Here is a 54,751-nt window from a genome sequence, read left to right as displayed (position 1 = left end):
GATTGCGCCACTGCTGCCGCTGAATTGAAAACCGCCGTGCGTGCCCTGGGTGGCGATCCGGAAGATTCCGGCAGCGTAGCGGGTGCTCTGCACCGTGGCTGGGTCGACGTGAAGTCGATGGTCACTGGCAAGGATGAAGAAGCGGTACTGAACGAAGCCGAGCGCGGTGAAGACCACGCACTGAAGGCTTACCGTGAAGCGATCGAGAAGATCAACAAGCACAACCTGCTGGGCATTCGTGACCTGGTGGAGCGTCAGTACCACGGCGTACAGCGCAACCACGACCAGGTAAAAGCCCTGCGTAACCAGGCTCGTGCTCAGTCGTAAGACCCGCACTGTAGCAACTGTGGGAGGGGGCTTGCTCCCGATAGCGGTGAATCAGTCGACCTATTCAGTGACTGACTCACCGCCATCGGGGGCAAGCCCCCTCCCACATTTGTATTGTGTAAATGCTGAGATTGCAGTCAGCCTCAGCCAATACTGATCGGCGGCAACTCGGTCAACGTCACCACCTGCTGCTTGCGCGGCGCCAGAATCTCTGCCTCGCCATCTACCACCAACTCATCACGCTGGTTGAATACGCGTGTAGCGATGCGTACGCGAAACTTCGGCAGTTTTTCAAGGATTTCCAAACGCACGGTAAGGGTATCGCCAATCTTGACCGGCTTCTGGAAGGTCATTTGCTGGCCGATGTAGATAGTGCCCGGCCCAGGCAGCTCGCAGGCTACGGCCGCACTGATCAGCGCACCGCTGAACATGCCGTGGGCAATGCGCTCCTTGAACATGGTTGCCTTGGCGTATTCGGCATCCAGGTGCACCGGGTTGTGGTCGCCGGACATGGCGGCAAACAACTGGATATCACGCTCTTCGACGGTCTTGCTGAAGCTGGCGGTCTGGCCCACTTCGAGCGCCTCGTACGGGGTGTTGGTTACCTGGGTCATCTAAAGGTGCATCCTGTGGCTTATCGGTAATTAATCGGCTGATTTTAAAGCAAAAACTATTCGCAGCGGGCTGGCCTGCGCAACGTCAGCGCCTGTTCCAGCCAGCTCAGAAGGTCGGCGGTGACTTCATCACGGTTGGTTTCGTTGAATACTTCATGCCGCGCCTGCGGGTAGAGGTTCAATTGTATGTTCTGGCAGCCGGCCTCACGCAGGGCATGGGCCAGGTCCTTGAGACGCTTGCCTTCACTTACCGGATCACATTCGCCGCCCATCACCAGGATCGGCAAGCCCGGGTCGATCTGCGCGAGATTGGACGCTTTGCTGATTTGCTGCAAGCCGCCCAGCAGGTCGACCCACAACTGGTTGGTGCAGCGAAAACCGCAGAGCGGGTCGTTGATGTACTTGTCGACTTCGTCCGGGTCGCGGCTCAGCCAGTCGCAGGCGGTGCGATTGGGTTTGAACGCTTTGTTGAACGAGCCGAATGACAGGAACTCGATCAACGCACTGCGGCCGCGCAACCCCTGGCGCATGCGTTCGATAAGTGCGATCAGCCGTGCCGCGCTATACAACGCTACCGGCTGGAAATTCGAACCGCTGAGAATCGCGCCATGCAGGCTGGCGCTGTGGTGCAGCAAATAGCCCTGGGCGATGTAGCTGCCCATGCTGTGGCCGAGCAAAATAATCGGCAGGCCCGGTTTTTGCTGGCCGATATGCTGGTTGAGGCTGGCCAGGTCGCCGACCACTTTGTTCCAGCCATCCTTTTCAGCGTACAGCCCCAGGGTGCCCTCATCGGCAGTACGCCCATGACCGCGCTGGTCCAGCGCATACACCCCGTAGCCGGCGCTGCACAAGGCGTCGGCCAGGCGAGCATAACGACCACTGTGTTCGGCCATGCCGTGGGAGAGCATCACCACCGCCTTGGGCGGGGTGTCTGGCAGCCATTGATTGACGTACAGGCGGCTGTGGTCATTCGCGGTCAGCCAGAAGGTGCTGTGGGTCATGGCGGCTTCCTTTGCTCAGGGTCGTTGCAGTGTATAGCTCATTCGCAGAGTTGCGGGGTATCTGCCTACACGTTAGACGCAAGATTCATACAATCAATGACACGATTTAGCGTATTTGCCTGTTTGCTCATAGCTGCTAACGTCCCCAAAGCTCCGCTTTTTATAAACGCTTAAAGCGGCCGGACATACTCAGGTAAGAGGACAAGAATAATGCAACCTGATTTCTGGAATGACAAACGCGCAGCGGGCGTTCCCAATGACATCGACCTCACCACCTACAAGTCGGTGATCGAAGTTTTCGAGCGTTCCTGCAAGACCTTTGCCGACCGTCCGGCGTTCAGCAACATGGGCATTACCCTGACCTACGCCGAGCTTGAACGCCAGAGTGCGGCGTTCGCCGGTTACCTTCAACAGCACACCGACCTCAAGCCTGGCGAGCGCATCGCGGTGCAAATGCCTAATGTGCTGCATTATCCGGTTGCGGTATTCGGCGCATTGCGCGCCGGGCTGATCGTGGTCAATACCAACCCGCTGTACACCCCCCGCGAGATGCGCCACCAGTTCAAGGACGCAGGTGTGCGGGCGCTGGTGTACCTCAACCTGTTCGGTTCGCGGGTGCAGGAGGTCTGCACCGACACCGAGATCGACTACTTGATCGAAGCCAGGATGGGCGACTTCATGCCCGCCGCCAAAGGCTGGCTGGTCAACACCGTGGTCGACAAGGTGAAGAAGATGGTCCCGGCCTACCACCTGCCACGGGCTGTGTCGTTCAAGCGTGCGTTGCGCATGGGCGCGGGCCTTGGGGTGACGCGCCATCCGGTAACCCTGGACGATATTGCCGTGCTGCAATACACCGGCGGCACCACCGGCCTGGCCAAGGGCGCGATGCTCACCCATGGCAACCTGGTGGCGAACATGCAGCAGGTGCGGGCGTGCATGTCGCAACTGGGTGAAGACGGCCACCCGCTGATCAAGGAAGGGCAGGAGGTCATGATCGCACCGCTGCCGCTGTACCATATCTATGCATTCACGGCGAACTGCATGTGCATGATGGTGTCCGGCAACCACAACGTGCTGATCACCAACCCACGGGACATTGGCGGCTTTATCAAGGAGCTCAAGCAGTGGCGCTTCACCGGGCTGCTGGGGCTCAACACCCTGTTTGTGGCGTTGATGGATCACCCGGATTTCAAGAGCCTGGATTTCTCCCATCTCAAGATCACCAACTCCGGCGGCACAGCTCTGGTCAAGGCCACGGCGGAACGGTGGAAGGCGCTGACCGGTTGCTCCATCGGCGAAGGCTACGGCCTCACCGAAACTTCACCAGTGGCCAGCACCAACCCGTACGGCGGCCTGTCGCGCCTGGGGACCGTGGGCATTCCGGTGCCGGGCACCGCCATGAAAGTGGTTGATGATCAAGGGCACGAACTGCCGTTGGGTGAGCGCGGCGAGTTATGCATCCAGGGCCCGCAGGTGATGAAGGGGTACTGGCAGCAACCCCAGGCCACCGCCGAAACCCTGGACGCTGAAGGCTGGCTCAAGACCGGTGACATTGCCGTGATCGACACCGACGGCTATGTCAGCATTGTTGATCGCAAGAAAGACCTGATTATCGTCTCCGGCTTCAATGTCTATCCCAACGAAATCGAAGATGTGGTGATGGCCCACCCGGCCGTAGCCAGCTGCGCGGTGATCGGCGTGCCGGACGAGCGCACGGGGGAGGCGGTGAAGCTGTTCGTGGTAGCGCGGGCCCAAGGGGTGAGCATTGAGGAGCTGAAGGCGTACTGCAAGGCCAATTTCACGGGGTACAAGGTGCCCAAGCACATTGTGCTGAGGGAGTCTTTGCCGATGACGCCGGTGGGGAAAATTCTGCGGCGCGAGCTTCGCGACATCGCCTGAATTGAAATAGGGTCAAAATGTGGGAGGGGGCTTGCTCCCGATAGCAGTGTGTCAGTCAACAGAGTCTTTGGCTGATCCACCGCTATCGGGAGCAAGCCCCCTCCCACATTTGTTATCCGTCGCCCAGGAAAGCCCATTCCAGAGCGTATTTCATTGATATAGAATTTTTGCTCTAAAAGTGACCATTGGATATTCTTGAGTCATGTTTATGACTGTAGGGCCCTCTTTTGGCTCTAGGCGGCCCTCGGCAAAGCTGCTACTCTCGGCGCGCTTTGTGACGTCTCGGCCTGCTTGAAAGCGCCAGATTCACCTAAAAACATACACCAATAATAATCGCATCAAATGCGATGATGAATTCGCGTCGCTGAGGAGTGGGCTTCCATGAATGAAGACTTTTGGAAGGATAAGTACCCCGCCGGGATTGCTGCACAGATCAATCCAGACGAGTATCCGAATATTCAGGCGGTACTGAAGCAGTCCTGCCAGCGCTTCGCCAACAAACCGGCTTTCAGCAACCTGGGCAAGACCATCACCTACGGTGAACTCTACGAATTGTCCGGGGCATTTGCCGCGTATCTGCAACAGCATACCGACTTGAAGCCTGGCGATCGAATCGCCGTGCAACTGCCCAACGTCCTGCAATACCCGGTCGCCGTGTTCGGCGCCATTCGTGCCGGCCTGATCGTGGTCAACACCAACCCGCTGTACACCGCGCGGGAAATGGAACATCAATTCAATGATTCCGGGGCCAAGGCCCTGGTTTGCCTGGCCAACATGGCGCACCTGGCTGAAAAAGTCGTGCCCAAGACCGCCGTCAAGCATGTGATCGTCACTGAAGTCGCCGACCTGCTGTCGCCGTTCAAGCGCCTGCTGATCAACAGCGTGATCAAGTACGTGAAGAAGATGGTCCCGGCCTATCACTTGCCCCAGGCCATCACGTTCAATGACGTGCTTGCCAAGGGCCATGGCCAGCCGGTGAATGATGTCAGCCCGGCCAGCAGCGATGTGGCGGTGTTGCAATATACCGGCGGTACCACCGGTGTGGCCAAGGGCGCGATGCTGACCCACCGCAACCTCGTCGCCAACATGCTGCAATGCAAGGCGCTGATGGGGTCCAACCTCAACGAAGGCTGCGAGATCCTGATCACACCGCTGCCGCTGTACCACATCTATGCCTTCACCTTTCACTGCATGGCGATGATGCTGATCGGCAACCACAACATCCTGATCAGCAACCCGCGTGACCTGCCGGCGATGGTCAAGGAACTGTCGAAGTGGAAGTTCAGCGGGTTCGTCGGCTTGAATACCCTGTTCGTGGCGCTGTGCAACAACGAAGCCTTCCGCAAACTCGATTTCTCCGCGCTCAAAGTCACCCTGTCGGGCGGCATGGCCCTGCAATTGGCGGCCGCCGAGCGTTGGAAGGCCGTGACCGGCTGTGGTATCTGCGAAGGCTACGGCATGACCGAAACCAGCCCGGTGGCCACGGTGAACCCGATCCAGCATATCCAGATCGGCACCATTGGCATTCCGGTACCGTCCACAGTGTGTAAAGTCATCGCCGACGACGGTACCGAGTTGGCGCTGGGTGAAACCGGCGAGCTGTGCGTCAAGGGCCCGCAAGTCATGAAGGGCTACTGGCAGCGCGAAGACGCCACCGCCGAGATGCTCGACAGCGAAGGTTGGCTGAAAACCGGTGACATCGCGATCATCCAGCCAGACGGCTATATGCGCATTGTCGACCGCAAGAAAGACATGATTCTGGTCTCCGGCTTCAACGTCTACCCCAACGAACTGGAAGACGTACTGGCAGGCCTGCCGGGCGTGTTGCAGTGCGCAGCCATCGGTGTGCCGGACGAGAAGTCCGGAGAGCACATCAAGATCTTCATCGTGGTCAAGCCAGGCGCCACCCTCACCAAGGACCAGGTGATGGAGCACATGCGCGCCAACGTCACCGGCTACAAGGTGCCCAAGGCTGTTGAGTTCCGTGATGCGTTGCCTACAACTAACGTCGGCAAGATTCTGCGGCGTGAATTGCGTGATGAAGAACTGAAAAAGCTGGGTGTGAAGAAATAGCCCGGTAAAGCGTGAATTGAAAAGTACCCCTCGCTGAGGGGTATTTTTTTGCCTCTGACGCGGCGTAATGCCCGGCTTGTCACTCCACGGGCTTGTGTGATATCGACTAATAACGACGCACGCTCGCTAAATACGCGACGCTTGCAAGTTGACGGCTGATCGAGGAGTGATGATGGACTTAGGGATTAGAGGTAAATGGGCTGTCGTCTGCGCTGCCAGTAAAGGGTTGGGTTATAGCTGTGCCCAGGCGCTTGCGGACGAGGGGGTAAACATCGTGATTAACGCACGGGGGGCGCCTGACTTAGAGGCTGCCGCACAGCGTTTGAAACTCAGAAACCCTGAGGGAGAAGTCATCACGGTGGTAGGTGATATTACTGACCCTTCGATTCGCCAGGCATTGGTCGATGCTGCCCCGCAAGTTGATATATTGATCAATAATGCCGGGGGGCCCAAGCCTGGGAACTTTCGTGAATGGACCGATCAAGAGTGGCGTGCAGCAATTGATACCAATATGTTGGCACCTATCGAACTCATCAAGTCAGTGATCGATTCCATGGCAGGTCGAGGCTTCGGCCGGATAATCAATATAACTTCCGGCGCGGTTAAAGCGCCCCTGGATGCATTGGGGCTTTCAACCTCAGTCCGATGTGGGCTTACCGGTTTTGTGGCGGGCTTGGCGCGTCAGAAAGACTTCGCGTCGAGAAACACCACGATCAATAATATTCTCCCCGGTGCGTTCAAAACCGAGCGATTGGAAAATACCTTTCAAGTGGCGGCAGAGCGTTCAGGAAAAACAGTGAACGCTATGGCTGAAAGTCGACTGGCAACCATTCCGGCGGGGCGCTTTGGTGACCCGGCTGAGTTCGCTGCATTGTGTGCTTTTTTATGCAGTCATCAGGCTGCCTATGTGACCGGTCAGAACATCCTTATCGATGGCGGCGCCTACCCGGGTATCTTCTAATGGATAGCCAAAGATGTCGTTGTGCCATATGAAATAGTAGAGTTTTTAAAATTTAAACCGCCAGCGATGGCGGTTTTTTTATGGATTTCGCTTTTTTTTGTGTGCCGTAACGGATTGAAGTAAAACGAAAAAATTCAATGAGTCATAGATTGGATCCAATCTTATTCCATTTTGTTATTTGAAACGCGTTAAACCCTAGGATAGGTTTTTAGTGGTTGTAACAAGATATTTCTGTCGCGTCGGTGAGCGTAATGCCCGCTCGCCGATCACATTGGATCTACTGTCTTAGGGAGCAATGCATGTCGACCCAAAAACGCTTGAAAGTCTTTCCTACCTCATCGATCGGCACTATCGCCACCATCCCGTCCTCAAAACCTGAAACACAACGGGCAATTATTGCCGCCAGCCTCGCCTCGGGAACTTCTTATATTTACAACGACCTTCGTTGCCTTGAAACCGAAACAATGAAAAAGGCATGTCGTAGTATTGGTGCAATTATTGAGGAGCAACCAGGCAGATTAGTGGTAACTGGCACAGGCGGCTTGATCAAGCCCGAAAAGAAGGTGATCGACGCTCTAGGCTCCGGGTTGGTATTTCGAGTGTTTGCTGCGTTGACGTGCTTTACAACGACGCCGGCGGTTATTACCGGTGATGAAGTTCTGCGGGGGCGTGTCATGGAGCCTTTGTTTGTCGCCCTGGAAGGGCTGGGGGCCCATATTTCATGCATCAACCACAGTGGCAAGGCCCCGATTGTGAACTGGGGGGGTTATAAAGGGGGAGAGTGTACGATTGAGGGCAATATCAGCTCGCAATTCATCACTGCGATTCTGTTCTGCGCCCCCCTCGCCAAACAACCTACGGTGGTGAATATCCGCGGTGAAATTCTGTCGCTTTCGTATATCAAGCAGACTTTGGAAACCCTCAGCACCGCGGGGATCAGCTATGAGGTGAACGCTGACTATTCACAAATTACGGTGTATCCCGGCCACTATCGCAGCGCGAACTATACGATCGTCGGTGACTACACCTCATCGTCCTATTTGATCGCGGCCGGCATCATCTTTCCGGGCGAGTTGACGCTCAAGAACATGAACAGCAAGAGTTTGCAGGGCGAGCGTGCGATTCTCAAAGTGGCCGAGGCGCTGGGCGTCAATGTTGAGTTCAATGACGCTGCCAATGAAGTACGCATTGTTAATAAGTTGGCTGAGTTAAAAGGCAAGTATCATTTCGATGCGAGTGATTACCCCAATATTGTGCCGACACTGGCGGCGATCGGTGCTTATGTGCAGGGTGAGTTCAAAGTGACCGGCGGCTCCATTACGCGCTTGCACAAGTCGCCACGCATTGAGGCGATGGTGACCGAGCTGGTGAAAATGGGTGTGGACATACAGCCGTTGTTTAAAAACGGCGTCTACGATGGCTTCGTTATTCGTGGTGAACCGAGTTACGCCGGTGATGCAGTGTTGTCAGCCTGGGGTGACCATCGAATTTTCATGTCATTGTTTGTGGCTTCCTTGCGGTGCCAACAGCTGAATGAGTTGGATGGTTATCAGGACGTTCATTGTTCCTTTCCGGATTTCTTCCAGGAGTTTGAACGTCTGGGCGTGTCGTTTGAAGAAAGCTCGACAGCCGCCAAGCATGTTGAAGTCTGACTTTTTATCTTTGAATTAAAGGGAGGGTGGCCTGGGTCACCCTCTATATAACGGATTATAGATCATGAATTTTCGAGAAAAGCTTGAGCGGGATGGGTACGTCGTTATTCCAGGAGTACTCTACAGCGAGCAGGTGGAAAAGTTGCGTAAAACGTATGTCCATAGTTTGGCAGAGACCGAGCAGAGCACGCTGTTGCCAACGGCGTTTCTGCAATTTAGTGATATGGTCAATGCACTGCTCCATCCTGGTGCTATTCAGGCGATAAAGGATATTTTTCAGTCGGATTTTTCGCTGTTACCGAATTTTACGGTGCGCGAGAGCGTTTATATACCATGGCACAATGATGCGTACTTTCTTCCCGACGAAGTGATTTCGCCTAGCGCATTTCCCGAATTCTTACAGTGTGCTTATTATCTTCAAGATAATGATCCTGTGTCGGGCGGCGGCATCACCTTACTGCCGGGATCGCACAAGCTCAGTAAAGATGAAGTCAAGATCAGGCTCGCCGAACCGGTAAAATTCGAGCGCACGATCATGAGTAAGGCCGGCGATCTGGTTATTTGGGATAATCGAGTAACTCATCGCAGCAGTGCGCCGGATCAGACGCCTGTGGAAACAAAGCTGGCCATTCAATGGACTGTTTCTGCTTCGACCAAACATAACGCATCCTACATTACCTACCTGCGTGCCCGGGCTGAGCGCAGCCTGCATGTTTCGGACTATTTGCCCAACAGCCCCAAGCCATATTTTGCCGATATGCCCAATGTGCGCTACCCCTCTTCTTTTTCACAAGATGCCGTGTTGAAGATGAAGGGCGAGAACATCACATTTATCGAGATCTGAACAGGGGATTTGCAATGGAATTGCAAAGTACTGGCGAAACCGGTGCACATTACATTCTTCGCCAACTTCAGTCTTTGGGGGTTACGCACTTCTTCATGGTGCCTGGCAAGTTGATCAATGCGTTTATGCGTTGTTATCCCAGTGATGGCTCTACAACGCTTGACATTGAACCGGTGGTTACAGCGTGTGAAACAGGCGCGTCCTATATGGCCGAAGGCTATGCGCGTGCCAGTGAAACATTCGGGGTGTGCCTGGTGATAGGCGGGCCGGGTGTTACCAACGCGCTGACCGGGATCGCTTCCGCTTACACGGACCACCAGTCGGTCTTGCTCTTGTCGGGCCAGATTGCGTCATCGCTGGAAATGCAAAACGTGCTGCAGGACGGGAGCCAAACCGGCGTGAATCTGTGTGATGTATTCAAACCCATCACCCGCAGTGCCCTCGAGGTCAAGGCAGGGCAACCCTTGTCGGCGTTTTTGCGCGAATCGGTGCGGTTGTTGAAAGGCCTGGAAAAAGGCCCGACCTACTTGGCCGTCAGCAAGGAAGCACTGTACGAGAAATCCACGAGCCGCGCCGATATCGCCGCCAACGTACTGGAGTCGTGGAGCAACCAAGCGCTTGCCGTTGAAAAGATCAAAAGCGCGGCGATCAAGGCCGTGTTCAAGCGCTCGACCAATCTCGTCATTCTCGCGGGGCTACGTTGCAAAAACTCCAAGGTTGGCGCTGCGCTCCTGGCATTTTCCGAGCGCTTTTCGATTCCGGTCGCGACCACCTTGAGCGCCAAAGGGCTGTTCCCGGAGGACCATCCCAACGCTTTGGGCGTTTACGGTTATTCGGGAAACAAGCGCGCTATCGAGGCGTTCAAGGGCGGTGTGGACGGTGTGATTCTCCTTGGGCTCGATACCACTCAATGGAGCACCATGCTCTGGTCCCATGAGCTAAGGCCTCAATTTGGCGCGATCCAGGTGGATGAGAACCCAGATTATCTGGGACGGTATCTTGATATTGATCACGGTGTGGTGGCGACGGGGGAGGGTTTCCTGAGGCTGGTCAGCGAGGTTCACGCACAAGAGCTGGAGGCCAGCCAGGAGAGTCGCTCCAGATGGTCGAATGATCTTCAACGGGTGCCGCTGCATTACCCGGTCGATGCCAAAGCTACGGGCAATCTTGCCGACCATCCCGCCGCCTATATCCCGGTGCTGCAAGCGTTTTTCCCCAGTGATGGCGTGGTGTGTGTCGATTCGGGCTCCCATCGATCCTTCTTCGGCCACTACTGGACCGCGCGGGGAGCGGCGGCCTATTTATCGGCAACCACATTAGGCCCGATGGGCTGGAGTATCCCGGCAGGCATCGGTGCAAGTTTCGCCCGCCCCGATGGCAAAACCATGGTGATTACCGGTGATGGCTGCATGCTGATGCAGGGCCTTGAGTTATCGACCGCCGCGAAACATGGGTTGAATATCGTCTTCGTCGTTTTCAATAACCGGTCCTATTCGGCAAGTTACTTCAATAACAAAGACAACTTACCCGCGCTGACGCAAATTCCCGATTACAACTGGTGCCTGTTTGCCCAGAGCCTGGGCGTGAGCGCGACGTGCGTGGACTCCCCACAGGCCTTGCAAGATTGTATTGAAAGCATCATGAGCACCGCCGCACCTCATCTGATTGAAATCAAATGCGACGGGCGACATACCACGCCCAATAGCGAATACGGCACACGCTTGAAAGACCATCCATTACTGTAAGGAGCCTGTCGTGAATTCTAGAATGGTGATCACCAACTCCTGCCTGATCCTGGTATTGGGGTTGTTTTCCATTGACTTGTACAACCCCGCCTTGCCGGAGATTGCACGGGTATTTTCGGTAACTGACGCGCAGTCCCAAAACCTGGTGGTCTTCTATCTGGCAGGCTTTGCACTGTCCCAGTTGGTGTATGGGCCGATCTCCGATAGAAAAGGGCGGGTACCGGTGATTATGGTCTCCCTTGCCCTCGGCGCCTTGGGCAATTACCTGACGTCGACGGCGGACAGTATTCAGGCGCTCTATCTGTTTCGTTTGTTAACAGGCATCGGTGCTGGCGGTTGCCCCGTGATAAGCCGGGCAATATTGAGCGATACGTTCAAAGATAAAACCGAGTTGTCCAAATCGCTGACGGTGTTCTCCATGGCGTCCCAGGTCTCGCCTGCGCTTGCGCCGGTGCTGGGTGGTTTTATTACTGCTGCACTTCCTTGGCAATATAATTTCTACGCACTGACCCTGATCACGCTGCTCGGCGCCGTATTTATCAAGGCCACACTGGTTGAAACAGCTCCGCTGCAGGGCGTGCCTTCCAAACGGCTTGAGGGTTTCAAAGTACTGCTGCGCGACTTCAACTTCATGGTTTACAGCCTGGTCTCTGCGGTACTGTTTGCGATCACCATCGGCTACTTCACCGCGAGCCCATTCATCTATCAATTGCAGTTCCATCTGCAGAGCCAGGAAAACGGCCTGCTGTTCGTTGGCTACTCTGCGGGTATCGTCTTGGGTTCTTACCTGACCAAGCGGTTTTTGAATCGTTACTCGCCTGAGCGCATCCTGATGACGTCCCTGGTGGCGCTGACGGTGTTGGCGGCGCTCGCTCCGCTGGTTCTCCAGGCATTCAAGCTGGTCACGGCCCCGGCGCTGGTGGCGTATGGCTTTTTGGTCGCTCTCGGCTGTGGCCTGTCCTCACCCTTGCTGTTGGGGATCAGTCTGCATGGCCAGGCAAAACATGCCGGTACCGGGAGTGCGCTGCAAGGCGCGATCAAGATGGCGGGCGCGGCACTGGCGCTGTTCTTTTTCTCTGAGGGGCACACCAGCACCGCCATGGGGCTGATGATGGGGATACTGGTCATGTCGCTGTTTTGCCTGTTCGCCATCGCCCTGGCTCAGCGTATTGCCGGCCGGTCAGTGGCAACCGCCTGAAAGTGCGCGAGAGCGTGACTTCTGGCACAGCAGTCACGCTCTCGCCGGTTAGGGGCGATGGTTACAGAGTGAACTGGGCAAAGCTCACGCCGGCACCCGCCGGGCGTACATCCTTGAGGAACGAGTCCTTCTCGGCGCTAAGTTCCAGGGTTATCTCCGGCTTGCGCTTGCCCGCATTGCGTACCACCAACCCTTCCAGCTTTTCGCGCAGAAACACAGTCGGCACCTTCAGGTGCAACAACTGGTCCGTCTCGGCGTTATGCATCAGCAGATGGATCCACTCGTACTGGCCCACGGCAATCCGCGCAACGGGCAGGTCGAACCACCAGATGTTGCGCTTGTGGTCCAGGTCGGTGAAATGGCAGTTGTTGACGCCGAGTACGGCACCGCCCAGTTCCTGGTTTCTGCGGGCGATAGCCTGTGCTTTATTGAGTTTCATAACCTTCCTACGGGATCTGTTATTCAGCGTTGCAGCCTGAATGTGCCGGGCATTCTCGTGGGTTGGCCGCAAAACATAAAGCCAAACCTGCGGCAGGCGATAAAATGCCTCGCGAAAATAATTGAAACTCTGCCGAAGCGCCCTGGGTCAACCTCTACGTAATGACCAAAACCCTCGATTGTTCCAGGAGAAATACCATGAGCAGCACATCGGATAAGGCAAAAGGTTTGGCGAACGAAGCGGTCGGCAACATCAAGCAGGGTGTCGGCAAAGTCACAGACAACGACAAGCTGCGTGCTGAAGGCGTGATCCAAGAGAAAAAAGGTGAAGCGCAGCAAGCAGTCGGGAAAACCAAGGACGCGGTGAAAAAAGCCACCGAATAAGGCGTTCTCCTGGGTTTGCCCAGCAGTATGGCGGCCATCCACGGATGGCCGTTTTTGTGTGAACTGTTGCAACTAAATTTTGGAAATTGTTTCAAAGTCGCCAAATGGGCTACTTTGATGTAGAAAACGGCCCCTGAGTCGCCCACGAACTCAACCTCTTTGCGGCGAAAGGAGACGCTATGATTTTTCCGGTACTCGATGGTCTCAAGCTGCACAAGGTGCTGATACGCACCGTCACGGAATTCGTCGATGACGAGATGCCGACCTACGCCTCGGCACTGGCCTATCAGATGCTGTTCTCGTTGTTCCCCTTCCTGCTATTTCTGATTGCCCTGATCGGTTTCCTGCATCTGCCGGACTTCTTCACCTGGCTGCGCCTGCAGTCGGAGCTGGTGTTGCCGCCCCAGGCGCTGGAGCAGGTCAACCCGGTCATCGACCAGTTGCAACAGTCCAAGGGTGGCTTGCTTTCGGTTGGTATCGTCATCGCGCTGTGGACAGCCTCTGCGGGCGTACGCCTGATGATGAGTGCGATGAACGCGGCCTATGACGTCGTCGAAGGCCGGCCGATCTGGAAGCGCTTCCCCCTGTCGATTTTCTACACCGTCGGCATTGCCGGCATGTTGCTGGCCGCCGCTGCGCTGATGGTGCTTGGCCCGCAGGTCATGGAGTGGCTGGCCGGGCAGATCGGCATGCAGGAGTTCGTCGTCACCCTGTGGACCATCCTGCGCTGGCCATTGATCGTGATCCTGCTGATGTTCGCCGTGGCACTCATGTATTACGTGATGCCGGACGTCGAGCAGAAATTCCGCTTCATTACCCCAGGCTCGGTGTTGGCCGTGGTGGTGTGGATCGTGGCTTCCCTGGGCTTTGGTTATTACGTCAAGACCTTCGCCGACTACAACGCCATGTATGGCAGCATCGGCGCGATCATTGTCCTGCTCCTGTACTTCTATATTTCCGCCGCCGTGTTACTGCTGGGTGCGGAGATGAATGCCGTGATCGAACACATGTCGGCCGAAGGCAAGGACCCAGGTGAAAAGGAGTTTGACGAACCCGGTCACACCGATGAAAAACAGCACGTCTCGGGCCTAGGCCGGGACCACTCCAAGCCCACTCCTGAAGAAGTGCCGCGATGATCCGTGAAATCCTGAAAATGGGCGACGAACGCCTGCTGCGTATCGCCCCACCGGTACCGCCGGAAATGTTCGACAGCCCCGAGTTGTGGCAACTGATCGACGACATGTTCCAGACCATGGAACACGTGGGCGGTGTTGGCCTGGCTGCACCGCAGATTGGTGTCGACCTGCAACTGGTGATCTTTGGTTTCGAGGCCAGCGAGCGCTACCCGGAGGCGCCGCCTGTACCGCAGACCATCCTGATCAACCCGCTTATCACGCCCCTGAGCCCGGTTCTGGAAGAGGGCTTCGAAGGCTGCCTGTCGGTGCCGGGTTTGCGCGGCGCCGTGAACCGTTATCAACAGATCCGCTACGAAGGTTTCGACCCCAAGGGCGAGCCGATTGTGCGTTTTGCCGACGGCTTTCATGCACGGGTGGTGCAGCATGAGTGCGACCATTTGATCGGTCGGCTGTACCCGTCGCGGATCACTGATTTCAGCAAGTTCGGGTTTATCGAAGTGATGTTTCCGGAATTGGATCCGACAGCTGACGAATAAACACCAGGCTTCCCGAGGTCCCAATGTGGGAGGGGGCTTGCTCCCGATAGCGGTGGACCGGTCGACATTTCAGCGACGGACACTCCGCCATCGGGAGCAAGCCCCCTCCCACATTTTTATCCGGCATCATTCAGGTGATTGAGAACCCCATCGCAATCATCGGCTTGTTCCGTTTGTAGCGCACCAACCGCTCGCTGAGGGACTGCGGCAGCAGCGTGTCCTGACTGAACCCCATACGCTGATACAACCCCTCCAGATCCGGATGGCACAGCAGCCACACCGTACCCTCCACTCCGGCTACCGCCTGCTCAATCAAGCGTGCCGCCAACCCCTGGCCGCGATAGGCCGGATCGACAAACACCCCCGTCAGCCACTGCCCACCCACCACCGGGCTCAAGCACAACCCAGCCACGATCTCGCCGTCGCGAGCTACCCACAAAAGGCCGCCCTTGAGGGCCTTCATCGAAGAGTTGTGGCTGCGGTAAAACTTGTTCAACAGTGGCCACAGAGGCTCTGCCAGCGGTTCGATGTGCAGTTCGGGCATGGTCTTTGGGCCAGCGGGGTCAGGGCTGGGGATTATAAGCGCCTTCTGCCGGGCAATAGGTGGTATACCCAGTGCTACATCCCCTTAAGTTGAGCATGCATCATGGCCAAAGGTATGGATTCAAAGAAAGCCGCGAAGAAAAAACCGGCAAAGACCGCCGATGAAAAACGCGCCGACAAAAAAGCCAAGAAAACCGAGACCGGCCTGTTCGGTCACTGAGTTACAAGCTTAGAACCAAAGGATCTGCAAGATTGGCGCGTCTCGCGGCACAGGGTAGGAAACACCTGCTCTGAGCTGCCGATGGCCAACTACCTTGACCTGAGCCACCGCCGGGAAATTCAAGCCCTGGCTGCAAGTTTTACTGCGAAGACCGAATGGCCGACCTGGCTGCTGTTGCTCGGCGTGTATGCCGGCTGGTTCGGTGTGTTGCTTGCCAGCCACTGGCTGGGCCTGTGGTGCAGCACCTTGTTGCTGATCCCGTTGGTGACCCTCTGGCTGTCGCTGCAACACGAGTTGCTACACGGCCATCCCACCCGTTTGCCGTTGGTGAACAAACTGCTCGGTTACGCGCCGTTTGCCGTTTGGTACCCCTATACCCTGTATCGCGACAGCCACCTGTTGCATCATCACGACGAAGACCTGACCCTGCCCGGCATCGACCCGGAAAGCCGCTACCTTAACCAACAGCAGTGGGACGCCAGCTCGCGCTTGCAACGCAGCGTGCATTGGCTGACCAAGACCGTATTCGGTCGCTTGCTGCTGGCGGCACCCCTGGCCATCAGCCGGTTGGTGCACGATCAATGGCAACGCCTGCCAGAGGTTTGGCCGATGTGGCTGGCCCACGGCGCCGTGACCCTGTTGATGCTGGGTTTTATCGCCCATTACAGTGCCTTGCCGGTGTGGCATTACCTGCTGCTGGTGAGCGTGCCGGCCTTGTCGCTGGCGTCGATCCGTTCCTACTATGAACATCGCCCGCATCCGCGGCCGGAACAGCGCACGGTGCTCAACGAAGCGTCCTGGCCCTGGCGCTGGCTGTTCCTCAACAACAACCTGCACCTGGTGCACCACGACCTGCCGAAACTTCCCTGGTTCTTGCTGCCGAGGGTGTATCGCGCCCGCCGCGAGCAGTGGCTGACGCGCAGCGGTGGGTTCCTGGTACAAGGCTACGGCCAGTTGATCGGCCGCCATGGCCTCAAGGCTATCGACAGCCCTCGGCACCCCTTTGCCTGAGAGATGCCCATGAGTGAGCACTATGCCGAGTTGCGCATGTATGTCGCCCCGGAGCCCATCGAGCAAGCCAATCAACAGTGGCTTGCGCGCATCCTTGAGCGCTTGGGCCTGCATCGGCGTAACGCCGACCACCTCGACTTGCCCGGCCTGTGGCTGGCGCCAGAATTGCTCGTCACCCAAACCTGCGGCTACCCGCTGATGACCCAACTGCGTGGCCAGGTTCGCGTCGTCGGTCGCCCCCGCTACGAGCTGCCCCATAGCAGCAATGGCGAACACTGCAGCCTGTTGCTGAGCCGCGTTGACAACCCACGTACTATCCTGGCGCAGTTCTACAACAGCCGCGGGGTGATCAACGGCCACGACTCCAACAGTGGCATGAACCTACTGCGCCACTGCCTGGCACCGTTGCAGCGCGACGGGCGTTTCTTCGCCAGCGTCGCCGTCAGCGGTGCCCACCGTGAGAGCCTGCGCTGGCTGCGTGAAGATCGCGCGGACCTTGCTGCCATCGACAGCGTGACCTACGACTACCTGGCGCGTTTCGTGCCCGAAGAGGTCGCGGGTTTGCGCATGGTTACCCGCAGCGCGCCGAGCCCGACCTTGCCCTATATCGGCCCGCCGGGCTTGAGCGATGTGCAGCTGAAGCAGGTCCGCGAAGCGATGAACCTGGCGTTGCAAGACCTGCCGCAGGTGGTGCAAACCCTTGGTGTGCAAGCCGTGCTCCCCGCTAGCGAAGACGACTATCAGGTGCTGTTGGATTACCAACGGCAAGCCGCCAGCCTTGGCTATACGGATATTCAATAAAGCTATATAAAAATGCATTTTAAATATTATTAAAGAATAAGAGGCCTTGCTAGGATCGCTCTACCGGAACACCGGACATAACGCGCACCCTACCCGACAGGAGCCACTATGTCCGGCGCCGACACCTCTCACCCCGCCTACGTGGGCGCACTGTTCCGCAGCCATTACGCCTGGTTGTGCAGCCGCTTGTATCGTCAACTCGATTCCCGTGCACATGCCGAAGACATCGCCGCCGACACCTTTGTCCAGCTCCTGAGCGCACTCGACGTCGCCCCGATCCGTCAGCCTCGCGCCTTGCTCACCACCATTGCCCAGCGCCTGATGTATCAGCTGTGGCGGCGACGTGACCTGGAGCGCGCCTATCTCGACGCCCTGGATAACGATGAAGCCTTTAGCGTGCCGTCCCCCGAAAACCTGGCCCAGACGTGCGAGGCGCTGCAGGCCGTCGACCAGTGGCTCGACGGCCTGCCGGCCAAGGTCAGGGCGACGTTCCTGTTGTCCCGACTCAATGGCCTGACGTACCCCGCGATCGCCGCCGAGCTGGGCATTTCCCAGCGCTCGGTCAGTGATTACATGGCCCGCGCCCTTAACGGCCGCCTGCGGTTGTGCCTGGAATGAACGCCACGCCTGACTCACTGCACACGGCCAATCCGCTCACGATCACGACCATGAGGCAACCCATGAAAAAACTGAAAAAACTACTAGGGGGTTCGCTGCTGGCGCTCAACGTCCTGGCCCAGCCTGCGCTCGCCGCCGAACCTCCCACCCTGCGCATCGGCTACCAGAAAAGCTCGGTGAGTATGGTGCTCGCCCGTGAGCACAAGCTCTTCGAAGCTGCGCTGCCCGGCACCCAGGTGCAATGGACCGAATTCCTCGGCGGCCCGCCGCTGATCGAGGCACTCAATGCGGGCAGCCTGGATATCGGCAATATCGGTGACATCCCGCCGATCTTTGCCCAGGCGGCCGGCATCGACTTGCAGTACTTTGCCGTCGAGCCCAACGACGGCAAGACCGAAGCCGTGCTGGTGCCCAAGGCCAGCACCGTGCAGAACGTCGCGGAGCTCAAGGGCAAGCGCGTGGCGTTGCTCAAGGGCTCCAGTGCACACAACCTGTTCCTCAAGAGCCTGCTGCGCGCCGGTTTGCAATGGAAGGACGTGAACGTGGTGTACCTGTCGCCTTCTGACGGCCGTGCGGCCTTCGAACAAGGCAAGGTCGATGCCTGGGTGGTCTGGGACCCGTACTACTCGGCCGCCGTAGTCGACGGCTCTGCTCGCGTGCTGGGCGATGGTCAGGGCCTCAACCCGGCCGGCAGCTTCTTTGTGGTCAACGGCCCGTTCGCCCAGCAACATCCCCAGGCCATCGCCACCATTATCCAGACCCTCGGCAAGGCGCAGCGACTATCACTCGACCAACCCGATGAAAGCATCGCATTGATGGCCGGCACCCTTGGCCTGCCACCGGCGGTGGTCAAAAGCTACTTCGAGCACCGCTCGCCCGCGCCGATCCGTCCGTTGCAGACGATCGACGTCGCCAATCAGCAGCGCACGGCGGACCTGTTTTTTGCCAACGGCCTGATCCCTAGAAAGGTCGACGTGCAGCAGATTGTCTTCAAGCCCGAATAAGCCCGTCTCATCGATTGAGCGCATTTCAGAACATGGGGTGCGCGCCGCCAGCGCCCGGTTGGCAATGCTGGCTGATTAGTGGCCTTGCATAGCGCCAACCCCTGTCTATGCTCACCCAGGACCGTTAATGATGCTTGGCCTATAAAGCGTTTTGAATGGTTATTTCCCCGTGAAGGTTTACCAACACAAGAATGGAATGCGCCGTTCAGGCGCCGGGACTCAAGGGTGATCTGACCATGTTCAACCGCCAGCACAAATCCGACCTGCAAGAAATCCAGCGTTTTTCCTGTGCCCTCACCGAAGCCAATGCCAAGCTCGCAGCCATCAGCCGTTCCATGGCGATGATCGAGTTTGATCGCACAGGCGTGATCCTCGAAGCCAACGAAAATTTCTGCAAGAGCATGGGTTACAGCGTCGATGAGATCCGCGGTAAACATCACCGCATTTTCTGCGATGAGGCCTACACCCACACCGACGAATACAGCAAGTTGTGGCGTGACCTGGCGCGGGGCGAGGCGCTCAGTGGCACCTTCATGCGTTTGAACAAGCGCGGTGAAGAGGTATGGCTTGAAGCCAGCTACATGCCGGTGCTGGACAGCGACAACCAGGTACGCAGTGTGATCAAAGTGGCGTCGGATATTTCTGCACGGGTGCACCATGAACACGAAAACCAGAGCCTGATCGACGCCATTGGCCGTTCCATGGCGGTAATCGAGTTCACGCCCCAGGGCCAGATCCTGAATGCCAACGACAATTTCCTGCGTACCGTGCAGTACTCACGGGAGGAAATCATCGGCCAGCACCACAGCATGTTCTGTCATCGCAGTGAAGTGGAGTCGCCGGCCTACAAGGCATTCTGGGCCTCCCTCAATCGCGGCGAATACCACTCCCATCGCTTCGAGCGTAAAAACAAATACGGCAAGACCTTGTTTCTGGAGGCGTCCTACAACCCGATCTTCGATACCAATGGGCGCCTGTACAAAGTGGTGAAATTTGCCAGCGACATCACCGACCAGGTCACCACCCTGCGCACCGCCGCTGATTCGGCCCACGCCACCTCCGTACAAAACGACGCCTGCGCCCGCAAGGGCTCGCAGGTGGTGCAGCAAACGGTACAGATCATCGAGGCCATCTCCAGCGACTTGAACCAGGCTGCCCACAGCATCGATGCGGTCAACAAACAGTCCGACATCATCGGCGCCATCGTGCAGACCATCCGCAGCATTGCCGAACAAACCAATATGCTGGCGCTCAACGCCGCGTTTGAAGCGGCGCGAGCCGGTGAGCATGGACGTGGGTTCGCAGTGGTGGCCGATGAAGTGCGCAGCCTCGCGGCCCGCACCAGCCAGGCGACGGTGGAGATAGTGGATGTGGTGCGCAAGAACCACGACCTGTCATTGAGTGCGGTGACGAGCATGCAGTCGAGCTTGAGCCGCACGGGGCTTGGGGTGGAACTGGCCAACGAAGCGGGGCAGGTGATTCTTGAAATTCAGGAAGGCTCGCGGCATGTGGTGGATGCAATCAGTCAGTTCAATTCGACGCTGCAACTGCAATAGTCGAAAACTCTGCTGATCCCATGTCAAAGGAGATCCAAATGTGGGAGGGGGCTTGCCCCCGATGACGGAGTGTCAGTCACTGCATTGGGTGGCTGACCCAATGCCATCAGGGGCAAGCCCCTTCCCACATTGGTCTACTGTGCAGCTTAGATAGCAGCCAGGGTCTCTTTCACCGTCTGCGCCTGTGGGTCAACCGTCTTTGCTGCTACCTGCTGCTGTTGCTGCTGCTGAAGCCGCTCGGACACTTGCTTGGCAAAGGCGTTTTGCTCTTCCACCGGCAGGGCGTTCAGTTGCTCCAGGGTCAGGCCCCGTTCTTTGAGCAATTGATCGCGAATGCGCTCGGCCGGGGTCTTGGTCATGTAATCGGTGAACTCACTGCGGGCTGAGCCGGCAGCGCTGGATGCCGGCACGTCGCTGGACGCCGTGGCTTGCAGTTGCACACGGGTCTTGGCGAACGCTTCGTCAATGCGATCACTAGCCTTGTCCAGTTCCTTCTGCGCAGATGGCACCGTGATGCTCTGCTGCGCAGCCTGCAGGGCGCCGCTGTACAACGCGCTGGCGGCGGCGTTGGCGGGGTCCATATCGGGTCGCTTGATCTGTTGGACGGTCGACATGGCTTGGGTGTTGTTGTTAACCAGCATGATCGGTCACCTGTGTAAATGTTCGGTTCCACAGCTGGAGCAAATAGTGTGCCGGTTGCGATACCCTCTATTTACTGGGGGTCGTGTGGCCGTTGCGGCAAGCACTCTGCCGCAGGCGGCCAAGCATTGCCGTCAGTGGGCGATATTTTCCAGCGCGAGGTTACGCGTACGCGGCCCGAACCAGCTGATGGTAATCATCACGATCAGCATGCTGCTGGCGATAAACGCCAACACCCCTGGCGTGCCCAGGTGTTCGAGGATAAAGCCGATCAACAGGCTGCTGAACACCGTAGATAGGCGGCTGAACGAATAGCAGAACCCCACGGCCCGTGCGCGGATATTGGTGGGGAACAATTCGCTCTGGTACGAGTGATAACTGAAACTCAGCCAGGCATTGCAGAAGGTGATCATCACCCCGCAGAAAATCAGCCCCAGTGCGCTGGTTTGCAGGGCGAACAGGCTACCGAAAATCACCGCGCCCATGGCGGAACCGACAATCTGCCATTTGTTTTCAAAGCGGTTGGCCACCTTCACAAACAGCAACGGCCCCAGCGGGTAGGCGAGGGTGATGATAAAGGCGTACATCAAGCTGTGGGTCACGCTGACACCCTGGCCCGACAGCAGCGCCGGCAACCAATTGCCGAAGCCGAAAAAACCGATGGCCTGGAACACATGGAACACAATCAGCATCAAGGCGCGGCGACGGTAGGGCGGTTGCCAGATATCGGCAAAACGGCCGCTGCCTTGAACGCTGACGGCTTCGGGTTGCGGCTCATCCAAGGGCTTGCCGTGATCTTTCAGGCAGCGTGTTTCCAGGTTGTCCATGATCGCACCGGCTTCTTCGAAACGGCCCTTCTGTGCCAGCCAACGCGGCGATTCAGGCAGGCGCTTGCGCAATTGCCAGATAAACAGCGCAAACACCGCGCTGCTCAACACCACCCAGCGCCAGCCGGAGATGCCGAACGGCGCCTGGGGCACCAGCCACCACGACATCAAGGCCACGGCGGGCACCGACAGAAACTGAATGAAAAACGCAAAGGCAAACGCCGAACTGCGCATGCGCTTGGGCACCAGTTCCGAGAGGTAGGCATCGATAGTCACCAGTTCGATGCCCAGGCCGATGCCCACCACAAAGCGCATGCAGATGATGCCCAGGGCGGAGGTTTGAATACCCATCAGCACTGTGGCGACGGTGTACCAGATCAATGCAAAGGTGAAGATCGCCCGGCGCCCGTAGCGGTCGGCGATGGGGCTGAGCAGGCTGGCGCCGAGGAACAGGCCGAGGAAGGTTGCCGAGGCGAACGCAGCCTGGTCCGAGAAGCCAAACACGCCCTGGCTGCCGGTATTAAAAATGCCGTCGCTGATCAGGCCGGGGCTGATATAGGCGGTCTGGAACAGGTCATACAGCTCGAAAAAACCACCGATGGACAGCAGCGCCACCAGGCGCCAGATGGTGGCCACGGCGGGCAGGCGATCGATGCGCGCGCTGATATGGGCGGCGCGGAGCGGGTCGATACCGTCGGTGGTGGATTGGGCGGGCATGGTGAAAACTCAGTAAGTGATGGGGATTTCAAATACCTGGAATGCATCATCCAGCGGTTGGTAGCCCAGCACACGTGTGGTTTCGCTCAAATCCAGACGCTTGAAGCGGTTGTTGGAGATGCCGTGGGCGATCAGGTGCTTCACGCCGACGGTTTCCACTGAGCGTTGCAGCAGTTGCACGGCATCCCGCGGGCTGAGCCACGCGCTGAGGTCGCGGGCGTTGTTCAGGTCGTGGGTTTCGGGGAATTCAAAAGCGCCGATGCGCAGGGCGATGGTCGACAGCGGCGTCTTGGCTGCGTAGTAGCCACACAACGCCTCGCCATAGCATTTGCTCACGCCATACATATTGGCGGGCATCACCGGCATACCGGGGGTGATCTGGCGATCCACCGGGTAGCCTTCGATGGTTTGCGCGCTGCTGGCAAATACCAGGCGCTGCACGCCGGCGGCCACGGCAGCTTCGAACAGGTAGGTGGTAGCGAGTATGTTGTTGGGCAGCAATTCGTTGAATGAGGCACTGGCGTGGGGGATACCCGACAGGTGCACGATTACGTCGATGCCTTCGAGCAGGGTCGCCAGGCTGGATTTATCGCTGAGGTCGGCGTGTACGAAACGGTGTCCACCCAGGTCGAAATCCGGCGCGATGCGGTCAGTGAGCGTGAAGCGGTAGCGGTCTTGCGAGGCCTGGAAAAATGTCTTGCCGATTCTGCCGCAGGCGCCGGTGAGTAGTACGTTGAGTCCGTTCACGTGGGGTCCCTGTGCTTAGTTGTGGCCGTCGAGGGCGAAGGTCTTGAAACCGGCGTGCTGGCTGAGCCGCTGATAGTAGGCGGCAATGGCGGGGTAGGGCGGACGCTGCATGGGCGTTGCCTGCCAGCGGTGTACCGAGAGGCCGATCAAGATATCGGCGAGGGTGAATTCCTCCCCGGCCACATAGGCACCGGTCTTGGTCAGTTGCTGTTCGAGAATGCCCATCTTGTCGTTCCATAGCTGCACCGCGGCGGCGATTTGCGCCGCGTCGAGGCCGTCGGGGTTGTTGCGTACCAGCGCGGTGAAGGCGTCGCCCCAGGCGCGGTTGAGTTCGACCGCTTGCCAGTCGATCCATTGCTCGACGCGGGCCCGTGGCGCCGGTTCGACAGGCAGCAGGTCGTGGCGTTGGTACAGGCCGACGAGGTAGCGGCAGATGGTGTTGGACTCCCACAGCACGCCGTGGTCGTCGATCAGCACAGGTATCTGCGCGTTGGGGTTCAGAGCGAGGAACTCGGTGGACTGGGTGGGCTTGAAGCCGATGCCCCAGTCTTCACGCACGTAGTCGATGCCCAGTTCCTGGCAGGTCCACAACACTTTGCGCACGTTGATGGAGGACGTGCGGCCCAAGATTTTCAGTGAATGTCCCATGGTGCTTCCCTGGCGATGGAAAGTGGTCAATCTAGCAGGGGTAAAGTGGGCACGGTTAAAAAATGTGGGAGGGAGCAAGCCCCCTCCCACATTTGGACCGAGTAAGGTCTCAGCAGCGTGGTGTGTGCTGGTCCATGGCCTTGCCGAGCAGCGAGTTAAATGAGGGTGGCAGCTGTACGCAGGTTAGTAGACCGGTGGACACTCAAAGCCGGCGCACCCGAAAGTGCCCTACGCACAGCCGCCATTAACACAGGCAGACTTCTGATCGTTCCCACGCAGAGCGTGGGAACGAGCGGGTCAGGTGCTCTCCCGCACCTGCAACTCAAACCCCATATCCACCACCGGCTTGGCGATCTTGTTGCCCGCCATGATGGTCAACAAATGCTCCGCCGCCCTGCGGCCAATGGCTTCTCGTGGCGTGCTGATGCTGCTCAGGCGCGGCACCATGAATGCCGACGCGGGCAAGTCGTTGAAGCCCAGCACCGCGACACGCTCCGGCACCTTGATGCCGTGACGCATGGCTTCAAGCAGTGCGCCCTGGGCCAGGTCATCGTTGCCGAAGAAGATCGCATCCACATCCGGATGCGCTGCCAGCAATTGCAGGAACAGTTCGCCGCCCAGGCCTACGGAAGAGGGCCGTGGCGTCAATAGTTCCAGCGCTGGGTCGTACATGCCCGCCTGCTGCAAGGCGCGGCGGAAACCTTCACCGCGCAACAACGTGCGCTGATCCAACTGCGCGCCGATGTAGGCCAGGCGCTTGCGCCCCCGGGACAGTAAATGTGCCGCTGCTGTTTCCCCGGCAGCCAGCTGTGAGAAGCCCACGCAGTTCACCCCGGCATTGGGGTCCAGATCCATCATGTACACGCACGGCACATTGCTGGTCTCGACCATTCGTCGCGCGCTTTCGGTGCGGTCGAACCCGGTCAGCAGCAAACCCCGTGGCTGGTAGGCCATGTAGTTGCGCAACAGGTTTTCTTCTTCATCGCGCGAATAATGGGAGTTGCCGATCAGCACTTCAAAGCCCTTGGGCCGCAGTACCTGATGGATGGCTTCCAGTGTTTCGATAAACAACAGGTTGGACAGCGACGGCACCAGCACCACCACCGATTGGCTCTGGGCCGACGCCAGGGCGCGAGCGGCGGGGTTGACCACGTAGCTGAGTTCGGCGGCGGCCTGCTGGACTTTTTCCACCAGTTCGGTGGCCACGGTGCTGATACCGCGCAAGGCGCGGGAGGCGGTGATTGGGCTGACCCCGGCCAGGCGTGCAACTTCATTGAGGGTAGGGCGGCCCGTCGTGCGGGTATTTTTATCGTTCTTGGAGGTCATCAGGCGGCTTGCCAAACAAAAATCGAGGCACTAAGGTAGCGCTGTCTCCAAAGGGCTGCAAATTATTGAACCTAGGGTTGCCTGATCCGGTTCGAATGATTGGAGCAGATGCACGCGTCACTCCATAAAAATGACAAGTCGGCGCGGGAAAAGCCTGTTTTTGCACTAGCCTTATGCTGTGCAAAGGTAGCGCTATCTGCGTCCTGAGGTGTTTCATGAGTCAACCTGTTACCGCCCTGGTCATCATGGGTGTTTCCGGCTGTGGCAAGTCCAGCGTCAGCGAAGCCCTGTGCCGCCTGAACGGCGCCACTGCCATTGAAGGCGACAGCTTTCACCCCGCCGCCAACATCGAAAAGATGAGCGCCGGCCACCCCCTTAACGACGACGATCGCGCCGGCTGGCTCGACATCCTGTGCGATGAACTGCGCCGGTCGCTCACAGCGGGCGAGCATCCTGTGCTCACCTGTTCAGCCCTGAAAAAGAAATACCGCGACCACCTGCGCGAAGCCGCGCCGGGCCTGGGCTTTGTCTTCCTGGAGCTGACCCGCGAAGTGGCCGCCGACCGCGTGTCCCACCGCCCCGGCCATTTCATGCCGGCAAGCCTGATCGACAGCCAGTTCGCCACCCTCGAATCGCCCAAGGGCGAACCGCTGACCCTGGCCCTCAATGCCAGTGAAGACAGCGTCGAGGAGCTGGCCGAGCAGACCAACGCCTGGTGGCTCAAGCACGGCTTTGAACCAACTCATTAATTTTTTGCCGGAAAAGATAGCGCTATCCCCGGCAGGAAATTCAACACCCGCTTTAATAACAACAACAAACAGGAGAGACCCCCCATGTTTGGCATGTCCCACGAGTCTTACCTGCTGCTAGATGCAGTGGTCACTATCATCGGGTTGATCGTTCTGATCACCAAGTTCAAGGTGCACCCGTTCATTGCACTGATCATCGCGGCCGGTTTCCTCGGCCTGACCTCGGGCATGCCCGTGGACAAGATCATCAAGGCGTTCCAGGACGGTTTCGGCGGCGTGCTCGGCTTTGTCGGCATTATCCTCGCGCTGGGCACGATGCTCGGCAAGATGATGGCCGAATCCGGCGGTGCCGATCAGATCGCCCAGACCCTGATCCGCGCCTTCGGCAAAGAGAAGGTCCAGTGGGCCATGATGTTCGCCGCGTTCCTGGTGGGCATCCCGCTGTTCTTTGAAATCGGCTTTGTGCTGCTGATCCCGCTGGTGTTTATCGTGGCACGGCGTACCGGTGTATCGCTGATCAAGATCGGCATCCCGCTGCTCGCCGGCCTGTCGGCGGTACACGGCCTGGTGCCACCGCACCCGGGCCCGCTGCTGGCGATTGGCGTGTTCGGCGCAGATATCGGCAAAACCATTCTGTACGGCCTGATCGTCGCACTGCCAACCGCCATCATCGCCGGCCCGATCTTCGGTACGTTTATCGCCAAGTACATTCCGGGCAACCCGTCCCAGGAACTGGTCGATCAATTGGCCCGCGAGACGGATAACAAGTCGCTGCCAAGCTTTGGCATCACCCTGGTCACCGTGCTCTTGCCGGTGTTCCTGATGCTGCTCAAAACCTTTGCCGACATCGCCTTTGCCGAAGGCAACGTGGTGCGCAACTGGATGGACATGATCGGTCACCCGATCACCGCTTTGCTGCTGGCGTTGCTGCTGTCGCTCTACACCTTTGGCCATCGCCAGGGCATCCATTCCAAGCAGATCCTCAAGCTGCTCGACGCCAGCCTGGCGCCGACCGCTGCGATCATCCTGATCATCGGTGCCGGTGGTGGCTTCAAGCAGATGCTGGTGACCAGCGGCGTGGGTGATGTGATCGGTCATATGGCAGTGAACGCACAGATCAACCCGATCCTGCTGGCGTGGCTGGTGGCGGCGGTGATTCGTATCGCCACCGGTTCAGCGACGGTCGCGACCATTACCGGTGCAGGCATTGTGGTGCCGGTGGTCGGCATGATCCCGGGCGTCAACCGCGAGTTGCTGGTGCTGGCGACGGGCGCGGGTTCGTTGATCTTGTCGCACGTCAACGATGCGGGGTTCTGGCTGGTCAAGCAGTACTTCAACATGACCGTGGCCGAGACGTTCAAGACCTGGACGGCGATGGAGACCATCCTGTCGATCGTGGCGCTGATCTTCATCATGTTGCTGTCGTTGGTGGTGTAAGCCACACCGCACAGTCTGGGGTGAAAACCCAATCAAATGTGGGAGGGGGCTTGCTCCCGATGGCGGTGGATCAGTCACCAGATGTATCGACTGAACCACTGCTATCGGGAGCAAGCCCCCTCCCACATTTTGACCGAGTTAGACGCTGGCTTTGGGTACTAGCCCATCCGCCCTGAACATGCCACGAATCCCGCGCACCGCCTGGCGGATCCGGTCCTGGTTTTCGATCAGCGCAAAGCGTACGTGATCATCGCCATACTCGCCAAAACCAATCCCCGGCGACACACACACCTTCGCCTCCAGCAGCAACTTCTTGGCAAATTCCAGCGAGCCCATGGCAGCATACTGTTCGGGGATTTTTGCCCAGACGTACATCGACGCCTTGGGGTTCTCCACCATCCAGCCCAGCTCATGCAGGCCCTTGACCAGCACGTTGCGGCGCTGGCGGTACTGCTCGGCGATGTCTTTGACGCACTGCTGATCGCCTTCCAGCGCAGCAATCGCCGCGACTTGCAGCGGTGTGAACGTGCCGTAGTCGTGGTAGCTCTTGATCCGCGCCAGGGCGTTGACCAGTTCGGGGTTGCCCACCATGAACCCGATGCGCCAGCCGGCCATGTTGTAGCTCTTGGACAGGGTAAAAAACTCCACCGCGATGTCCTTGGCGCCGGGTACCTGCATGATCGAGGGGGCTTTCCAGTCGTCGTAGACGATATCGGCGTAGGCCAGGTCGTGCACCACCAGCACGTCGTATTGCTTGGCCAGGGCGATCACTCGCTCGAAGAAATCCAGCTCCACGCACTGCGCGGTGGGGTTGGACGGGAAACCGAGGATCATCATCTTCGGCTTGGGGATCGAGCCACGAATCGCCCGTTCCAGCTCGGCGAAAAAGTCCACGCCCGGCACCAGCGGCACCGAACGTACCTGGGCACCGGCAATCACCGCACCGTAGATGTGAATCGGGTAGCTGGGGTTGGGCACCAGCACGGTGTCGCCCTGGTCCAGGGTGGCCAGCATCAGGTGCGCCAGACCCTCTTTGGAACCGATGGTGACGATGGCTTCCGACTCGGGGTCGATATCCACTTCATAACGGTCCTTGTACCAGCGCGAAATCGCCCGGCGCAGGCGCGGAATGCCTTTGGAGGTGGAGTAGCCGTGGGTGTCTTCACGCTGGGCGACGGTGACCATTTTTTCCACAATGTGCGGTGGCGTGGCGCCGTCGGGGTTACCCATGCTCAAGTCGATGATGTCTTCGCCGCGCCGACGCGCAGCCATCTTCAGCTCGGCAGTGATATTGAAAACGTAAGGGGGGAGTCGATCTATGCGCGCAAAGCGGCGCGGCGAACCTTGGTCGGCCATTGTTGCCTCGAGAGTACGTAAGCGCCCGGAACCGTCCGAGCGACGTCGGCCACTGCGGTGGCCTGCGAGGCAGACAATACGGGCGATGATGGCAAGTTGTCCAGATGCGTAGGAAAAATTTCTACATGGAGTGTGGCGCGGATATGCCCCTATACTCGATGCGGGTTTGTTCCCTCATAAGAAGGAGACTGTTCGTATGGATCAGCAGACAAAACAACCGTTGGAGCCACGCATGGAAGCCGGCAAAGCGCTGGTGATCGCCGGTGTGCAAGGTCGGTATTCGAAGGCCACCGTGGGCGATATCCCCAAGTTATGGGAGCTGTTTGACACGTGCATTAAAGACATCAAAACGCGCGTCGGCGGCGTGACGTACGGGGTTTGCTACAACCCCCACCACGGCGAATTCGATTACATGGCGGGGGTTGAAGTCCCGACCAAGGGCAACGTGCCCAGCAACTTCGAGTTCATCGAAATCCCCCCGCTCAACTATGCCGTGTTCCCCCATTACGGGCCGGTGCAGGCACTTGAGCAAACCTACGAACGCATCATGTTCGAATGGCTGCCGCATTCGGGCTACAAGGTGATGGGGGCGGATTTCGAGCGCTATAGCGCAGATTTCGATGGGAGGAAGGGCACGGGGACGGTGGAAATCTGGCTACCGGTTGGCGAGCGGGGCTGACTCCGCATTCGATGTCACGTAAACACGACAGGCGCGCGTGAAAGTCCTGTTTACGTGACATTACCGTTATGAACTGAATATCCAGCGCAACCGGCGCTCATACCCGACCCGTCCCTTGTAGGCCTCGCCGCTGTCCACCCATCCCGCCCCGAGATACAGCCCCATCGCCGCCAGGTTGTGCGCGTCCACTGACAACTCCAGCCCTTTGATCTGCGGCCATGCCGCGAGCGCGATGGCCGGTAGTGCCTGTAAACACGCCTTGCCGAACCCAAGCCCCTGCTGACTGCGATCCACCTGCAACGCATGCAGCGTGGCGCTGTGTTCATCGGCCCAATGGGGCAGGCAGGGGGGGCGCTTGAGCAGCAGGAAGGCCACGGGAATGTCGTCGGCCAACAACGCAAAACCTTTGACGCCAGGGCTCGGGTTGACCAGCAGCGTATTGAGGGCGCAATACATATCGCCGCAAAACGGCAATTGTTCAGGATGAACTTCGATGGCGCCCACTTGCTGTTGTTGCACAGCATTGAGCGCCTCGTAGACAACAAGGCGGGTTTGCATCGGGCTATCCGAACGGCTGCAAAGAAGGGCTCAGTTTATCGGGTTTGACCTATGGGAAATTATTTTTCCGTGGTGTGTCGATTGGCACGAAGGCCATTCGACTAAGAGTGTCCTACGTGATTTTCCACCCCAAGGAGTCATCGCCATGAGCACTGCCATCAACCGCCTGATCGAACAATGGAAACAAGCCGTCGTCAGTCGCGATATCGACAAGATTGTCAGCTTTTACGCCGACGATATCGTCTCGTTCGATGCCGTAACCGCTTTGCAGTTCAAAGGCAGGGCGGCCTACCGCGCGCACTGGGAAGAATGCATGAAGCATTGCCCCGGCCCCGGTATCTTCGAGTTTCATGAACTGCATATCGTCGAAGCGCCAGACAGCGCGTTCGCTCACTGGCTGGCCCACTGCGGCGGTGCCGGGCCCGATGGTGAGGTGAAAGCCTGCTGGATGCGCGTGACCGCCGGGTACCAGCGCATCAATGGCCAATGGAAAGTGGTGCATGAACACTGGTCGGCGCCCTTTGATATGCAAAGCGGCACGGCACTGTTCGATCTGGAACCCTGAGCGCCGCGAACTATAGTCAGTCATCCGAACACGGAGAACGCCATGAAATATCTGTGCCTGATCTACAGCGACGAACAGGTGTTGCATACCTCGCCCGACAGCCCCCACGACTCGGAGTGTCTCGCCTATGCGCAGGCCATCCAGGCCAGCGGGCGGATGCTGGCCGCCGAGCCGCTGGAGCCGGTGGCCACCGCCACCACCGTGCGTATGCGCAATGGCAAGTTGTCGATCACCGACGGGCCGTTTGCCGAAACCAAAGAGCAGCTCGCCGGGTTCTACCTGATCGACGCCAGGGACCTTAACGAAGCGATCCAGGTGGCGGGTGACATTCCGGCGGCCCGAGTCGGCAGTGTGGAAGTACGCCCGGTGCGCGAACTGAACGTGCCGCAATGACGCTCAGTGGTCAGGTCGAAGCCATCTACCGCAGCGAGTCACGGCGTGTGCTTGCCACGCTGATTCGCGTGCTGGGTGATTTCGACCTGGCCGAGGAGGCGTTGCACGAGGCGTTTTTTGTCGCCGTGCAGCGCTGGCCCGAGGACGGCATACCGGATAACCCACGGGCCTGGCTGGTATCGACCGGCCGCTTCAAAGCCATCGACCGCCTGCGCCGCCAGGCGCGGTTTACCCCGTTGCTGCAAGAGCAGGCCGACACGCTGCAGGCAGCTGACTGGAGCGATGACGACGTGGAAGATGACCGCCTGCGCCTGATCTTCACCTGCTGCCATCCGGCGCTGGCCCCTGATGCCCAGGCCGCGCTGACCCTGCGTGAGATCTGCGACCTCAGCACCGAGCAAATCGCCCACGCGTTCCTGGCCACACCTGCCACCATCGCCCAGCGCATCGTGCGCGCCAAGGGCAAGATCCGCGATGCGAAAATTCCTTACCAAGTGCCGTCCCGAGCCGAATTGCCCGAGCGATTGGACAGCGTGTTGCGCGTGATTTACCTGGTGTTCAACGAGGGCTACACGGCCTCCACTGGGGCGGACCTGACGTGCGAAGACTTGACCCTGGAGGCCATTCGCCTGTGCCGTTTGCTGATGCAATTGCTGCCGGAGCCGGAGGTGATGGGCTTGTTGGCGTTGATGCTGTTGCATGAGTCGCGAAGGCCCGCACGCATCTCGGCCAACGGCGAACTGGTGCTGCTGGATGCTCAGGACCGTGGGCTGTGGGATAGATCTCTGATAGCTGAAGGCTGCAACCTGGTGGAGCAGGCGCTGAGCACCCGGCGCTTCGGGCCCTATTGCTTGCAGGCGGCGATTGCGGCGGTGCACGCCGAGGCTGCCTGCGCCGGGGAAACCGATTGGCGACAGATTATCGGGCTCTACGATGTACTGCTCAGAGCGGTACCCTCGCCGGTGATCGAATTGAACCGGGCAGTTGCGGTGGCGATGGAGCAGGGGCCATTGGTGGGGTTGGCGCTGGTGGAGGGCATTTTGCAACGCGGTGACTTGCACGATTACCACTTGGCGCATTCGGCCCGCGGGGAGTTTTGCCGGCAGTTGGGACGGCTTGAAGAGGCCCGTGCAGCGTACGAAAAAGCTCTGTCGCTGACCCAACAAGTCCCGGAAAAGCGCTTCATCATGCGCCGCCTCGCCGAACTCAATCCCCCCAGACAATGACTATCCAAATGTGGGAGGGCTCAGTCGAGCATCTTGCCCAGCAACCAACTCCCAGCAGGCCCCGGTGGGTGTTGGCGTGACCACAACGCATCCACCGCCACCGAGCGCGGCCAACTGCGAACCTTGAGTTCGACCAACTGATTGCCGCCAAAACGTTCCACCAGCCAGCGTGGAATCGGTGCCCAGCCAAAACCCAGTTGCGCCATCTCCATCAACATCAGGTAACTCGGTGCCGACCACACACGCTGAGTGCTGCGGTTTTCATTGGGGTTGATGATGCTCGCCAAGCGCAGTTCCCGGTGTTGCTGCAAGACGTGCGCAAGCACCCTGTCCAGGCCAGCCAATGGGTGTTCAGGCGAAACGAACAGCGCGATTTCCGTGCGTTCTTCCACGCAGGAGAAGGTTAGATCCGGCGGGTAAATCTCTTGTTTCTCGATAAACGCAATCTGTGCCCGGCCGCTTTGTACCAGCGCGATCAGGTCTTCGCATTCGGCGATCAGGCATTCCAGCTCAAGGTCCGGATAGCGTTGCTCGAAGGCTGTGAGGGCGATTTCGAATCGATCCGATTGGTAAGTATCGGACATGGCGATACTCAACTTCGGCTCCAACCCCTGGGATAACTGACTGGCGGCCAACTCCAGGCGACTGCTGGCCTCCAGCACCTGTTCGGCCCGTTGCAGCAGTACCTGCCCCGCCGCAGTCAAGGTGGGTTTGCGGCTGCTGCGATCAAACAGCACAACGTCCAGGTCAATCTCAAGGCTGGCCACCGCCGCGCTGACAGTCGACTGGCTTTTGCCCAGCTTGCGCGCAGCGGCGGAAAACGAGCCTTGGGTAGCGGCCTGGACAAACGCCTGGAGCACTTCGTGGGAGGCCATACTATCGCCTTGCTCGATGGTTATTGGTTATGAAGTATCGAGACAAAGCCTGATCATGGCAACCATCGTCATTCACGGAGCCGGGTCATGAACCCTACCAAGTCGATTACTGAACGTGTTTTCCAAGCCCTGGGTTTTGAAGGCTTGGCCTTGTTGATCTGTACGCCGCTGTTGGTATGGATCACCGGCAGGCCGGCACTGGAGATGGGCGCAGTGACCCTGGGCATCAGCCTGCTGGCCCTGAGCTGGAACGTGGTTTTCAACAGCCTGTTCGACCGCCTCAAAACACACCTGCAACTGGCCAACAGTGGCTGGACCCGTGTGCTGCACGCGCTGTTGTTCGAGGGCGGCCTGATCCTGCTGGCAGTGCCGTTGATTGCGACCTTGATGAAGATCAGCCTGTTGGAGGCGTTCATCCTCGACATTGGTGTGCTGCTGTTCTTCCTGCCGTACACCTATGTGTACCACTGGGGTTATGACGTGTTGCGCGAGAAAATCGTCGGTAAAACCCCAGTAGCCCTGTAGGTGGGCGCCTACAGGAACATCCCGCCCGACGCCTCGATCCGCTGGCCGGTGATCCAATGGCTGCCATCGGCCAGCAATGTCGAAATCGCCCCGCCAATGTCGTCCGGCAAACCGGCGCGGCCCAAGGCCGTGTTATTGGCGACCATGGCATTCACATCGCTGTTGTCGCGCACCGCGCCGCCGCCGAAGTCGGTGGCAATCGCGCCCGGTGCCAGGGTGTTCACGGTAATACCGCGTGGGCCCAGCTCTTTGGCCTGGTAGCGCGACAGCACTTCGACCGCTCCCTTCATCGACGCATAGGCTGCATACCCCGGCAGGCTGAACCGCGCCAGGCCGCTGGATATGTTAATGATGCGTCCGCCATCGCTGATCAACGGCAGCAGTTTTTGCGTGAGAAAAAACGGCGCCTTGACGTGGATCGCCACCAACTGGTCGAACTGGGCTTCGGTGGTCTCGGCGAAGCTGGCGTGGGCAGCGATGCCTGCGTTATTGATCAGAAAATTGAAATGATCCTGAGCGAAAACATCCTTGAGCAACGCGCCGACTTGGCCAACGAACCCATCGAAGCTTGCGCTCTGGCTCACGTCCAGTTGCAGCATGGCGGCGCGGCCACCCAATGCCTCCACTTGGGCAACTACGGCTTGGGCCTCGCCTGCGGCGCTGTGGTAGGTGCCGATAATGTCTACGCCTTGCGCAGCCAGGTGCAGCGCAGCGCTTTTGCCCAGGCCACGGCTGGCGCCGGTGATGAGTGCGATTTTACGGGTCATGGTGCAGTCCTCAGTGATAGTTAGTGGAACTGAGTGTATTTGTCCGGTCATGACGTGATAAACAGGCTGATATCGGAATTACTGGCCGGATAAGGCGAACAATCTAATGAACAAGCTTGAGCTGCTGCGCACCTTCGTACGCGTCACTGAGTTATCGAGCTTTACCCGGGCCGGCCAAAGCCTGGGTTTGCCACGCTCTACGGTATCCGAGCATGTGCAGGCGTTGGAGGAGTTGCTCGGCGCACGGCTGTTGCAACGCACCACGCGCAAGGTGCAGGCGACCCAAGACGGGCGTGTGTTGTATGAGCGCAGCAAGGATCTGCTGGCGCATATGGAAGAACTGGAAGGGTTGTTTCGCCAGGATGAAACCCAACTGGCCGGGCGCATACGGGTGGATATGCCCAATGTCATGGCGCGGGGTTTGATCGTGCCGAACTTGCCCACGTTTATGACGCGCCATCCCCTGATCGACATCGAGATCAGCGGCTCGGACCGCCAGGTGGACCTGATCGCCGAAGGGTTTGATTGCGTCGTGCGCGTCGGTGCCCAGCCAGACCAAACAGTGGTGGCGCGACGGGTGTGCAGCATGCCGATGGTCAACTGCGTGAGCCCGGCGTATCTGCACCGTTACGGCATGCCTGCGACATTGGCTGACCTGGCGAATCACCAATTGGTACATTACGTGCGGCCCCTGGGCGCACGCTCGGCAGGGTTCGAATACCTGGTGGGCAACAAGGTGCAACGTTTGCCGATGGCAGGAAGGGTGACCGTCAACAGCACCGATGCGTATCAGTCGGCGTGCCTGGCGGGTTTTGGCATCACCCAAGTGCCCCAACTCGGGATCCGCGATTTATTGGCCAGTGGCGAGTTGGTAGCGGTGCTGCCGGATTACCAGGCACCGCCTCTGGACGTGTATTTACTGTACGCCGGCCAGCGGCATTTACCGCTGCGGGTGCGGGTGTTCATGGACTGGTTGACCGCCACCCTGCAAGCCCATCTTTAACGGCGCGCCGACAACTGCTGCGGCGCCAGGAACGCATCGTGGAAGTAATCGCGGAACGCTTGCATCGCCGGGGTAAACGCGCGCTCGCGGTGCCAGGCCAGGCCGACGCTCATGGGCGTGACCGGGTCGGTCACGGTCAGGGTTTCGATGCGCTTGCCTTCCAGCGACCAGGGCCGGTGCACCAGATCCGACAGAATCGCCACGCCGCTACCGTTGGCAACCATGCTGCGCACCGCCTCCACCGAGCTGGTGCGCAGCCGCACCTTGGGGGTTTGCCCGGCCTGCTCCCAGTAGCGCATGGCACTGTGTTCGGCTTCATCGACGGTGAGCAGGATGTAGGGCTCTTGCGCCACGTCCGCCAGGCTGACGGCACCGCGTTCACACAATGGATGATGGCTGGGCAGCCACAGGCGGCGTTCGGAGTTGAACAGGATTTCAGAGACGATATCCGCGTGGGTGAGGTTGGCGGTAAGCACCACGGCCATGTCGAACTGGCCATCGAGCAGGCCCTGTTCGATGGCCTGACGTTCCTGCTCGAACACCTCGATAGTCACGTCCGGATGCCAATGCTCCATGCGCTGCAAATGGTGCGGCAGGAAATAACCCATCACTGTGTAGCTCGCCGCCACCCGTAGCACGCCGCTGGCGCGGTAATCCGGCAGCGGGCTGTTCAGGGCGTCTTCCACGCTGCGCACAATCACATAGGCGCGGTTGAGAAAATGTCGACCGGCGTCGGTGAGGTTCATGCCCTGGGCCGAGCGCACGAACAACTGCACGCCGAGCATGGCTTCCAGCTCCTTGATCGCCGTGGTCACCGCCGACTGGGAAATATTCAGGTGAATCGCTGCCTGGGAAATCTGGCCGATTTCAGCGGTGGCGACGAAGTAGCGAACCTGGCGCAAGGTAAGGGACATAGTCAGTATCTGATTTTCAGAAGATGGGCTATCTGATAATAGATCTTCCCAAGGGGTCAAGCCCGAGCCTACTTTCCTGGCATCACTTATGGCGGAGCAATCTTGATGCGGGCAGTGGATTTCAATTCGGACATGGGCGAAAGCTTCGGCCCCTGGACTATCGGCGACGGCGTCGACGCAGAGCTGATGGCTCACATCAGCTCGGCCAATATCGCCACCGGCTTTCACGCCGGCGACCCCGGCACCATGCGCCGCACTGTCGAGCGCGCCAAGCAATTGGGGGTGGCTATCGGCGCTCATCCGGGTTTTCGCGACCTGGTGGGCTTCGGTCGTCGGCATATCCATGCACCGGCCCAAGAGCTGGTGGACGATATGCTCTACCAGCTTGGCGCGCTGCGTGAAATGGCCCGCGCCCAAGGCCTGACCTTGCAACATATCAAGCCCCACGGCGCGCTCTACATGCACCTGGCCCGCGATGAAGAGGCTGCGCGGCTATTGGTGCAAAACCTGCAAATCATCGAGCCGACGCTGTTGCTGTACTGCATGCCCAATTCGGTGATCTGGCGCATTGCCAAGGAACTGGGACAGCCGGTCGTGCGCGAGTTCTATGCCGACCGTGAGTACGATCTGAGCGGCTCCATCGTGTTCACCCGCAATGTGCGTGCACTGGACGCTGCCACCGTTGCAGCCCGTGTCCTGCGCGCTTGTCAGAGCGGGCTGGTACGTACCGTGGAAGGCGAAGACCTGGTGATTGAATTCGATTCCATCTGCCTGCACAGCGATACCCCTGGTGCCCTGGACTTGGTGCAAGCCACCCGCGAAGCGTTGGACCAGGCCGGTATTGAAGTCCGGCCCCCCCAATAAGAGCTGTACCTCACTTTTTTGCCTGCCTTTCTACAATGATTCCAAGAGGAACAGACATGGCTGAAACGTCCCCCATCCGCTACAGCTTCGGCGGTGATGAACACCTGTTTGCCGAGGTCAGCGACAGCATGTCCCTGGAGGCTTTTTTCAAGGGCATGGCGGTGACCCGCGCCGTGGAACGCCTGGCGCTGGAAGGCGTGCTGGATGTGTGCCTGGCCAATGCATCCTTCCAGATTCGCTTCGACCCCGACCGCATCGCGCCTCACGTGCTGCTCGACGCGGTGCAAAGCGCCGAAGCCCAGGCGGTGGCCGAGCGCACGCTGCACACGCGCATCATCGAGATCCCGGTGCTCTATAACGACCCCTGGACCCACGAAACCCTGATGCGTTTTCGTGACCGTCACCAGGACCCCGGCGGCACTGACCTTGAATACGCCGCCCGTATCAACGGCCTGGCCGACGTGGACGCGTTTATCGCCGCCCACAGTGGCGCACCCTGGTTTGTGTCGATGGTCGGCTTTGTCGCGGGGCTGCCGTTCATGTTCCAGATGGTCGAGCGCGAACGGCAATTGCAGGTGCCCAAGTACCTGCGGCCGCGCACCGACACGCCGAAACTGACCCTGGGCCATGGCGGCTGCTTTGGGTGTATCTATTCGGTTCGCGGTGCCGGCGGTTACCAGATGTTCGGCGTGACCCCGGCACCGATCTACGACCCGCAGCAGCAGTTGGCCTACCTCAAGGAGCACATGGTGTTCTTCCGTCCTGGCGACATCGTGCAGTTCAAGCCGATGGACCGGGAGGCTTACGACCTGGCCGTCGCCGAAGTGGAAGCCGGGCGTTTCGATTTGCGCATTCGCCCGGTCGAATTTTCCCTTGATGCCTTTCTCGCCGATCCCATTGGCTATCCGCAAACCCTGCAGGAGGCGCTGGCATGATCAAGGTGCTCAAACCCGGCCTCGCCACCTCCGTGCAGGACCTGGGGCGCGAAGGTTATTACCACCTGGGCATTCCGCCATCGGGGGCGCTGGACCAATACGCGCTGAGTGCAGCCAACCATCTGGTCGGCAATCCAGTGGGCGCGGCTGGCCTGGAATGCACGCTGATCGGGCCTGAGCTGGAGTTCCAGCACGACGCGCTGATAGCGTTGAGCGGCGCCTTGATGTCGCCGCGCCTGGACGGCGAAGTGGTGCATCAGGACACCGCCTTCGCCGTGCGCGCCGGGCAGGTGCTGCGCTTTGAGTTTCCCGTGGCCGGCGCGCGGACTTACCTCGCCGTTGCCGGGGGCATCGACGTGCCGTTGGTGCTTGGCAGCCGCTCCACCTACACCCTTGGTGCTCTCGGTGGGTTTCACGGGAGGCGCTTGCAGGAGGGCGATCTGTTGCCTATCGGCACGGCCAGCGGTGCGGGGCGTGCGGGCAACAGCTTGCCGATGGCGTTGCGTCGTTCGGTGGGCGGTGATGTCACGTTGCGCGTAGTGCCGGGGCTGTACTACGAGCGCTTGACCGACGCGGCAAAAAGCAGCTTTTTTGCCGAGCCGTGGACGGTGGGCTCCGAGGCCGATCGCATCGGCTATCGCTTCAAGGGCGGCAGCGCATTGAGCTTCCAGCCGCGGGAACAGCCGTTTGGCGCGGGCTCCGACCCCTCCAACATCGTCGACAGTTGCTACCCGATTGGTTCGATTCAGGTACCGGCGGGGTTGGAACCGATTGTGCTGCATCGCGATGCGGTGTCGGGCGGTGGCTACGCGATGATCGGCACGGTGATCAGCGCCGACCTGGACTTGATCGGGCAGATGCAGCCCAATCAGCGAGCGGGGTTCGTGGCGGTGACATTGGAGCAAGCGCTGGAGGGGCGGCGGGTCTACAAAAAGCGCCTGAAGGCCATGGCCGGACTCTTCACACCCTGAAGAAACATAAAACCAAATGTGGGAGGGGGCTTGCTCCCACATTTTGATTTTCTGTGTGTCAGAACAATTGGGTAAAAAGCCAGTAGAGGCTACCCGACAGTAAAATCGCCGCCGGCAAGGTCAACACCCACGCCATCAACAAATTGCGGATGGTCCTCATCTGCAACCCCCCGCCATTGGCGACCATGGTCCCGGCTACACCCGAGGACAATACATGGGTGGTCGACACCGGCAGCCCGAACATATCCGCCGCGCCGATGGTCAGCATCGCCACCGTTTCGGCCGAAGCGCCTTGAGCGTAAGTCAGGTGAGTCTTGCCGATTTTTTCGCCCACCGTCACCACGATGCGCTTCCAGCCGACCATGGTGCCCAGGCCAAGGGCAATGGCCACGGCGATCTTCACCCACAGCGGTATAAAGCGCGTGGCGTTGTCGATCTGTTGCTTGAACAGTTGCAGCTTGCCCTGGGTGTCGGCGTCGAAGTTGCCGACCTTGCCTTTGTCCATCAGGCGGATGGTTTCGCTGGTCAGGTACATGTCGTTACGCACGTTGCCGACGGCTTCGGCCGGTACGGCGGCGAGGGAACCATAGCTTTTCACTTCTTCGCCGATATGGCCGGTGATGGCGGCGAGTGCGGGCACCAGTTCCGGCGTGGCCTCTTTGGTGCGAACGTAGGTCGACAAGGTGGCACGTGAATCGCCCGGTGCCGGCTGCGGCGCTGCTTTGACCAAGGCAGCCTGGGTCACTTCAGCGACGGCGGCAAATTGCAGCGACTGATCGGCAGGCATGGTGCGGTTCAGCGCGTAGGCCATCGGCAAGGTGCCCACCAGGATCAGCATGATCAGGCCCATGCCCTTTTGCCCATCGTTGGAACCGTGGGCGAACGACACGCCGGTGCAAGTAACAATCAGCATCCCGCGAATCCACCAGGGCGGCGGCGTGTCGCCTTTGGGTGCCTTGTACAGCGCGCGGTTTTTGACAAAGACGCGCAGGGCCAGCAACAGCAAGGCGGCAAACGCAAAGCCAATCAGCGGCGACAACAACAAGGCATAACCAATCTTGATCGCCTGGCTCCAATCCACACCGCTGGTGCCGTCACGTCCGTGCATCAGGGCATTGGCTACGCCTACGCCAATGATCGAGCCGATCAGGGTATGAGACGACGAGGCTGGCAAGCCCAGCCACCAGGTGCCCAGGTTCCACAGGATCGCGGCGATCAGCAAGGCGAAGATCATGGAGAACCCGGCCGATGAACCGACCTGCAAAATCAGCTCCACCGGTAGCAGGGCAATGATGCCGAACGCCACCGCGCCACTGGAAAGCAACACGCCGAGGAAATTGAAAAAGCCCGACCACACCACCGCAAAATGCGGTGGCAGCGAGTTGGTGTAGATCACCGTCGCCACTGCGTTGGCGGTGTCATGGAAGCCGTTGACAAACTCAAACCCCAGAGCGATCAACAACGCCACGCCGAGCAATAGGAATGGCGTCCAGGTGGTGAGCTGGGCGCCCATTTCGTGCATGTCGTGCATCAGGCTGTAGGCGGTGAACAGCAGGCCCATCGCAAGTACGGCGAAGAACATGATCACCGTCAACAAGCCTGGTTTTGTGTCCAGCCGGGGTTGGGAGGAGGGTGAAGCGTGGGGGGAGGCAGTCATGGAAGGGGTGGCCATGCCGGAGCATCCAGTGTGAGGAGGATGGCCTTAATGATCATTGCAGAATGTTACAAGGGTGCTGCGACAGATCAGTGTTTGGCGCAATCTCGTGTGCCGCCGGTCTACAAATCAGTGCGGTTTAAATGTGGGAGGGAGCAAGCCCCCTCCCACAGTTTGATTGCATTTCAATGTTAGTAGTCCTTGCGCTTTCGGAACGCCCACCGCCCAGCAATCAAGGTAAAAGTCGCGACCAGCGCCACCAATATCCAGAAACCTTCCGGGTCTTGGGACAGCGGCACCCCACCCACATTCATGCCAAAAAAGCCGGCGATGATATTGATCGGCAACGCCAGCACCGTCACCACCGTGAGGGTGAACAGCGTGCGGTTGCTTTGCTCATTGAGGTTGGCGGCGATCTCTTCCTGGAGCAGCTTGATACGTTCGCCCAGGGCCGTCAGGTCGTTGATGATCAACGCAAACTCCTCGGTGGATTTGCGCAACTCCTTCACGTCTTCCTTTTGTAGCCATTGCGGCGGACGGTTGAGCAGGCGCAGCAGCGAGCCCGGTTCCAGCGCCAGCAGGCGTTGCAGGCGCACCAATACACGGCGTGCAGCGCCCAGTTCGGCGCGATTGGTGGATAGGCGCGAAGACAGCAACTGATCTTCGATATGGTCGACGCTGATACTGGTCTTGCGCACGATCTGGGTCAGCACTTCGCCCTGGTCGCGCAGCAAATGCACCAGCAGTTCCAGGGGCGAGCGAAAGTGTTCACCGGCTTTTACCGACGAGCGCAATTTATCCACCGAATGCAGTGGTTGCAGGCGCGCACTGATCAGCAAGCGGCTGCGCGCGCATACCCACAGTGTGGAAATATCCGACGACACCATGCTGCTGAAGTTGAACACCACATCGTTGACCACCGCCAACAAGGCCGAGTCCACATGTTCGATGCGTGTGGAGCGCGAGCCTTCATGCAGCGCTTCAAAAAATTCCTCCGGCAGCGACAAATGCGCCTGCATCCAGCGCTCGCACGCGGCGTGGGCGAGGTTCAAGTGCAGCCACAGAAACTCTTCCGGATCTTGTGGCTGCTGCAAGGCGGCGAGGGCGGTGGCTGAGTCAATCTGCTGGCCTTTTTCGCCGGGGCGAAAGCGGAAACCGTAAAGCAGGCCAAACAGGTCGGGGTCCTGATGGGCGTGGTCGATGCTGTGATTCATGGCGGCTCGCAGAGAAAGGGCCTGTAGGACGTTTCACAGGTTCCTAGGCGAATCATTGCAAGGCGGTATGACGGTTATGTGACGGTTTGAGGCGCGCATAAAAAAACGCGCCACTCGAAGGTGGCGCGTTTTTTGGGGATGCAACTCAGGTGTCTTGCTTGTTTTCCAGTACAGCACCGGTCTTGGCGTCGAGCTTCACTTCAAAGCGCTTGCCGGTGGTATCGGTCAGGTCCACTTCGTAGACATACTGGTCGGCGACGCCGTGTTTGGTGTCCAGTTCGGTGTCAGTGATCGAAGCACCAGGGTGAGTTGCCACGGCTGCTGCGTTGAGCTTGTCGAAAGACATCACAGCGCCGGACTTGAGCAGGCCTTCAATGTGATCCGGACGAACATCCGCCTGGGCCAGACCGGCAGTCAGGGTCAGGGCGGTGGCAGCGAACAGGGCAGTCAAAGTTTTCATGGTGTGTCCTCTTGGGTGAACTGTTTAAGTGGCGCCAGATTAACCGGCGCAACTTAACTCATCCTTAATGGCTCACTGACACCAATGCCCTTAGTACTTATGGTCGTTGAGCAGGTCCTGAACACTGGACGACGGCCAGCGTTTGTAGAACTTCAGCAGCTCGGCGGCACGGTTGGTGAAGATGCCATCGACGCCGGCCTTCATGACTTTCTCGAAATCCACCGGCTCATCCACGGTGTACACATGCACCAACAGGCCCTTGTCGTGGGTCAGCTTGTTCATTTCAGGCTTCACCAGGTCGGTGTAGCTCTGGTCGCCGTGGTCGGTCAGTTCAGCCGACGGGCCGGTGCCGATGGCGCCAAGGCTTTTGGCCTGGTCGACCCATTTTTCGAATTCGGCGGCGTCTTTCGGTTCTTGCTTGGCGTAGTAGGCAGACTTGGTTGTTTCACCGGACTCGGCGAAGGTGACTTTGGATTTGGGCTCGATACTGCCTTCACCCACCCACAACAGCAGGATCTTCGGTGTGTTGGGCATTTCTTTCTGCAACTCTTGCAGGCTTGCAACTTCAAAGGTTTGCAGCACCACGCGGCCACGGCCTTGGCCGACGCCGGTGTTGCTCTTGCCCAGCTTGGAGCCGGCGGAACTCAGCCAGCCCTTGTCCAGCAGCTTGTTTTTCAGGTCGGCTTCGATCCCCGGGAACTGCTTGGGCTCCTTGGTCTCGATGTACAGGCCGGGTTTGTGCGAGGGGTTGCCTTCGGCGATCTTGATGATGTCGTCCAGGCTCAGGATCTTCAGGCCAACGAAGCCTGGGCGCGCGCGGTCCGGGTAGGCGGCGTTGAACCAGCTGCCGGCGTCGAGGGTTTGCAGTTCTTTCCAGGTGAACTCGTTGGCAGGCGCGTCTTTGCGCTCGGGGAACTTGGTGGCCACGTCGGTGGTGCGCTGCAGGTTGTTGTCGTGCAGGGCGAACAGCACGCCGTCCTTGCTGCGTTGCAGGTCCAGTTCCAGGTAGTCGGCCCCCAGGTCGCGTGCCACCTTGTAGGCGGCGGCGGTGGATTCAGGTGCGTCGTAGGAAGCACCACGGTGAGCGATCACGGCAGGGTAGGGTATGCCTTCGTTTGTTGCCAATTCAGCCGGGCTGACCGGGTCGGCAGCCTGTGCCTGGCCAAGGCCGAGCATCAACGCCAGCAGCAAGGCGCTCTTGGTAAACGTGACAGGCATATGCGAAGTCCTTTCGTGGAGGTAACTTTGAGAAGGTGTCCTTTTTAACAATTGATTGCGAAAGGCGCTATCACCAAACCGACATTAACGTGCGCGCGAGCCAATTTTGTCGGTTTTTTTGTGCTGCATTGCAGTATTCTTGGCCATAGCTGCCCCGTCAGAGGGCAGTATTTTTTGCCACGCGTGTAAACCATCTTTCCAGTCCCTATGGGACTTTTCAGTGAGGTTTACCATGCGCATCACTTCAGAACTTATCTGCCAGGCCGCCGACCAACTCCAGGGTTTTGTCGGCCTCAATCGCAAGACCGGCCAGTACATCGTGCGTTTCAGCGAAGATGCCTTCGGCATGGACGTGGCCGATGACGGCATCATCCCCACTGCCGAATTCGTCTGGCTACCGGCCGCCGACCACACCATGACCCTGTGCCGCGAACGCATACGGTTGCTGCTGGACCAGAACATCGATGACCGCATCAACATCACCGAACCGTTGCGGGTGTATATGCGCCGGGTGGAGATCCCGCAGATCAGTGCGTTGCGCAGTTTGGTGAGCTAGCCCGCAGCTTTTTCTGGTCGGTGAGGGTCAAATGAGGGTTAGTGTTTCAACGAGGGTAGGTGTACGCCCGCTCTACCTTGCATACCCGCGTGTGAAACGCTGTGTACCAAGTGGCCCGCCCTCGCTCACGCGCCTGCCGATGCTCGGCCTGCTGTTTCCAGGCCAGGATCGCCGCTTCGCTGGTCCAGTAGGACACTGTGATCCCCAACCCATCTTCTCGCGCCGACTCCACCCCGAGAAACCCAGGTTGTTCCGCCGCCAGTGCCAGCATCCGCGAGGCGGCCTCGCCATAACCCTGGTCGCCATCGGTACGCAGTGAGCTGAAAATCACCGCGTAATAAGGCGGGGCTGGTGTCTTGGCGATCATACCAATGCCCCTCGACACGCTTTGAGCAGGGCCAGTGCCAAGGGCGGGGTGATGCCGTTCAGCGCAGCGCGTTCAGGCTGGAACAGGGTGGCGACGAAGAACGGATGGTCGAGCAACTCCACGGCGCGCAGATCGCCCGCTGAATCGTGGCCGGTGGGAATCAGATTGCCTTCAAGCAGTGCGCCAGCAAACGTGGGGTTGATGCCGTAGCGGCATCGATAGCCTTCGTGGATATCCACGCTGGCGTAGGCTTGGGCAATACGGGTGTAAGGGGCCAGGCGCACGGTGTCGTTCACTTCTACCAGGGAGCAGCTCAGGGGCGTGATGACGGCGCGTTCAGCGTCTGGAGCCAACTCGCCATGCTCTGCATCGGCCCAACCCAGTACGTTACGGGCAAATTCCAATACAGCATGTTGAAAACCACCGCATGTGCCGAGGAAAGGGCGTCTTTGCTCACGAGCAAAACGGATTGCCCGCAGTGCGCCCTCGGTGTCGCGATAGGGGCTGGCGGGGACGCACCAGAAGCCGTCAAAACCGTGCAGGGCAGAGGTGCAGGTGAGTGTGTCGGTGTCGAGCCATTGCACCTGGACGCTCAGACCCAGGGCGGCGGCGGCCTGCTGTAGCGCCAGCGGGATAGCCTGGTGGGCGATCACATCAGGGTTGTAGTCGCCGATCAGGGCGAGGTGCAGGGCGGGGGCTGTCATCGTGTATGTCCCATGGCTTGTGGTGTGCTGATACCCACTATAAATTGGCGTTCGCGCAATCAATATTGGCATTTACGCACATGCTCAATGCAGCCACGCACTATCAACTTGACTACCCCGACCTGTCATTGATCCTTGCCCTGGTGCGTGGCGGCACCCTGGCACGGGCGGCAGCGTTGCTGCGGGTGGACGTGTCTACGGTGTTCCGTGCGGTGCGGCGGTTGGAGTCGGCCCTGGGCCAGACCTTATTTGAAAAAAGCCGCGCCGGATACTTGCCCACCAGCCTGGCGAGCAACCTGGCGCAACAGGCCGAACGCGCAGAACTCGCATTGGAGGCTGCGCGCATAGGTGTGGAGCAGGGTGGAGAAGTGATCAGCGGCACCGTGCGCCTGACCTGCACCGACTCGGTGTTGCAAGGGTTGCTGCTGCCGGCCCTGGCGCAGTTCATGCCGGCCTATCCAGCACTGGTGCTGGAACTGAGCACGTCCAATGACTTCGCCAACCTCAGCCGTCGTGATGCGGATATTGCCCTGCGCCTGACCAGCAAACCGCCGGAGCATCTGGTCGGACGTTGCCTGGGAACTGTTGCGTACCAAGTGTACGCCAGTGCCGACTATGCTCATCGGCATGCAGGCCAGGCGCTGGCCGACCTGGCCTGGATCGCTCCGGACGACTTTTTGCCCGACCACCCCACGGTAGCCTGGCGCCGTGAACATTTGCCAGGTGTGCGTCCCAGTTATTGCTGCAACAGCATGCAGTCGGTGACTGAACTGGTGCGCGCCGGGTTGGGTGTGGCGGCGTTGCCGGATTTTCTAATGGGCGAAGGCTTGCAAGCACTGAGCCCTGCATTGGTAGGGCACGACACCGCGCTGTGGCTGTTGACACGGCCTGATTGCCGGGCATTGCGCTCGGTGGTCACGCTGTTTGATGAACTGGGGCGGCATGTGCGCGGGCGGCGAAGTTAGGCTTTACGCACAAACTGCGCATGCATTTCGCACGTCAGGGTCTCGATGCGCTCGGTCAGTTGCTTGGTCATTTCCGTCAGCCGGGTATTCTGCTCCAGCAGTTCCATTAATTGCTTGGTGGTCTGGGCCGCCTGGGCCTGGCGTTCGGTGTTGGCGGTGGCGAGGGCTTCGCGATGCTGTGCGTCGGCGTCGGACTGAGCTTTATCCCGCGCCGCCTGGCGCGTCTGGGCCAGCAGGATCAGCGGCGCGGCATAAGCCGATTGCAGGCTGAAGGCCAGGTTGAGCAGGATGAACGGGTAGACGTCGAAGTGGGTGACGCCGGTCACATTCAGCACCACCCACAAAACGACGATCGCGGTTTGTGCGCCCAGGAAGGTCGGGGTACCAAAAAAGCGTGCGAAGGCCTCGGCTTTGAGGGCAAAGGTGTCGTTGCCAAAGGTCGGCGCCAGGTGCGCGTGACCACGGTGGAAACGCAAGTGGTCGGTGGGGGCGGATTCGGGTTTGTCTGGGGTCATGGCGGGCTCGAGTGCTTAGCGTAAAGACAACCAACACTATAGACCGAGCCCACCAGCCACCTGCATGAAGAACCGGTCAGCGATTGCCCCGGTCGTTGGCAAACGCGCTCACCGCCTGGACCGCTTCGCCGGTGCCTTCGCGAATCTGCAGGATCACCGTGCCCGCCTGGTTGGCCAGTTCTACGCCGTGGGCGGCACGGTCGCGGGTGGCGTCCATGCTGTCGATGGCTTGGCGGGTTTCGTCCTGGATCATGGCGATCATGCCGGAAATTTCGGCGGTGGAGCCGCTGGTGCGCGCCGCCAACTGCCGCACTTCATCGGCAACCACGGCAAAGCCACGGCCCTGCTCGCCGGCGCGTGCGGCTTCGATGGCGGCGTTGAGAGCCAGCAGGTTGGTCTGGTCGGCGATGCCGCGAATGGTGTTGACGATGGCGGTGATCTGCTGCGAGCGCTCGCCGAGCTTGGCGATCAGTTGCGAGGATGTGTCGATATCCCGGGCAATTTCGCGCATACCGGTGGCGGTTTTCTGGATCACCTCGGCGCCTTTTTCGGCCATCTCCTGGGTGCTCAATGACAGGTGATAAGCCTGGGCCGCGCTCTGCGCCTCGGTGGCATGTTGTTGGACCCGGGCGGTAACATCGGAGGCGAACTTCACCACTTTGCACAGGCGCCCGCTGGCGTCGTACACCGGGTTGTAGTTGGCTTCCAGCCACACCACCTGGCCGTTTTTATCCACCCGCTCGAACTGGCCATTGAACAGCTCGCCCTGGTTCAAGCGTTTCCAGAACTCGCTGTAGGCTGCACTGTTGGCCAGTTCGGGTGTGCAGAACAGGCGGTGATGCTTGCCCTGGATCTGCGCCAGACTGTACCCCATGCGCTGCAGGAAGTTCGTGTTGGCGGTGATGATGGTGCCATCGAGATTGAACTCGATCATCGCCATGGCGCGGTCGATGGCTTGCAGCTTGGCGTTGGCTTCACTTTCGGCTTGCAGGCGTGGGGTGACATCCATGGCGTACTTCACCACTTTGGTCACGTGACCGGCTTCATCGCGTACCGGGTTGTAGCTGGCTTCCAACCACACCGAATCACCGTTGGCACCCACCCGCTCAAACGTGCCCGACTGAAATTGGCCGTTGCGCAGATGCGTCCACAGTTGGTTGTACTCGGCGCTGCGGGCGAACGCGGGGGTGCAGAACATCCGGTGGGACTGGCCCAGGACCTGTTCGGCGCGGTAACCCATGGTCTTGAAGAAGTTCTCATTGGCCCGCAGCACAGTGCCTTGCAGGTCGAATTCGATGACGGCCATGGAGCGCTCGATGGCATCCAGCAGGCTGGCCTGTTGGGCAATGCTGTGTTGCAGGGTGCTGATGGTTTTCTTGTGGGTGTTAAATAGCATGTTAGAGGGCTCGGGCATGCAAGCATATGCGGTATCCATGTATTTGCGCCTGACCCCGTAGGGCCCCAGGCCTTACGGTTGACTTGCTCATTGCCAGCTTCCTGATGCTGACAGAGGGGGTGGAACAAGGGGTTCAGAGTGATCGGCCGGCCCAGAAGTTCGCTGCTTGAGCAGGGGCATTTTCGGGTAGCCGACCAATGGCGGCATTATGCTATTGCGGCAGGCCCGCCGACGAAGATTCGGACGAGGTGTTATCAGACAACTGCGGCTGAACAGGCGATCTTCGATCGCTGGTCCTGACGCGGTTGCGGCCGCTGTTCTTGGCAGCGTACAGCGCGCGATCCGCAGCGTTGAGCCACATGACCGCATCCTTGAAGGCCGGTTGAAAATCCGCCAGGCCGATGCTCAGGCTCACGCGTAATTCGGGGATCTGCGCAGTGCGGTAGCTACTGAATTTTTCGCGCATCTGTTCCATGAGTCGCGCAGCATCTTGCAAGGGCATTTTCGGAAGGATCACACAGAACTCGTCACCTCCGTAGCGGCCGGCGAGGTCTTCTTCGCGCAGGTGCTGGCGTAATTCCTGGCTCAACTGGCGCAGTACCGCATCCCCGACGGTATGGCCGTGCATATCGTTGATACGCTTGAAGTGGTCGATATCGATCAGGGCAATGGTCGCCTGGCTTTGTTGCTGTTGGCACTTATGGAACTTGAGGTTCAGCAGGTCTTTCCATGAGCCATGGTTGAGCAGGCCGGTCAGGCTGTCGATACGGCTCAGGGCGCTGAGGGCGCGTTTATGTTGCGACAGTTTGATTGCCAACTGATAACAGACCATGCCGATGGCCATCGGGTAGAGCGTCAGCATCGGCAAGCAGGTGTAGACCTCGGAAAGGCTGACGCTGGAATCGAACTTTACCCCGAACAGGCTCCAGGCTATCGCGATGCCGGCGGCTTGTGCGAGCAGCCCATGCAGGAGCAAGCGTGTGCCACCGGCAGCGACGTTATTCATGGCCATCATCGACAGAATGGTGACGGCCGTCAGTGGCGAAAACTGGGTGGCCGCTGCCCAGAAACCGCCCGACAATGAGTCATACAGCAGGTTGCGCCGTTCGGCTTGATAGGGAAACGGCGAATGGGTCGAGATCAGATAAGCCACGTGCGGCCAGGCAAGGCCATTGAACAACAACAACGCCCATACCCAGCCTGGCATTGACAAGGGATACAACGCGCCGATTACGCTGATGCTACCGATACCCAGGCCGATGATCCTTGGCTTGTAGATACGTCTGGCAAATGAAAGCCCTTTGCCTCGTCTGTTTTCCATAGTGTCCTGGGTCAGGTGTTTTTTGCAGGTGCGACAGCGTGCGTCAACGGTCGGCGTCGATGATCGGATAATAGCGGCCGATATTGTCGATTATTCCTGTAGGAATAATCAGTGTCCTTTCAGGCCATTTGCGCAAAACAGCGGGTGAATGCGCCAAAAGCGACCTTTAATGTCGCCCCGGCAACAGGTCCTGATGCAGGGGCGGGGTGCGCACTTCGTAGCCGGCGAGGAACAGGTCGATTGCAGATTCGATGACGTTAGCCTGGGCGGCCACATCGAGGGTGGGCTGGCCGAGCGTGATTTGCGGCCAGAAGGCAAAGGCCTTGAGCAGGCTCTGGATCTGGTGAGCCGCGAAAGCTGGATCGGTACAGTTGAGGCGGCCGTCTTCCTGGGCAGCGCGCACCCATTGGGTAAAACCTTCTTCCCGTGCGCTGAGGCGATTGACCATATCTTGCGCACGTTCGGGCGAATGGATGGTGGCAGCTATGGCCACGCGCGCCAGGTCGAGGAAGTTGGCGTCCGACATCATCTTCATTTTTGCTTCCAGCAACTTGCGCAGTTGATCGCGCAGCGGCTGGTCGCTGGCGTAGTTCACGTCCAGTTGGGCAACGCTGCTGGCCCACAGTTGGCTCAGGATCTCGGCGAACAGCTCTTCCTTGCTGGGAAAGTGGTTGTACACCGTGCGCTTGGAAACGCCGGCGGTGGCGGCAACTTTGTCCATGCTGGTGACCTCGAAACCGTTCTCGCGAAATTCGGCAATCGCCGCCGCCACGATGGCGTCGCGTTTACGCTCGGTGAGGCGTTTGGGGGCAGTCATGGATGGCATTCGACTCAATCAGGAAATTACACTCAGCAGTTTACTTGCTCCGGATTTTGTTGCAATCTAGAAACTACACTGTGCAGTGTAATTCTTCTTCGTACTGTAGGAGTCACTCGGTAATGGCCACGATTTCAACCCGTGTCGACCCTGCGCCTGCAGCGCTCCAGCCTGCCGGGCAGGACCAGGGGCACTTCACCAATGACGCCCCGATGCAACACGGCGGTTTTGGCAAAACCTTGCGCATTTTCTGGAACATGCTGTTCAACAAACCACGCACTACGCGGCCAGTGGGGCCGATCCCGGTGCAGCCACTGACACGCGAGCAGTTGTTGGCGGCACCCGACCACACGGTGTTCCGCCTTGGGCATTCGACGGTACTGCTGAAGATGCGCGGTAAATTCTGGGTTACCGACCCGGTATTCGCCGAGCGCGCGTCACCGTTCAGTTGGGCAGGCCCCAAGCGTTTCCACGCCCCACCTATCAGCCTTGAAGCGTTGCCACCGCTGGAGGCGGTGATTCTTTCCCACAACCACTATGACCATCTTGACCACGAGGCTGTGGTGCAACTGGCTGGTAAGACCCGCTACTTCCTGGCGCCCCTGGGCGTGGGCGAGACGCTGATCAAATGGGGGATCGATGCCAATAAAGTCCGTCAGCTGGATTGGTGGCAGGGCACGGAAGTCGATGGCATTCGTTTTATCGCTACCCCGGCACAGCATTTTTCCGGACGCGGCCTGTTTGATAGCAACCAGACCCTGTGGTGTTCCTGGGTGATGATCGACGATGCGCGGCGCATCTTCTTCAGTGGCGACACTGGCTATTTCGATGGTTTCAAGCGCATTGGCGAGCAGTACGGCCCGTTTGACCTGACCCTGATGGAGACCGGCGCCTACAACGTCGATTGGCCCCATGTGCACATGCAACCGGAGCAAACCTTGCAGGCGCATATCGATCTCAAAGGGCGCTGGTTGTTGCCCATTCACAACGGCACCTTCGATCTGGCATTCCATGCCTGGCACGAACCCTTCGACCGCATCATGGCCCTGGCCTGGGAGCGCAATGTATCGATCACCACCCCGGCGATGGGGCAGGCGTTTCGCTTGAACCAGCCCGAGCGCGGCCATGCGTGGTGGTTGGAGGTGGAGACTGAGGGTACGCAGGAGCGCCTCGCCAGCTGACAGCGATGGCCGCGGAAAAAGGAGTTTTCAAGCTGTTTCAAGGCTGCGACAGGCGCCAGTCAAGGGTGCGATGATCTCCGAGAATCTATTTTCGGGGTAGTTCCGATGGAAAGTGAATGTAGCAAATATTGGCGAGTCGGCATGGCGTGCCCATCCAAGCAATTGGCGCCGGGGCTCGAGGAGCCCGCTGCGAGTATCCATCCTGCTACTGGCCCTACAAACTCACGCAGCATCGCTTTTGGTGCCGATCCTGCTTTGGCCACCAGCATACCAATCCCCGGCTATAACGCACCGGCTCTTCCCCTGAAACCTACGCGCGATCCCTCGTTGTCGTTGATTGCCTTGAGCGGCCTGGAGCCCTCAGGGCCGGTGATGGTCGAGGTGCCGCTGGTACAGAACAACAGCACTTTCAGCGCTGCCTCGACGTTGAGCGGCAGGCGCGTGGGGTTCGCCCAGCGGTGGGGGCATGATCAAACACCGATCGAACACGGGGTGGCATTCTTGCGCGCGTTGGATGTTCTGCGCCGGGCCGGAACCAACTTGGTGCCGGTGCCTGCGCGCCACGCCGATGATCCGCGCTCTGGCGGCAATGAAATCGATGAGCTTGTGCGCGCGTACCAACTGGACGCTCTGGTGGCCGATAGCCAGAACGCCGCCTTCCACGACGCATGCTGGAGTGGCTACCCAAGGCTTAACGAACCGCTTGAGGATGGTGCAGTGTTGTGGTTCTACGGTGCGCGGTGGTCGAAGGATTCCCTTACGGCACTCGTACTGGGATACCGCAGTGCTCGACGTCTGGGAGTACAGGAGGTGCTGAACAATCCAACAGGATGAACTACCAATGTCGCGCTTCTTGGCGGGAGGGGAGTTTTTAGACTGGCACCTGGGTCAATCGGGATCCTTCGCCATTTCTTCCTCTCGCAGGAGATGTTTCATGTTTGGTATCGGCTCTGGTGTAAGTTTTTTTGTTAACTACGCACATAACACTTTACCTGTTCAATCGTCGCCAGCGATTTCAAAACCTATCCCCGCCGGGACGGAATATGCCAGTGTGCGCGAACTGGCTGAGCAGATGTCGCGACCGGGGGGCATCACCTCGCAAGGGCTGGTCAATTATTTGCAGGAGCGCATTCGCACGCTGGATCCGCAACTGAGTTCTGTTATTGAACTCAACCCGCAAGCGCTTGAAAGCGCCCGCACGCTGGACCAGGAACGGGCCAATGGCAAGGTGCGCGGACCACTGCACGGAATACCTATCTTGCTCAAAGACACCATTGAGACTGCAGGCATGCAAACCAGTGCAGGTGCCTTTGCTCTGGTAGGGGAGGCGGCGGGTAAAAACGCTCCATTAGTTGAATACCTGATCAGCCAGGGCGCCGTGATTCTCGGTAAAACCAACATGACGGAGCTGGCCGGTTTTCGCGGCGCTCCCGATGGCTGGAGTACCCGCGGTGGTCAGACTCGCAACCCACATCATCCGGACGCGCAGGTGGGTGGCTCCAGTTCCGGCTCGGCCGCAGCCGTCGCCGCAGGGTTGGCCCCCTTGGCGGTGGGGGCCGAAACCAACGGCTCGATCATCGTGCCCGCAGCATTCAATGGTGTGGTTGGGCTCAAGCCCAGCGTCGGTTTGTTGGACCGCAATGGCATTATCCCGGCTAGCCAGCACCAGGACACACCGGGCCCGATGGCACGGTCGGTGTTCGATGCGGCGCTGATGCTCAACGCCATGTCTGGCCGCGACCTCAACGATCCGGCGAGCGTGGGCGCTCCAGAAGGGGTTGATTACACGCAGTTATTGGTACCTGGTGCGTTGAAGGGCAAGCGTATTGGATATCCCAAGACGTTTTCTGCAAACGGTGAAGTTCAGGCTGTGGAAAATAGTGCGCAATTCAGCAAAGCACTGGAGGTGCTTGAGGCACAAGGGGCGGTTTTAGTGCCGATTAACCTGCGTATGGCAGATGAGTCACGCTATGAAGAACTGTTGTTATCGGATGTAAACGAAGAGTTGAATGGCTACTTGGCCAAGCGCACGGGATTGCCAGTCAAGTCACTGGCTGAGCTGATCAAGTTCAACGAAGACCGTGACGGCACGGATACCGATCATCAGCCCCTGCTCAAGCAGATCAATGCCTCCACACTGGCGCCAGAACAGCGCGAAAGGGCGTGGGAAAAACTGATCGAGGATTTTCGCAGCAGCGTGGATGAGCCGATCAAGACTTATAAACTGGACGCCATAGTGTCGGATTTTGATACCAACAGTTACTTCGGCGTAGCAGCGGCCGGCTACCCAGGTATCACCGTACCCTCCGGCACGAACGAAGACGGTTTACCCACGGCCGCCCACTTCTTCGGCACCCGTTGGAGCGAGCCCACGTTGTTGGCGGTGGCCCACGGGTATGAGCAGGCCGCACAAACGGCAACCAAGCCTGGGCTTTGATCGGTCAGGTCATTTTGCATCGCAAAAGGAGTGCCGGGCACTGAACCTGCCGGCCTGAAACTTCACGGTTTACACTCAATGCCATGGAGGGACGCCATGGCATACAGAATTCATATCCTCGGCGCAGCGGGCACCGGTTGCACTACCTTGGGCAAGGTATTGGCCGAGCACCTGAATATTGCCTGTTTCGACTCCGATTTCTATTACTGGCAGCAAACCCTCGAACCCTTTTCCATCGCCCGGCTCCGGGACGAACGCCTCCGCCTGCTGCAGGAACATACCGCCGGCCATCAAGCCTGGGTATTGTCGGGCTCACTCTGCGGCTGGGGCGACGCGATGATCCCGCTATTCACCCATGTGGTGTTCCTGCGCGTAGAACCGCAAGTGCGCCTGCAACGCCTGCGCCTGCGAGAAGCGCAGCGCTACGGGGAGCAGATCCTGGAAGGTGGCAGCCGCCATCAAAACAGTGTCGCCTTTCTCACCTGGGCCGCACGCTACGATACTGGCAATCACAGCCTACGTAGCCTGCGTCGGCATGAAACCTGGTTGAAACCGTTGAGCTGCCCGGTGATCCGGCTGGACGCTACGCACCATTCGGTTGAGGAGTTGGTGAATCAACTGACGCCGTTGTTGAACCCATCAACCGAGAAATGAGGCCTGGTGC

The 54,751-nt window shown here is 59.1% G+C and carries 57 protein-coding genes (1 of these 57 only partly in view); 33 read left to right on the top strand and 24 right to left on the bottom strand.

Going from position 1 to position 54,751, the window contains the following annotated elements:
* Positions 1 to 327 carry the 3' portion of a PA2169 family four-helix-bundle protein gene (locus tag E4O97_RS22180; protein WP_003175720.1) on the top strand. 141 nt of this gene lie to the left of the window's left edge, so 327 of the gene's 468 nt are visible here — the last part of the coding sequence; the start codon falls outside the window, past its left edge; the stop codon is at positions 325 to 327.
* A gap of 143 nt (positions 328 to 470) precedes the next feature.
* Here the strand turns inward: E4O97_RS22180 and E4O97_RS22175 are convergent, their stop codons facing one another.
* Together E4O97_RS22175 and E4O97_RS22170 are read right to left on the bottom strand one after the other, a co-directional pair.
* Positions 471 to 941 (bottom strand): MaoC family dehydratase, encoded by a 471-nt coding sequence (locus E4O97_RS22175; protein ID WP_003193747.1) that lies wholly within the window; start codon positions 939 to 941, stop codon positions 471 to 473.
* Between the two features lie 56 nt (positions 942 to 997).
* Positions 998 to 1,942: an alpha/beta hydrolase gene (locus tag E4O97_RS22170; protein WP_248162265.1), complete on the bottom strand. Its 945-nt coding sequence runs from the start codon at positions 1,940 to 1,942 to the stop codon at positions 998 to 1,000.
* A 210-nt stretch (positions 1,943 to 2,152) separates the two neighbouring features.
* Here E4O97_RS22170 and fadD2 point away from each other — a divergent pair, with 210 nt between their 5' ends.
* From fadD2 to E4O97_RS22135, 7 genes are all read left to right on the top strand, one after another.
* Positions 2,153 to 3,841: a long-chain-fatty-acid--CoA ligase FadD2 gene (gene fadD2 / locus E4O97_RS22165; RefSeq protein WP_078822156.1), complete on the top strand. Its 1,689-nt coding sequence runs from the start codon at positions 2,153 to 2,155 to the stop codon at positions 3,839 to 3,841.
* 381 nt (positions 3,842 to 4,222) lie between these two features.
* On the top strand, positions 4,223 to 5,914 hold the full coding sequence (fadD1, locus tag E4O97_RS22160) for a long-chain-fatty-acid--CoA ligase FadD1 (RefSeq protein ID WP_005790755.1): 1,692 nt from the start codon (positions 4,223 to 4,225) through the stop codon (positions 5,912 to 5,914).
* 172 nt (positions 5,915 to 6,086) lie between these two features.
* Positions 6,087 to 6,875, top strand: coding sequence for an SDR family oxidoreductase (locus E4O97_RS22155; protein WP_103734752.1), 789 nt, complete (start codon positions 6,087 to 6,089; stop codon positions 6,873 to 6,875).
* Positions 6,876 to 7,174: 299 nt separating this feature from the next.
* Positions 7,175 to 8,527 (top strand): 3-phosphoshikimate 1-carboxyvinyltransferase, encoded by a 1,353-nt coding sequence (gene aroA, locus E4O97_RS22150; protein ID WP_032879766.1) that lies wholly within the window; start codon positions 7,175 to 7,177, stop codon positions 8,525 to 8,527.
* Positions 8,528 to 8,591: 64 nt separating this feature from the next.
* The gene (locus E4O97_RS22145; protein ID WP_248162263.1) at positions 8,592 to 9,371 is read left to right on the top strand and encodes a phytanoyl-CoA dioxygenase family protein; all 780 of its coding nucleotides are present in this window, start codon (positions 8,592 to 8,594) and stop codon (positions 9,369 to 9,371) included.
* 14 nt (positions 9,372 to 9,385) lie between these two features.
* Positions 9,386 to 11,116, top strand: a complete 1,731-nt coding sequence (locus E4O97_RS22140) for a thiamine pyrophosphate-binding protein (protein ID WP_248130854.1) — start codon at positions 9,386 to 9,388, stop codon at positions 11,114 to 11,116.
* Positions 11,117 to 11,126: 10 nt separating this feature from the next.
* Complete coding sequence (locus tag E4O97_RS22135) at positions 11,127 to 12,314, top strand: multidrug effflux MFS transporter (RefSeq protein ID WP_005790744.1); 1,188 nt, start codon at positions 11,127 to 11,129, stop codon at positions 12,312 to 12,314.
* Positions 12,315 to 12,375: 61 nt separating this feature from the next.
* On the opposite strand, the gene E4O97_RS22130 is transcribed toward E4O97_RS22135, so the two are convergent.
* Positions 12,376 to 12,753, bottom strand: coding sequence for a hypothetical protein (locus E4O97_RS22130; RefSeq protein WP_216092009.1), 378 nt, complete (start codon positions 12,751 to 12,753; stop codon positions 12,376 to 12,378).
* Positions 12,754 to 12,950: 197 nt separating this feature from the next.
* Between E4O97_RS22130 and E4O97_RS22125 the strand changes: the two genes are divergently transcribed.
* The 3 genes from E4O97_RS22125 (at position 12,951) to def (ending at position 14,808) form a co-directional block, all read left to right on the top strand.
* Entirely contained in the window at positions 12,951 to 13,136 is a 186-nt protein-coding gene (locus tag E4O97_RS22125) for a CsbD family protein (protein ID WP_032879770.1), read from the top strand.
* 179 nt (positions 13,137 to 13,315) lie between these two features.
* Complete coding sequence (locus E4O97_RS22120; protein WP_005790736.1) at positions 13,316 to 14,272, top strand: YihY/virulence factor BrkB family protein; 957 nt, start codon at positions 13,316 to 13,318, stop codon at positions 14,270 to 14,272.
* Positions 14,269 to 14,808 (top strand): peptide deformylase, encoded by a 540-nt coding sequence (def, locus tag E4O97_RS22115; protein ID WP_005790734.1) that lies wholly within the window; start codon positions 14,269 to 14,271, stop codon positions 14,806 to 14,808. The genes E4O97_RS22120 and def overlap by 4 nt, the downstream gene beginning before the upstream one ends.
* A 130-nt stretch (positions 14,809 to 14,938) precedes the next feature.
* On the opposite strand, the gene E4O97_RS22110 is transcribed toward def, so the two are convergent.
* Entirely contained in the window at positions 14,939 to 15,352 is a 414-nt protein-coding gene (locus E4O97_RS22110) for a GNAT family N-acetyltransferase (protein WP_078822149.1), read from the bottom strand.
* 300 nt (positions 15,353 to 15,652) lie between these two features.
* Between E4O97_RS22110 and E4O97_RS22105 the strand changes: the two genes are divergently transcribed.
* The 5 genes from E4O97_RS22105 to E4O97_RS22085 all read left to right on the top strand — a co-directional run bounded on the left by E4O97_RS22105 (position 15,653) and on the right by E4O97_RS22085 (position 20,561).
* Complete coding sequence (locus E4O97_RS22105; protein WP_078822148.1) at positions 15,653 to 16,582, top strand: fatty acid desaturase; 930 nt, start codon at positions 15,653 to 15,655, stop codon at positions 16,580 to 16,582.
* 9 nt (positions 16,583 to 16,591) lie between these two features.
* On the top strand, positions 16,592 to 17,383 hold the full coding sequence (locus E4O97_RS22100; RefSeq protein ID WP_103734758.1) for a PhnD/SsuA/transferrin family substrate-binding protein: 792 nt from the start codon (positions 16,592 to 16,594) through the stop codon (positions 17,381 to 17,383).
* 108 nt (positions 17,384 to 17,491) lie between these two features.
* Complete coding sequence (locus E4O97_RS22095; RefSeq protein ID WP_078822146.1) at positions 17,492 to 18,001, top strand: sigma-70 family RNA polymerase sigma factor; 510 nt, start codon at positions 17,492 to 17,494, stop codon at positions 17,999 to 18,001.
* 62 nt (positions 18,002 to 18,063) lie between these two features.
* Positions 18,064 to 19,005 (top strand): aliphatic sulfonate ABC transporter substrate-binding protein, encoded by a 942-nt coding sequence (locus tag E4O97_RS22090; RefSeq protein WP_248162261.1) that lies wholly within the window; start codon positions 18,064 to 18,066, stop codon positions 19,003 to 19,005.
* A 236-nt stretch (positions 19,006 to 19,241) separates the two neighbouring features.
* Entirely contained in the window at positions 19,242 to 20,561 is a 1,320-nt protein-coding gene (locus tag E4O97_RS22085) for a PAS domain-containing methyl-accepting chemotaxis protein (protein WP_248162260.1), read from the top strand.
* 146 nt (positions 20,562 to 20,707) lie between these two features.
* On the opposite strand, the gene E4O97_RS22080 is transcribed toward E4O97_RS22085, so the two are convergent.
* The 5 genes from E4O97_RS22080 to E4O97_RS22060 all read right to left on the bottom strand — a co-directional run bounded on the left by E4O97_RS22080 (position 20,708) and on the right by E4O97_RS22060 (position 25,468).
* The gene (locus E4O97_RS22080; RefSeq protein WP_078822144.1) at positions 20,708 to 21,202 is read right to left on the bottom strand and encodes a hypothetical protein; all 495 of its coding nucleotides are present in this window, start codon (positions 21,200 to 21,202) and stop codon (positions 20,708 to 20,710) included.
* A 132-nt stretch (positions 21,203 to 21,334) separates the two neighbouring features.
* Positions 21,335 to 22,744: an MFS transporter gene (locus E4O97_RS22075; RefSeq protein ID WP_223017839.1), complete on the bottom strand. Its 1,410-nt coding sequence runs from the start codon at positions 22,742 to 22,744 to the stop codon at positions 21,335 to 21,337.
* Positions 22,745 to 22,753: 9 nt separating this feature from the next.
* Positions 22,754 to 23,491, bottom strand: a complete 738-nt coding sequence (locus E4O97_RS22070; protein WP_032879781.1) for an NAD(P)-dependent oxidoreductase — start codon at positions 23,489 to 23,491, stop codon at positions 22,754 to 22,756.
* A 15-nt stretch (positions 23,492 to 23,506) separates the two neighbouring features.
* Complete coding sequence (locus E4O97_RS22065) at positions 23,507 to 24,139, bottom strand: glutathione S-transferase family protein (protein ID WP_078822142.1); 633 nt, start codon at positions 24,137 to 24,139, stop codon at positions 23,507 to 23,509.
* A gap of 297 nt (positions 24,140 to 24,436) precedes the next feature.
* Positions 24,437 to 25,468: a LacI family DNA-binding transcriptional regulator gene (locus E4O97_RS22060; protein ID WP_248128415.1), complete on the bottom strand. Its 1,032-nt coding sequence runs from the start codon at positions 25,466 to 25,468 to the stop codon at positions 24,437 to 24,439.
* A 212-nt stretch (positions 25,469 to 25,680) separates the two neighbouring features.
* Between E4O97_RS22060 and E4O97_RS22055 the strand changes: the two genes are divergently transcribed.
* Positions 25,681 to 26,214, top strand: a complete 534-nt coding sequence (locus tag E4O97_RS22055) for a gluconokinase (protein ID WP_032879784.1) — start codon at positions 25,681 to 25,683, stop codon at positions 26,212 to 26,214.
* A gap of 84 nt (positions 26,215 to 26,298) precedes the next feature.
* A complete protein-coding gene (locus tag E4O97_RS22050) occupies positions 26,299 to 27,651 on the top strand; it encodes a GntP family permease (protein WP_005790708.1) in 1,353 nt (450 codons plus the stop codon).
* Positions 27,652 to 27,789: 138 nt separating this feature from the next.
* On the opposite strand, the gene alaC is transcribed toward E4O97_RS22050, so the two are convergent.
* The gene (gene alaC / locus E4O97_RS22045; RefSeq protein WP_248162259.1) at positions 27,790 to 29,007 is read right to left on the bottom strand and encodes an alanine transaminase; all 1,218 of its coding nucleotides are present in this window, start codon (positions 29,005 to 29,007) and stop codon (positions 27,790 to 27,792) included.
* A gap of 196 nt (positions 29,008 to 29,203) precedes the next feature.
* On the opposite strand from alaC, the gene E4O97_RS22040 reads away from it, so the two are divergent.
* Positions 29,204 to 29,686: a GyrI-like domain-containing protein gene (locus E4O97_RS22040; protein WP_216092004.1), complete on the top strand. Its 483-nt coding sequence runs from the start codon at positions 29,204 to 29,206 to the stop codon at positions 29,684 to 29,686.
* Positions 29,687 to 29,752: 66 nt separating this feature from the next.
* Here E4O97_RS22040 and E4O97_RS22035 read toward each other — a convergent pair whose 3' ends face one another.
* Complete coding sequence (locus E4O97_RS22035; protein WP_078822139.1) at positions 29,753 to 30,244, bottom strand: GNAT family N-acetyltransferase; 492 nt, start codon at positions 30,242 to 30,244, stop codon at positions 29,753 to 29,755.
* A 145-nt stretch (positions 30,245 to 30,389) separates the two neighbouring features.
* Between E4O97_RS22035 and E4O97_RS22030 the strand changes: the two genes are divergently transcribed.
* From E4O97_RS22030 to E4O97_RS22020, 3 genes are read left to right on the top strand one after another with little or no spacing between them, the layout of a single operon-like run.
* Positions 30,390 to 30,809 (top strand): nuclear transport factor 2 family protein, encoded by a 420-nt coding sequence (locus tag E4O97_RS22030; RefSeq protein ID WP_078822138.1) that lies wholly within the window; start codon positions 30,390 to 30,392, stop codon positions 30,807 to 30,809.
* Between the two features lie 42 nt (positions 30,810 to 30,851).
* Complete coding sequence (locus E4O97_RS22025) at positions 30,852 to 31,202, top strand: YciI family protein (protein WP_005790698.1); 351 nt, start codon at positions 30,852 to 30,854, stop codon at positions 31,200 to 31,202.
* Positions 31,199 to 32,428 carry an RNA polymerase sigma factor gene (locus tag E4O97_RS22020; protein WP_078822137.1) on the top strand — a complete coding sequence of 410 codons (1,230 nt, stop codon included), beginning with the start codon at positions 31,199 to 31,201 and terminating at the stop codon, positions 32,426 to 32,428. The genes E4O97_RS22025 and E4O97_RS22020 overlap by 4 nt, the downstream gene beginning before the upstream one ends.
* Positions 32,429 to 32,448: 20 nt before the next feature.
* On the opposite strand, the gene E4O97_RS22015 is transcribed toward E4O97_RS22020, so the two are convergent.
* Positions 32,449 to 33,303, bottom strand: coding sequence for a LysR family transcriptional regulator (locus tag E4O97_RS22015; RefSeq protein WP_078822136.1), 855 nt, complete (start codon positions 33,301 to 33,303; stop codon positions 32,449 to 32,451).
* A gap of 87 nt (positions 33,304 to 33,390) precedes the next feature.
* Here E4O97_RS22015 and E4O97_RS22010 point away from each other — a divergent pair, with 87 nt between their 5' ends.
* The gene (locus E4O97_RS22010; RefSeq protein ID WP_005790692.1) at positions 33,391 to 33,828 is read left to right on the top strand and encodes a multidrug/biocide efflux PACE transporter; all 438 of its coding nucleotides are present in this window, start codon (positions 33,391 to 33,393) and stop codon (positions 33,826 to 33,828) included.
* An 8-nt stretch (positions 33,829 to 33,836) separates the two neighbouring features.
* Here the strand turns inward: E4O97_RS22010 and E4O97_RS22005 are convergent, their stop codons facing one another.
* Positions 33,837 to 34,595 (bottom strand): SDR family oxidoreductase, encoded by a 759-nt coding sequence (locus E4O97_RS22005; RefSeq protein WP_005790690.1) that lies wholly within the window; start codon positions 34,593 to 34,595, stop codon positions 33,837 to 33,839.
* Positions 34,596 to 34,701: 106 nt separating this feature from the next.
* Between E4O97_RS22005 and E4O97_RS22000 the strand changes: the two genes are divergently transcribed.
* Positions 34,702 to 35,598, top strand: coding sequence for a LysR family transcriptional regulator (locus E4O97_RS22000; RefSeq protein ID WP_248162258.1), 897 nt, complete (start codon positions 34,702 to 34,704; stop codon positions 35,596 to 35,598).
* On the opposite strand, the gene E4O97_RS21995 is transcribed toward E4O97_RS22000, so the two are convergent.
* Complete coding sequence (locus E4O97_RS21995) at positions 35,595 to 36,512, bottom strand: LysR family transcriptional regulator (RefSeq protein ID WP_248162257.1); 918 nt, start codon at positions 36,510 to 36,512, stop codon at positions 35,595 to 35,597. The two genes, E4O97_RS22000 and E4O97_RS21995, sit on opposite strands and share 4 nt — an antisense overlap.
* 105 nt (positions 36,513 to 36,617) lie before the next feature.
* Between E4O97_RS21995 and E4O97_RS21990 the strand changes: the two genes are divergently transcribed.
* The 3 genes from E4O97_RS21990 to E4O97_RS21980 are packed head-to-tail and all read left to right on the top strand — an operon-like array spanning position 36,618 to position 39,282.
* Positions 36,618 to 37,376 (top strand): 5-oxoprolinase subunit PxpA, encoded by a 759-nt coding sequence (locus E4O97_RS21990; RefSeq protein ID WP_032879797.1) that lies wholly within the window; start codon positions 36,618 to 36,620, stop codon positions 37,374 to 37,376.
* Between the two features lie 56 nt (positions 37,377 to 37,432).
* Entirely contained in the window at positions 37,433 to 38,311 is an 879-nt protein-coding gene (locus E4O97_RS21985; RefSeq protein ID WP_032879798.1) for an allophanate hydrolase subunit 1, read from the top strand.
* Complete coding sequence (locus E4O97_RS21980; RefSeq protein ID WP_248162256.1) at positions 38,308 to 39,282, top strand: biotin-dependent carboxyltransferase family protein; 975 nt, start codon at positions 38,308 to 38,310, stop codon at positions 39,280 to 39,282. The genes E4O97_RS21985 and E4O97_RS21980 overlap by 4 nt, the downstream gene beginning before the upstream one ends.
* A gap of 58 nt (positions 39,283 to 39,340) precedes the next feature.
* Here E4O97_RS21980 and E4O97_RS21975 read toward each other — a convergent pair whose 3' ends face one another.
* From E4O97_RS21975 to E4O97_RS21960, 4 genes are all read right to left on the bottom strand, one after another.
* Positions 39,341 to 40,954, bottom strand: coding sequence for an inorganic phosphate transporter (locus tag E4O97_RS21975; protein WP_248162253.1), 1,614 nt, complete (start codon positions 40,952 to 40,954; stop codon positions 39,341 to 39,343).
* 173 nt (positions 40,955 to 41,127) lie between these two features.
* Positions 41,128 to 42,150: a transporter gene (locus tag E4O97_RS21970; protein ID WP_032879801.1), complete on the bottom strand. Its 1,023-nt coding sequence runs from the start codon at positions 42,148 to 42,150 to the stop codon at positions 41,128 to 41,130.
* A gap of 145 nt (positions 42,151 to 42,295) precedes the next feature.
* Positions 42,296 to 42,610, bottom strand: a complete 315-nt coding sequence (locus E4O97_RS21965) for a PepSY domain-containing protein (RefSeq protein WP_032879802.1) — start codon at positions 42,608 to 42,610, stop codon at positions 42,296 to 42,298.
* A 90-nt stretch (positions 42,611 to 42,700) separates the two neighbouring features.
* Complete coding sequence (locus tag E4O97_RS21960; protein ID WP_248162251.1) at positions 42,701 to 43,828, bottom strand: glycerophosphodiester phosphodiesterase; 1,128 nt, start codon at positions 43,826 to 43,828, stop codon at positions 42,701 to 42,703.
* 232 nt (positions 43,829 to 44,060) lie between these two features.
* Between E4O97_RS21960 and E4O97_RS21955 the strand changes: the two genes are divergently transcribed.
* Positions 44,061 to 44,384 carry a DUF2025 family protein gene (locus E4O97_RS21955; RefSeq protein WP_078822129.1) on the top strand — a complete coding sequence of 108 codons (324 nt, stop codon included), beginning with the start codon at positions 44,061 to 44,063 and terminating at the stop codon, positions 44,382 to 44,384.
* Positions 44,385 to 44,430: 46 nt separating this feature from the next.
* Here the strand turns inward: E4O97_RS21955 and E4O97_RS21950 are convergent, their stop codons facing one another.
* Positions 44,431 to 44,751: an antibiotic biosynthesis monooxygenase gene (locus E4O97_RS21950; protein ID WP_032879804.1), complete on the bottom strand. Its 321-nt coding sequence runs from the start codon at positions 44,749 to 44,751 to the stop codon at positions 44,431 to 44,433.
* Complete coding sequence (locus E4O97_RS21945) at positions 44,748 to 45,455, bottom strand: CTP synthase (RefSeq protein ID WP_248162249.1); 708 nt, start codon at positions 45,453 to 45,455, stop codon at positions 44,748 to 44,750. Before E4O97_RS21945 ends, E4O97_RS21950 begins: the two co-directional genes overlap by 4 nt.
* A gap of 80 nt (positions 45,456 to 45,535) precedes the next feature.
* On the opposite strand from E4O97_RS21945, the gene E4O97_RS21940 reads away from it, so the two are divergent.
* Positions 45,536 to 46,420 carry a LysR family transcriptional regulator gene (locus E4O97_RS21940; RefSeq protein WP_078822127.1) on the top strand — a complete coding sequence of 295 codons (885 nt, stop codon included), beginning with the start codon at positions 45,536 to 45,538 and terminating at the stop codon, positions 46,418 to 46,420.
* Here the strand turns inward: E4O97_RS21940 and E4O97_RS21935 are convergent.
* The 4 genes from E4O97_RS21935 to E4O97_RS21920 form a co-directional block, all read right to left on the bottom strand.
* Positions 46,417 to 46,935, bottom strand: coding sequence for a DUF1003 domain-containing protein (locus tag E4O97_RS21935; RefSeq protein WP_032879806.1), 519 nt, complete (start codon positions 46,933 to 46,935; stop codon positions 46,417 to 46,419). The genes E4O97_RS21940 and E4O97_RS21935 overlap by 4 nt on opposite strands.
* A 76-nt stretch (positions 46,936 to 47,011) precedes the next feature.
* Complete coding sequence (locus E4O97_RS21930) at positions 47,012 to 48,331, bottom strand: PAS domain-containing methyl-accepting chemotaxis protein (RefSeq protein WP_122733683.1); 1,320 nt, start codon at positions 48,329 to 48,331, stop codon at positions 47,012 to 47,014.
* 211 nt (positions 48,332 to 48,542) lie between these two features.
* Positions 48,543 to 49,652: a diguanylate cyclase gene (locus tag E4O97_RS21925; RefSeq protein WP_248133389.1), complete on the bottom strand. Its 1,110-nt coding sequence runs from the start codon at positions 49,650 to 49,652 to the stop codon at positions 48,543 to 48,545.
* Positions 49,653 to 49,818: 166 nt separating this feature from the next.
* The gene (locus E4O97_RS21920) at positions 49,819 to 50,469 is read right to left on the bottom strand and encodes a TetR/AcrR family transcriptional regulator (RefSeq protein WP_032879809.1); all 651 of its coding nucleotides are present in this window, start codon (positions 50,467 to 50,469) and stop codon (positions 49,819 to 49,821) included.
* A gap of 122 nt (positions 50,470 to 50,591) precedes the next feature.
* Here E4O97_RS21920 and E4O97_RS21915 point away from each other — a divergent pair, with 122 nt between their 5' ends.
* The 4 genes from E4O97_RS21915 to E4O97_RS21900 all read left to right on the top strand — a co-directional run bounded on the left by E4O97_RS21915 (position 50,592) and on the right by E4O97_RS21900 (position 54,741).
* Positions 50,592 to 51,650 (top strand): MBL fold metallo-hydrolase, encoded by a 1,059-nt coding sequence (locus E4O97_RS21915; protein WP_248133390.1) that lies wholly within the window; start codon positions 50,592 to 50,594, stop codon positions 51,648 to 51,650.
* Positions 51,651 to 51,977: 327 nt separating this feature from the next.
* On the top strand, positions 51,978 to 52,484 hold the full coding sequence (locus E4O97_RS21910) for a hypothetical protein (RefSeq protein WP_248162246.1): 507 nt from the start codon (positions 51,978 to 51,980) through the stop codon (positions 52,482 to 52,484).
* Positions 52,485 to 52,584: 100 nt separating this feature from the next.
* A complete protein-coding gene (locus E4O97_RS21905; RefSeq protein WP_248162245.1) occupies positions 52,585 to 54,087 on the top strand; it encodes an amidase family protein in 1,503 nt (500 codons plus the stop codon).
* Between the two features lie 96 nt (positions 54,088 to 54,183).
* Entirely contained in the window at positions 54,184 to 54,741 is a 558-nt protein-coding gene (locus E4O97_RS21900; protein ID WP_216091996.1) for an AAA family ATPase, read from the top strand.
* The last annotated feature ends 10 nt before the right edge of the window (positions 54,742 to 54,751 follow it).

Source organism: Pseudomonas sp. W15Feb34 (genome assembly GCF_023127765.1).
GTDB lineage: Bacteria > Pseudomonadota > Gammaproteobacteria > Pseudomonadales > Pseudomonadaceae > Aquipseudomonas > Aquipseudomonas synxantha_A.
The sequence above is the reverse complement of the archived record's forward strand: the minus strand, read 5'-3'. Positions and strand labels throughout refer to the sequence as shown.

Coding starts and splice junctions, on each gene's coding strand:
- E4O97_RS22000 (WP_248162258.1), top strand. CDS start 34,702: ATGAACAAGCTTGAGCTGCTGCGCACCTTCGTACGCGTCACTGAGTTA.
- E4O97_RS22035 (WP_078822139.1), bottom strand. CDS start 30,244: ATGCAAACCCGCCTTGTTGTCTACGAGGCGCTCAATGCTGTGCAACAA.
- E4O97_RS22025 (WP_005790698.1), top strand. CDS start 30,852: ATGAAATATCTGTGCCTGATCTACAGCGACGAACAGGTGTTGCATACC.
- aroA (WP_032879766.1), top strand. CDS start 7,175: ATGTCGACCCAAAAACGCTTGAAAGTCTTTCCTACCTCATCGATCGGC.
- E4O97_RS22095 (WP_078822146.1), top strand. CDS start 17,492: ATGTCCGGCGCCGACACCTCTCACCCCGCCTACGTGGGCGCACTGTTC.
- E4O97_RS21985 (WP_032879798.1), top strand. CDS start 37,433: ATGGCTGAAACGTCCCCCATCCGCTACAGCTTCGGCGGTGATGAACAC.
- alaC (WP_248162259.1), bottom strand. CDS start 29,007: ATGGCCGACCAAGGTTCGCCGCGCCGCTTTGCGCGCATAGATCGACTC.
- E4O97_RS21955 (WP_078822129.1), top strand. CDS start 44,061: ATGCGCATCACTTCAGAACTTATCTGCCAGGCCGCCGACCAACTCCAG.
- E4O97_RS22140 (WP_248130854.1), top strand. CDS start 9,386: ATGGAATTGCAAAGTACTGGCGAAACCGGTGCACATTACATTCTTCGC.
- E4O97_RS21990 (WP_032879797.1), top strand. CDS start 36,618: ATGCGGGCAGTGGATTTCAATTCGGACATGGGCGAAAGCTTCGGCCCC.
- E4O97_RS21905 (WP_248162245.1), top strand. CDS start 52,585: ATGTTTGGTATCGGCTCTGGTGTAAGTTTTTTTGTTAACTACGCACAT.
- E4O97_RS21930 (WP_122733683.1), bottom strand. CDS start 48,331: ATGCTATTTAACACCCACAAGAAAACCATCAGCACCCTGCAACACAGC.
- E4O97_RS22030 (WP_078822138.1), top strand. CDS start 30,390: ATGAGCACTGCCATCAACCGCCTGATCGAACAATGGAAACAAGCCGTC.
- E4O97_RS21935 (WP_032879806.1), bottom strand. CDS start 46,935: ATGACCCCAGACAAACCCGAATCCGCCCCCACCGACCACTTGCGTTTC.
- E4O97_RS22005 (WP_005790690.1), bottom strand. CDS start 34,595: ATGACCCGTAAAATCGCACTCATCACCGGCGCCAGCCGTGGCCTGGGC.
- E4O97_RS22110 (WP_078822149.1), bottom strand. CDS start 15,352: ATGCCCGAACTGCACATCGAACCGCTGGCAGAGCCTCTGTGGCCACTG.
- E4O97_RS21970 (WP_032879801.1), bottom strand. CDS start 42,150: ATGAATCACAGCATCGACCACGCCCATCAGGACCCCGACCTGTTTGGC.
- E4O97_RS21960 (WP_248162251.1), bottom strand. CDS start 43,828: ATGCCTGTCACGTTTACCAAGAGCGCCTTGCTGCTGGCGTTGATGCTC.
- E4O97_RS21920 (WP_032879809.1), bottom strand. CDS start 50,469: ATGACTGCCCCCAAACGCCTCACCGAGCGTAAACGCGACGCCATCGTG.
- fadD2 (WP_078822156.1), top strand. CDS start 2,153: ATGCAACCTGATTTCTGGAATGACAAACGCGCAGCGGGCGTTCCCAAT.
- E4O97_RS22130 (WP_216092009.1), bottom strand. CDS start 12,753: ATGAAACTCAATAAAGCACAGGCTATCGCCCGCAGAAACCAGGAACTG.
- E4O97_RS21980 (WP_248162256.1), top strand. CDS start 38,308: ATGATCAAGGTGCTCAAACCCGGCCTCGCCACCTCCGTGCAGGACCTG.
- def (WP_005790734.1), top strand. CDS start 14,269: ATGATCCGTGAAATCCTGAAAATGGGCGACGAACGCCTGCTGCGTATC.
- E4O97_RS22175 (WP_003193747.1), bottom strand. CDS start 941: ATGACCCAGGTAACCAACACCCCGTACGAGGCGCTCGAAGTGGGCCAG.
- E4O97_RS22085 (WP_248162260.1), top strand. CDS start 19,242: ATGTTCAACCGCCAGCACAAATCCGACCTGCAAGAAATCCAGCGTTTT.
- E4O97_RS22055 (WP_032879784.1), top strand. CDS start 25,681: ATGAGTCAACCTGTTACCGCCCTGGTCATCATGGGTGTTTCCGGCTGT.
- E4O97_RS22125 (WP_032879770.1), top strand. CDS start 12,951: ATGAGCAGCACATCGGATAAGGCAAAAGGTTTGGCGAACGAAGCGGTC.
- E4O97_RS21940 (WP_078822127.1), top strand. CDS start 45,536: ATGCTCAATGCAGCCACGCACTATCAACTTGACTACCCCGACCTGTCA.
- E4O97_RS22020 (WP_078822137.1), top strand. CDS start 31,199: ATGACGCTCAGTGGTCAGGTCGAAGCCATCTACCGCAGCGAGTCACGG.
- E4O97_RS22100 (WP_103734758.1), top strand. CDS start 16,592: ATGAGTGAGCACTATGCCGAGTTGCGCATGTATGTCGCCCCGGAGCCC.
- E4O97_RS21945 (WP_248162249.1), bottom strand. CDS start 45,455: ATGACAGCCCCCGCCCTGCACCTCGCCCTGATCGGCGACTACAACCCT.
- E4O97_RS21975 (WP_248162253.1), bottom strand. CDS start 40,954: ATGGCCACCCCTTCCATGACTGCCTCCCCCCACGCTTCACCCTCCTCC.
- E4O97_RS22075 (WP_223017839.1), bottom strand. CDS start 22,744: ATGCCCGCCCAATCCACCACCGACGGTATCGACCCGCTCCGCGCCGCC.
- E4O97_RS22155 (WP_103734752.1), top strand. CDS start 6,087: ATGGACTTAGGGATTAGAGGTAAATGGGCTGTCGTCTGCGCTGCCAGT.
- E4O97_RS22050 (WP_005790708.1), top strand. CDS start 26,299: ATGTTTGGCATGTCCCACGAGTCTTACCTGCTGCTAGATGCAGTGGTC.
- E4O97_RS22010 (WP_005790692.1), top strand. CDS start 33,391: ATGAACCCTACCAAGTCGATTACTGAACGTGTTTTCCAAGCCCTGGGT.
- E4O97_RS22170 (WP_248162265.1), bottom strand. CDS start 1,942: ATGACCCACAGCACCTTCTGGCTGACCGCGAATGACCACAGCCGCCTG.
- E4O97_RS22080 (WP_078822144.1), bottom strand. CDS start 21,202: ATGCTGGTTAACAACAACACCCAAGCCATGTCGACCGTCCAACAGATC.
- fadD1 (WP_005790755.1), top strand. CDS start 4,223: ATGAATGAAGACTTTTGGAAGGATAAGTACCCCGCCGGGATTGCTGCA.
- E4O97_RS22015 (WP_078822136.1), bottom strand. CDS start 33,303: ATGGCCTCCCACGAAGTGCTCCAGGCGTTTGTCCAGGCCGCTACCCAA.
- E4O97_RS21925 (WP_248133389.1), bottom strand. CDS start 49,652: ATGGAAAACAGACGAGGCAAAGGGCTTTCATTTGCCAGACGTATCTAC.
- E4O97_RS22065 (WP_078822142.1), bottom strand. CDS start 24,139: ATGGGACATTCACTGAAAATCTTGGGCCGCACGTCCTCCATCAACGTG.
- E4O97_RS21915 (WP_248133390.1), top strand. CDS start 50,592: ATGGCCACGATTTCAACCCGTGTCGACCCTGCGCCTGCAGCGCTCCAG.
- E4O97_RS22090 (WP_248162261.1), top strand. CDS start 18,064: ATGAAAAAACTGAAAAAACTACTAGGGGGTTCGCTGCTGGCGCTCAAC.
- E4O97_RS21965 (WP_032879802.1), bottom strand. CDS start 42,610: ATGAAAACTTTGACTGCCCTGTTCGCTGCCACCGCCCTGACCCTGACT.
- E4O97_RS21900 (WP_216091996.1), top strand. CDS start 54,184: ATGGCATACAGAATTCATATCCTCGGCGCAGCGGGCACCGGTTGCACT.
- E4O97_RS22120 (WP_005790736.1), top strand. CDS start 13,316: ATGATTTTTCCGGTACTCGATGGTCTCAAGCTGCACAAGGTGCTGATA.
- E4O97_RS21995 (WP_248162257.1), bottom strand. CDS start 36,512: ATGTCCCTTACCTTGCGCCAGGTTCGCTACTTCGTCGCCACCGCTGAA.
- E4O97_RS22145 (WP_248162263.1), top strand. CDS start 8,592: ATGAATTTTCGAGAAAAGCTTGAGCGGGATGGGTACGTCGTTATTCCA.
- E4O97_RS22040 (WP_216092004.1), top strand. CDS start 29,204: ATGGATCAGCAGACAAAACAACCGTTGGAGCCACGCATGGAAGCCGGC.
- E4O97_RS21950 (WP_032879804.1), bottom strand. CDS start 44,751: ATGATCGCCAAGACACCAGCCCCGCCTTATTACGCGGTGATTTTCAGC.
- E4O97_RS22105 (WP_078822148.1), top strand. CDS start 15,653: ATGGCCAACTACCTTGACCTGAGCCACCGCCGGGAAATTCAAGCCCTG.